Annotated in this window: 51 protein-coding genes, 1 tRNA gene and 1 pseudogene (1 of these 53 only partly in view); 19 read left to right on the top strand and 34 right to left on the bottom strand. The window is 63.9% G+C overall.

Going from position 1 to position 56,258, the window contains the following annotated elements:
- Together CWS72_RS28430 and CWS72_RS16165 are read right to left on the bottom strand one after the other, a co-directional pair.
- Positions 1-187 (bottom strand): annotated as a pseudogene (locus CWS72_RS28430) (ammonia channel protein); the annotation flags it as partial.
- A 332-nt stretch (positions 188-519) separates the two neighbouring features.
- Entirely contained in the window at positions 520-858 is a 339-nt protein-coding gene (locus CWS72_RS16165) for a P-II family nitrogen regulator (RefSeq protein WP_101251658.1), read from the bottom strand.
- Positions 859-1,225: 367 nt separating this feature from the next.
- On the opposite strand from CWS72_RS16165, the gene CWS72_RS16160 reads away from it, so the two are divergent.
- Positions 1,226-2,443, top strand: coding sequence for a UbiH/UbiF/VisC/COQ6 family ubiquinone biosynthesis hydroxylase (locus CWS72_RS16160; protein WP_101251657.1), 1,218 nt, complete (start codon positions 1,226-1,228; stop codon positions 2,441-2,443).
- Between the two features lie 34 nt (positions 2,444-2,477).
- On the opposite strand, the gene CWS72_RS16155 is transcribed toward CWS72_RS16160, so the two are convergent.
- Positions 2,478-2,867 (bottom strand): helix-turn-helix domain-containing protein, encoded by a 390-nt coding sequence (locus CWS72_RS16155; protein ID WP_101251656.1) that lies wholly within the window; start codon positions 2,865-2,867, stop codon positions 2,478-2,480.
- Positions 2,868-3,114: 247 nt separating this feature from the next.
- Here CWS72_RS16155 and CWS72_RS16150 point away from each other — a divergent pair, with 247 nt between their 5' ends.
- Positions 3,115-3,309, top strand: coding sequence for a hypothetical protein (locus tag CWS72_RS16150; RefSeq protein WP_101251655.1), 195 nt, complete (start codon positions 3,115-3,117; stop codon positions 3,307-3,309).
- Positions 3,310-3,318: 9 nt separating this feature from the next.
- Here the strand turns inward: CWS72_RS16150 and CWS72_RS16145 are convergent, their stop codons facing one another.
- The 8 genes from CWS72_RS16145 to CWS72_RS16110 form a co-directional block, all read right to left on the bottom strand.
- The gene (locus tag CWS72_RS16145; RefSeq protein ID WP_101251654.1) at positions 3,319-4,266 is read right to left on the bottom strand and encodes a hypothetical protein; all 948 of its coding nucleotides are present in this window, start codon (positions 4,264-4,266) and stop codon (positions 3,319-3,321) included.
- Positions 4,267-4,270: 4 nt separating this feature from the next.
- Positions 4,271-5,059, bottom strand: coding sequence for a putative hydro-lyase (locus CWS72_RS16140; RefSeq protein WP_101251653.1), 789 nt, complete (start codon positions 5,057-5,059; stop codon positions 4,271-4,273).
- Between the two features lie 301 nt (positions 5,060-5,360).
- Positions 5,361-6,065, bottom strand: coding sequence for an ABC transporter ATP-binding protein (locus CWS72_RS16135; protein ID WP_101251652.1), 705 nt, complete (start codon positions 6,063-6,065; stop codon positions 5,361-5,363).
- Positions 6,066-6,067: 2 nt separating this feature from the next.
- A complete protein-coding gene (locus tag CWS72_RS16130) occupies positions 6,068-6,787 on the bottom strand; it encodes an ABC transporter ATP-binding protein (protein WP_101251651.1) in 720 nt (239 codons plus the stop codon).
- The gene (locus tag CWS72_RS16125) at positions 6,784-7,794 is read right to left on the bottom strand and encodes a branched-chain amino acid ABC transporter permease (RefSeq protein WP_101251650.1); all 1,011 of its coding nucleotides are present in this window, start codon (positions 7,792-7,794) and stop codon (positions 6,784-6,786) included. The genes CWS72_RS16130 and CWS72_RS16125 overlap by 4 nt, the downstream gene beginning before the upstream one ends.
- Positions 7,791-8,666, bottom strand: coding sequence for a branched-chain amino acid ABC transporter permease (locus CWS72_RS16120; protein WP_101251649.1), 876 nt, complete (start codon positions 8,664-8,666; stop codon positions 7,791-7,793). Before CWS72_RS16120 ends, CWS72_RS16125 begins: the two co-directional genes overlap by 4 nt.
- A 63-nt stretch (positions 8,667-8,729) precedes the next feature.
- Positions 8,730-10,001 carry an ABC transporter substrate-binding protein gene (locus CWS72_RS16115; RefSeq protein WP_101251648.1) on the bottom strand — a complete coding sequence of 424 codons (1,272 nt, stop codon included), beginning with the start codon at positions 9,999-10,001 and terminating at the stop codon, positions 8,730-8,732.
- Positions 10,002-10,149: 148 nt separating this feature from the next.
- The gene (locus CWS72_RS16110; RefSeq protein WP_101251647.1) at positions 10,150-11,049 is read right to left on the bottom strand and encodes a LysR family transcriptional regulator; all 900 of its coding nucleotides are present in this window, start codon (positions 11,047-11,049) and stop codon (positions 10,150-10,152) included.
- Positions 11,050-11,214: 165 nt separating this feature from the next.
- Here CWS72_RS16110 and CWS72_RS16105 point away from each other — a divergent pair, with 165 nt between their 5' ends.
- A complete protein-coding gene (locus CWS72_RS16105) occupies positions 11,215-14,793 on the top strand; it encodes a hydantoinase B/oxoprolinase family protein (RefSeq protein WP_101251646.1) in 3,579 nt (1,192 codons plus the stop codon).
- 225 nt (positions 14,794-15,018) lie between these two features.
- On the opposite strand, the gene CWS72_RS16100 is transcribed toward CWS72_RS16105, so the two are convergent.
- The 4 genes from CWS72_RS16100 to trxA are packed head-to-tail and all read right to left on the bottom strand — an operon-like array spanning position 15,019 to position 17,243.
- The gene (locus CWS72_RS16100) at positions 15,019-15,384 is read right to left on the bottom strand and encodes a gamma-butyrobetaine hydroxylase family protein (RefSeq protein ID WP_101251645.1); all 366 of its coding nucleotides are present in this window, start codon (positions 15,382-15,384) and stop codon (positions 15,019-15,021) included.
- Positions 15,385-15,388: 4 nt separating this feature from the next.
- On the bottom strand, positions 15,389-15,592 hold the full coding sequence (locus CWS72_RS16095; RefSeq protein ID WP_101251644.1) for a Trm112 family protein: 204 nt from the start codon (positions 15,590-15,592) through the stop codon (positions 15,389-15,391).
- A 32-nt stretch (positions 15,593-15,624) separates the two neighbouring features.
- Positions 15,625-16,287, bottom strand: coding sequence for an LON peptidase substrate-binding domain-containing protein (locus CWS72_RS16090; protein ID WP_101251643.1), 663 nt, complete (start codon positions 16,285-16,287; stop codon positions 15,625-15,627).
- 5 nt (positions 16,288-16,292) lie between these two features.
- Positions 16,293-17,243 carry a thioredoxin gene (trxA, locus tag CWS72_RS16085; protein WP_241911758.1) on the bottom strand — a complete coding sequence of 317 codons (951 nt, stop codon included), beginning with the start codon at positions 17,241-17,243 and terminating at the stop codon, positions 16,293-16,295.
- A gap of 172 nt (positions 17,244-17,415) precedes the next feature.
- Between trxA and CWS72_RS16080 the strand changes: the two genes are divergently transcribed.
- Positions 17,416-17,490, top strand: a tRNA-Gly gene (locus tag CWS72_RS16080).
- Between the two features lie 149 nt (positions 17,491-17,639).
- On the opposite strand, the gene CWS72_RS16075 is transcribed toward CWS72_RS16080, so the two are convergent.
- The 3 genes from CWS72_RS16075 to CWS72_RS16065 all read right to left on the bottom strand — a co-directional run bounded on the left by CWS72_RS16075 (position 17,640) and on the right by CWS72_RS16065 (position 19,918).
- Entirely contained in the window at positions 17,640-17,882 is a 243-nt protein-coding gene (locus CWS72_RS16075) for a GNAT family N-acetyltransferase (RefSeq protein ID WP_241911759.1), read from the bottom strand.
- Between the two features lie 97 nt (positions 17,883-17,979).
- Positions 17,980-18,474, bottom strand: a complete 495-nt coding sequence (locus CWS72_RS16070) for an ester cyclase (protein WP_101251641.1) — start codon at positions 18,472-18,474, stop codon at positions 17,980-17,982.
- A gap of 49 nt (positions 18,475-18,523) precedes the next feature.
- Positions 18,524-19,918, bottom strand: coding sequence for a CoA transferase (locus CWS72_RS16065; protein ID WP_241911757.1), 1,395 nt, complete (start codon positions 19,916-19,918; stop codon positions 18,524-18,526).
- 131 nt (positions 19,919-20,049) lie between these two features.
- Between CWS72_RS16065 and CWS72_RS16060 the strand changes: the two genes are divergently transcribed.
- A complete protein-coding gene (locus CWS72_RS16060; RefSeq protein ID WP_101251639.1) occupies positions 20,050-21,228 on the top strand; it encodes a citrate synthase family protein in 1,179 nt (392 codons plus the stop codon).
- A gap of 98 nt (positions 21,229-21,326) precedes the next feature.
- On the opposite strand, the gene CWS72_RS16055 is transcribed toward CWS72_RS16060, so the two are convergent.
- On the bottom strand, positions 21,327-22,091 hold the full coding sequence (locus CWS72_RS16055; RefSeq protein WP_199175725.1) for a MipA/OmpV family protein: 765 nt from the start codon (positions 22,089-22,091) through the stop codon (positions 21,327-21,329).
- 1,113 nt (positions 22,092-23,204) lie between these two features.
- Here CWS72_RS16055 and CWS72_RS16050 point away from each other — a divergent pair.
- The gene (locus CWS72_RS16050) at positions 23,205-24,449 is read left to right on the top strand and encodes a PrpF domain-containing protein (protein ID WP_101251637.1); all 1,245 of its coding nucleotides are present in this window, start codon (positions 23,205-23,207) and stop codon (positions 24,447-24,449) included.
- Positions 24,450-24,645: 196 nt separating this feature from the next.
- Entirely contained in the window at positions 24,646-28,176 is a 3,531-nt protein-coding gene (locus tag CWS72_RS16045; RefSeq protein WP_101251636.1) for an FIST N-terminal domain-containing protein, read from the top strand.
- Here CWS72_RS16045 and CWS72_RS16040 read toward each other — a convergent pair.
- A complete protein-coding gene (locus tag CWS72_RS16040; RefSeq protein WP_101251635.1) occupies positions 28,150-28,551 on the bottom strand; it encodes a winged helix-turn-helix transcriptional regulator in 402 nt (133 codons plus the stop codon). The genes CWS72_RS16045 and CWS72_RS16040 overlap by 27 nt on opposite strands.
- Before the next feature lie 100 nt (positions 28,552-28,651).
- Between CWS72_RS16040 and CWS72_RS16035 the strand changes: the two genes are divergently transcribed.
- Entirely contained in the window at positions 28,652-29,773 is a 1,122-nt protein-coding gene (locus CWS72_RS16035) for an NADH:flavin oxidoreductase (protein WP_101251634.1), read from the top strand.
- A gap of 33 nt (positions 29,774-29,806) precedes the next feature.
- Here the strand turns inward: CWS72_RS16035 and CWS72_RS16030 are convergent, their stop codons facing one another.
- The 8 genes from CWS72_RS16030 to CWS72_RS15995 form a co-directional block, all read right to left on the bottom strand.
- Positions 29,807-30,574 (bottom strand): sulfite exporter TauE/SafE family protein, encoded by a 768-nt coding sequence (locus CWS72_RS16030; RefSeq protein ID WP_101251633.1) that lies wholly within the window; start codon positions 30,572-30,574, stop codon positions 29,807-29,809.
- 437 nt (positions 30,575-31,011) lie between these two features.
- Complete coding sequence (locus tag CWS72_RS16025; RefSeq protein ID WP_158240684.1) at positions 31,012-31,758, bottom strand: helix-turn-helix domain-containing protein; 747 nt, start codon at positions 31,756-31,758, stop codon at positions 31,012-31,014.
- Positions 31,759-31,863: 105 nt separating this feature from the next.
- On the bottom strand, positions 31,864-33,615 hold the full coding sequence (gene nikE / locus CWS72_RS16020) for a nickel ABC transporter ATP-binding protein NikE (protein ID WP_101251631.1): 1,752 nt from the start codon (positions 33,613-33,615) through the stop codon (positions 31,864-31,866).
- On the bottom strand, positions 33,615-34,523 hold the full coding sequence (locus CWS72_RS16015; protein WP_101251630.1) for an ABC transporter permease: 909 nt from the start codon (positions 34,521-34,523) through the stop codon (positions 33,615-33,617). Before CWS72_RS16015 ends, nikE begins: the two co-directional genes overlap by 1 nt.
- Complete coding sequence (locus CWS72_RS16010) at positions 34,520-35,437, bottom strand: ABC transporter permease (RefSeq protein WP_101251629.1); 918 nt, start codon at positions 35,435-35,437, stop codon at positions 34,520-34,522. Before CWS72_RS16010 ends, CWS72_RS16015 begins: the two co-directional genes overlap by 4 nt.
- Before the next feature lie 13 nt (positions 35,438-35,450).
- On the bottom strand, positions 35,451-37,100 hold the full coding sequence (locus tag CWS72_RS16005; RefSeq protein WP_158240683.1) for an ABC transporter substrate-binding protein: 1,650 nt from the start codon (positions 37,098-37,100) through the stop codon (positions 35,451-35,453).
- Positions 37,101-37,308: 208 nt separating this feature from the next.
- Positions 37,309-38,526 (bottom strand): HD-GYP domain-containing protein, encoded by a 1,218-nt coding sequence (locus CWS72_RS16000; protein ID WP_158240682.1) that lies wholly within the window; start codon positions 38,524-38,526, stop codon positions 37,309-37,311.
- Between the two features lie 103 nt (positions 38,527-38,629).
- Positions 38,630-38,977 (bottom strand): ArsR/SmtB family transcription factor, encoded by a 348-nt coding sequence (locus tag CWS72_RS15995; protein ID WP_420824071.1) that lies wholly within the window; start codon positions 38,975-38,977, stop codon positions 38,630-38,632.
- 93 nt (positions 38,978-39,070) lie between these two features.
- On the opposite strand from CWS72_RS15995, the gene CWS72_RS15990 reads away from it, so the two are divergent.
- On the top strand, positions 39,071-40,168 hold the full coding sequence (locus CWS72_RS15990) for an NADH:flavin oxidoreductase/NADH oxidase (protein ID WP_101251626.1): 1,098 nt from the start codon (positions 39,071-39,073) through the stop codon (positions 40,166-40,168).
- An 18-nt stretch (positions 40,169-40,186) separates the two neighbouring features.
- Here CWS72_RS15990 and CWS72_RS15985 read toward each other — a convergent pair whose 3' ends face one another.
- Complete coding sequence (locus CWS72_RS15985; protein ID WP_101251625.1) at positions 40,187-40,600, bottom strand: winged helix-turn-helix transcriptional regulator; 414 nt, start codon at positions 40,598-40,600, stop codon at positions 40,187-40,189.
- A 112-nt stretch (positions 40,601-40,712) separates the two neighbouring features.
- On the opposite strand from CWS72_RS15985, the gene CWS72_RS15980 reads away from it, so the two are divergent.
- The 5 genes from CWS72_RS15980 to CWS72_RS15960 all read left to right on the top strand — a co-directional run bounded on the left by CWS72_RS15980 (position 40,713) and on the right by CWS72_RS15960 (position 46,631).
- Positions 40,713-41,588 carry an SDR family oxidoreductase gene (locus tag CWS72_RS15980; protein WP_199175723.1) on the top strand — a complete coding sequence of 292 codons (876 nt, stop codon included), beginning with the start codon at positions 40,713-40,715 and terminating at the stop codon, positions 41,586-41,588.
- Between the two features lie 139 nt (positions 41,589-41,727).
- Positions 41,728-42,174, top strand: coding sequence for a peptide-methionine (R)-S-oxide reductase MsrB (msrB, locus tag CWS72_RS15975; protein ID WP_101251624.1), 447 nt, complete (start codon positions 41,728-41,730; stop codon positions 42,172-42,174).
- A 1-nt stretch (position 42,175) separates the two neighbouring features.
- Complete coding sequence (gene msrA, locus CWS72_RS15970) at positions 42,176-42,685, top strand: peptide-methionine (S)-S-oxide reductase MsrA (protein WP_101251623.1); 510 nt, start codon at positions 42,176-42,178, stop codon at positions 42,683-42,685.
- A gap of 223 nt (positions 42,686-42,908) precedes the next feature.
- Positions 42,909-44,402: an MmgE/PrpD family protein gene (locus tag CWS72_RS15965; protein WP_199175721.1), complete on the top strand. Its 1,494-nt coding sequence runs from the start codon at positions 42,909-42,911 to the stop codon at positions 44,400-44,402.
- Positions 44,403-44,549: 147 nt separating this feature from the next.
- Positions 44,550-46,631 (top strand): methyl-accepting chemotaxis protein, encoded by a 2,082-nt coding sequence (locus CWS72_RS15960; RefSeq protein ID WP_101251622.1) that lies wholly within the window; start codon positions 44,550-44,552, stop codon positions 46,629-46,631.
- An 88-nt stretch (positions 46,632-46,719) separates the two neighbouring features.
- Here the strand turns inward: CWS72_RS15960 and CWS72_RS15955 are convergent, their stop codons facing one another.
- Positions 46,720-47,508, bottom strand: a complete 789-nt coding sequence (locus CWS72_RS15955; RefSeq protein WP_101251665.1) for an acid phosphatase — start codon at positions 47,506-47,508, stop codon at positions 46,720-46,722.
- 159 nt (positions 47,509-47,667) lie between these two features.
- On the opposite strand from CWS72_RS15955, the gene CWS72_RS15950 reads away from it, so the two are divergent.
- From CWS72_RS15950 to CWS72_RS15940, 3 genes are all read left to right on the top strand, one after another.
- Positions 47,668-48,264 (top strand): DUF1007 family protein, encoded by a 597-nt coding sequence (locus tag CWS72_RS15950; protein WP_101251621.1) that lies wholly within the window; start codon positions 47,668-47,670, stop codon positions 48,262-48,264.
- A 10-nt stretch (positions 48,265-48,274) separates the two neighbouring features.
- On the top strand, positions 48,275-49,324 hold the full coding sequence (locus CWS72_RS15945; protein ID WP_158240681.1) for a nickel/cobalt transporter: 1,050 nt from the start codon (positions 48,275-48,277) through the stop codon (positions 49,322-49,324).
- A gap of 88 nt (positions 49,325-49,412) precedes the next feature.
- Positions 49,413-49,886: a YbaK/EbsC family protein gene (locus tag CWS72_RS15940; RefSeq protein WP_101251619.1), complete on the top strand. Its 474-nt coding sequence runs from the start codon at positions 49,413-49,415 to the stop codon at positions 49,884-49,886.
- An 8-nt stretch (positions 49,887-49,894) separates the two neighbouring features.
- On the opposite strand, the gene CWS72_RS15935 is transcribed toward CWS72_RS15940, so the two are convergent.
- The gene (locus CWS72_RS15935; RefSeq protein WP_101251618.1) at positions 49,895-50,758 is read right to left on the bottom strand and encodes a transglutaminase family protein; all 864 of its coding nucleotides are present in this window, start codon (positions 50,756-50,758) and stop codon (positions 49,895-49,897) included.
- A gap of 284 nt (positions 50,759-51,042) precedes the next feature.
- On the opposite strand from CWS72_RS15935, the gene CWS72_RS15930 reads away from it, so the two are divergent.
- Both CWS72_RS15930 and CWS72_RS28630 read left to right on the top strand, forming a co-directional pair.
- Entirely contained in the window at positions 51,043-51,255 is a 213-nt protein-coding gene (locus tag CWS72_RS15930) for a cold-shock protein (protein WP_101251617.1), read from the top strand.
- 135 nt (positions 51,256-51,390) lie between these two features.
- Positions 51,391-51,519 carry a hypothetical protein gene (locus CWS72_RS28630; RefSeq protein WP_274540606.1) on the top strand — a complete coding sequence of 43 codons (129 nt, stop codon included), beginning with the start codon at positions 51,391-51,393 and terminating at the stop codon, positions 51,517-51,519.
- 51 nt (positions 51,520-51,570) lie between these two features.
- Here CWS72_RS28630 and CWS72_RS15925 read toward each other — a convergent pair whose 3' ends face one another.
- The 3 genes in view from CWS72_RS15925 to CWS72_RS15915 are tightly spaced (at most 27 nt apart) and all read right to left on the bottom strand, a layout consistent with a single transcriptional unit that may run on beyond the window.
- A complete protein-coding gene (locus tag CWS72_RS15925; RefSeq protein WP_101251664.1) occupies positions 51,571-52,950 on the bottom strand; it encodes an efflux transporter outer membrane subunit in 1,380 nt (459 codons plus the stop codon).
- Between the two features lie 8 nt (positions 52,951-52,958).
- The gene (locus CWS72_RS15920) at positions 52,959-56,114 is read right to left on the bottom strand and encodes an efflux RND transporter permease subunit (RefSeq protein WP_101251616.1); all 3,156 of its coding nucleotides are present in this window, start codon (positions 56,112-56,114) and stop codon (positions 52,959-52,961) included.
- Positions 56,115-56,141: 27 nt separating this feature from the next.
- Positions 56,142-56,258, bottom strand: the 3' portion of a protein-coding gene (locus tag CWS72_RS15915; RefSeq protein ID WP_101251615.1) for an efflux RND transporter periplasmic adaptor subunit. The gene runs 1,071 nt beyond the window's last position; only the last 117 of its 1,188 coding nucleotides appear in the window; its start codon lies beyond the right edge, outside the window — the gene reads right to left on this strand; its stop codon occupies positions 56,142-56,144.

Here is a 56,258-nt window from a genome sequence, read left to right as displayed (position 1 = left end):
TCGTCATCAGAAGGACCAAGGCCGTCGACGTCAGCATCCACGCCGTGTCCGCCTTGTCCAAAACAGGCGCCGCAGCCGCCGCGTCCGCAGCAGGAGCAGCCTCCTGCGCAACGCCAACTCCCGCCAGCGCCGTCAGCCCTAACGCAAGGCTCCCGCCAAATACCAAACTCCTCGTAATACTCTTCATGGTCACCCCCGAAGGTCCCAAAAAACGTTCATTCGAGCCATCTGCGGTGCCCAACGGCGTAAGCTTTTTCCGACGCATTCGGCGCAGCGACTTGCCCGCTCAGTAACAAGAACCATGCCAAGCCGCGAAAGTCAGCCATTTCTCTGAAAAAAAAGGGAAATTTGACCGCGACGACCGCTTTTCATGATGCGGCATTAGGCATGACCGTCATGCCGCTGCCGCATTTTTAAGCAAGGGTGTGGGTGGACGGATCCCAAAAAAACGCCCGGAAGGCAGTACCTTCCGGGCCGAGTTTGGGAGGAGACAGGAAGTAACCGAGTAAAGAGGTCGTGCTAGAGAGCATCCGCGTTGGTTTCGCCGGTACGGATGCGAATGGCCTGAACCAGTTCGAAGACGAAGATCTTGCCGTCACCGATCTTGCCGGTATGGGCCGCCGTTTGAATGGTCTCGACGACTCGCGGCGCGATGTCGTCGTTGACCGCCACTTCGATTTTCACCTTGGGCAGGAAATTCACCATATATTCCGCGCCCCGATAGATTTCGGTCTGGCCTTTCTGGCGCCCGAATCCCTTGACCTCGCTTACGGTCACGCCCTGGATGCCAAGGGGGGTCAAGGCCTCGCGGACCTCGTCCAGTTTGAATGGTTTTATGATCGCGACGACTAGTTTCATCGTTTGGTCCTCGTCCTATCCGGCCTTCCGACATCGCGCGGTATCCCGTCCTGCGTCGCCGGGTCCGGGGAAAGCCAGCAGTTGATCCATCCGCAATGCTTTTGCCATCGATCCGCGCGGAGTAGTCCTTTTCAAGGATCGTGCCGGTTTTTGAAAAGTGGCGGATCGTGAGGACTTTTTATCTTTTCATAGCTGGGAAGCGGCGGTCCGTTCGTCCAGTGGAAAGAATTCATGCCTTTTTTTTAGGCTTTCTAAGGGGCGGCTGCCGCCCGAAAAAGCAGCAATTCCGGCGCTACCCGGTGAATGCGCGGGGATATCCGCTCGCGAAGGCTTGAGAGGTGGAAAAAAAGCGGCCATTCTCTCGCCCATGAAAGAAGATATCCGTATAGATGTTCTCATCGTCGGCGGCGGCCTGATCGGCGGACCCCTGGCGGTCGCGCTGGCATCGGCCGGAATTTCCGTCGCCGTCGTTGACTCCGAGAATCCGAACCTTGCCGTCGATCAGGCTTTCGACGGCCGCGCCTCGGCCATCGCGCTGGCTCCCCAACGGGCACTGGCCGCCATCGGATTATGGCCGGCCATCGCGCCGTCCGCCGCGGCGATCGAGCAGATCAGGGTTTCCGACGGTCATTCGCCGTTGTTCCTGCATTATGACCATCAGGCGATCGGCGACGAGCCTTTCGGCTGGATCGTCGAAAACCGGGCCATCCGCAAGGCCATCCGCGATCGGCTCGCCGAACTGCCGCGGGTCCGGATCTTCGCTCCGGCCCGGTTGACCTCGCTGGAACGGCAAGCCGGCGGCGTGGTCGCCCATCTTGCCGACGGCACCCGGTTCTCCGCCGCTCTCGTCGTCGCCGCCGACGGACGTGCCTCGCCGACCAGGGAAGGGGCGGGAATCGGCGTCACCAAATGGGCCTACGACCAGACGGCCATCGTCTGCACGGTGGCGCACTCCAGAAGCCATCGCAACACCGCCCATGAACATTTCCTGCCCGCCGGACCGTTCGCCATCCTGCCGCTGCCGGGTAACCGGTCCTCGGTCGTCTGGACGGAAAAGTCCCATCTGGCCCCAGCCATCCTGAAACAGGACGACGACGCCTTCCTGGCCGAACTGTCCAGCCGCTTCGGTGATTTCCTGGGCGATATCGCGATCGAAGGCCCCAGGTTCTCCTATCCTCTATCGCTGCAATTCGCCAACGCCTACAGCGCGCATCGCCTGGTCCTGGTAGGCGACGCGGCGCATGGCATGCATCCCGTCGCCGGGCAGGGCATGAACATGGGTTTGCGCGACGTCGCCGCTCTCGCCGAAGTGCTGGTCGACGCCAAACGGTTGGGCCTCGATCTCGGCCATGGTTCGGTTCTGGCCCGCTATGCCCGTTGGCGGCGTTTCGACAATCTATTGATGCTGGGGCTGACCGACGCCCTGGTCAGGCTGTTCTCCAACGAACGGCCGGCTCTCCGGGTGGCCCGCGATTTCGGTCTCGCCGCCGTCAATCGCGCCGGCCCGCTGAAGCGCTTCTTCATGCGACACGCCATGGGTCTGGTGGGCGAGTTGCCCCGGCTGTTGAAAGGTCAGGCGCTTTAGACTTTTTTCCCGGCCGATGGCGAAGAAATCCGGGCTATTTCTCGGATTGGACGCGGACCAGCGCATCCATGACGGTGGCGGCCGTGCGTAATGTCGGCACCGTCATGGCTTCCGCGGCGGCCTTGATGCGGTCGCGCAGATTGGCGGCTTCCTGTTCGGGAGTGCCCCACCCGCCCAGTTCGGACGGGGCGGGTGGCTCATCGAGGCCCGGCGGATGGGGGGATTCGGCGAACCCGAACAACCGGTCGGGCGAGATGGACAGAATGCGGCAGATGCCGATGAACGTCCGGAAATCGGGCTCGCGCTTGTCGTTCACATAGTGGGCATAGCGGGCTTGGCTGAGGCCAAGCCGCCGCGCCACTTCGGTATCCGTGAGACCCAGTTCGCGCGCCCGTTGACGTAATTTTTCGCCGAGACCTTCCATATGAACTTTTTCGCCCGGCTGACCATGTTAGCGCCAACAACTATTCGTATTTTTCATTAACAACAAAACGTGATATAGGTGTAAGCCGTAACGTGGGGTTTCAAAGAAGCGGATCAGTTGACTATCTCCGCCCATGTCTGAACGAATTCGGCTGTGCTCTATAGAATAGGTGGGCGGCCGGCAATGTCTAAGATCCCCTCCGCCCTTGGTTTTCCACGCGCGGATGGGAAGTACGAGGGTCAAACGCATGTTTGATATTCTGGCCACCATCGTGGGTACCTTCGAAGGCGAGGCGGATGTTTTGGCCTTCGCCCAGGACATCGAAGCCTGCGTCGTCCGTGCCCGCCGCCGGGGTATCGTCGTCGAGGTACGAGACAACCGTCTGGCGGAAATTATCCGCAAACGGACGCTGTTGCCCCAGATTCTCGACGATCGGGAATGAGGGCGTCCCTCAGATCCGCGATCCCCAATCCGGAAAATAGTGCCGCAACAGGAATTTGCTGACGGCCGGCAGCGTGTAGATGGGAATCTGGGCAAAGGCGACGTAAGCGGCGAAATCCGGGCCGGCCAGACCGGTCAGGATACCCAGCATCAATCCCATGTTGCGGTTGCCCCCCATCAAACCCATGGTCAGCGCCCGCCGGCTGTCCCAGCGCAGCCGGAAGGCCAGGGTGGTGGCGATTTGTCCCAGCAGATTGAAGAGAAAGGCGGCGGCCAGCAGCCCCATGGCCCGTCCCGTTCCGGCGCGGAATACTCCGTTGGCTCCATCCATCAGGGCCACGGCGAGAAACAGCAGCAGGGCCACCTGGGCCGCATCGATGGCCTGGCGGTGACGGACCAGTCCCCCGGTGCCCAGCAGAGTCCTGCCGACGACGGCGAGGGCGAGGGGAAGGCCGACCATCAGCAGCACGCGGGGCAGGATGGCCAGCACGCCGCCCGGAATCGCCGCCATGCCGCCCAATCCCAATCCGACGGTGACCGCCAGCCCGATGGGAAACAGCAGCGAGGAGACGACGGTGACCACCACCGCCAGGGTGAAGTCCAGGCCCAGGATCAGGGCAAGGGCCGGTGCCGCCATCAATGGGGGCGCCAGCGCGTTCAAGAGGACGCCTTCGCCCACGCCTCCGTTCAGCCATCCGGCCGCCGCCGCCAGCGCCGCCAGCGCCGGGCCGGCGACCAGGACCCAGAACAGCCCGGCGAGGGCCGCCGCCGGATGGCGCAACGCTTGCCTCAGCGCCTCCAGGTCAATGCGCATCAGCGAGCCGGTCAGCAGCAGCAGCACGGCCGGCTGGATCAGCGGCTGAAACGTCCGGGCGGCCGCCGGCCAGACCACGCCGATGGTCACCGCCGCCGCCATGGCGCCGGTCGAATGCCGGGTGAGGCGGGCGAGCAGGGACACGCGCTTAAAGCATCGCCAGGCGTGAATTGACCAGATCGGTGATCAGCATATGGCCGCCGAGATGGGTGATGGCCAGGGGCGGCTTGGCATTGGCGATGGCGACCTGGGGAGTGACGCCGCAGGCCCAGAACACCGGTAGCTCACCGGCTTCGATCGGCACCGCCTCGCCGAATTCCGGCTGTGAAATGTCGCGGATACCGATCAGTCCCGGATCGCCCAGATGCACGGGCGCCCCATGAACATTGGGAAAGCGCGAGGTGATCTGCACGGCGCGGATGGCGTCGGCGGCCTTCAGGGGCCGCATGGAGACCACCATGGTGCCGTGGAAGCGCCCTGCCGACCGGCAGGGAATGGAGGTCTTGTACATGGCGACGTTGCGGTTCATCCGCACATGGCGCAGGACGATGCCGTCGGCGATCAGCGCCTCCTCGAAGGAGAAGGAGCAGCCGATGAGGAAGGTGACCAGATCGTCGCGCCATAGCGAGCGGATGTCGGCGGGTTCGTCGTCCAGTTGCCCGTCGCGGAAGACGCGGTAGCGCGGCACGTCGGTGCGGATATCGATGTCCTCGCCCAGGCTGGGCAGCATCGGATCGCCCGGCTCGGAAACGGCGAGCAGGGGGCAGGGCTTGGGGTTCGCCTGGCAGAACCGCAGGAATTCATTGGCGTAGTCGGCCGGCAGGATGGCCAGGTTGCCCTGAACATAGCCGGGCGCCAGCCCGGCGGTCTGGCCGGCGAACTCGCCCGTACGGATACGCCGGCGTTCGGCCAAGGGGGTGAGCGAGGATTGGGTCATGGTGATCGTCCTTCGTTCAACGTGATAAAAGGCGGGTGCCCGAGTGTTGCGAGGCGTCCCTGCCGATGGGCGCTAATTAACCCTCGCCCGCTTTGCGGGAGAGGGTGGCCGCTTTAGCGGCCGGGTGAGGGGGCTTGGCGTCGGCGCGGCATAAGACAACTGTCTGTTCCAACATATTTTTCTGCACATGCATCCCCCTCACCCTTCCGCTTCGCGGGCCCCGCCCTCTCCCACAAGGGGAGAGGGAATACTTCAGGGGGCAGGGACGCCGGTGCCACTCGATCTCTCGTCGTCCGCTGCTTCAAATACCCAGATAGGCCTGACGAATCTGATCGTTGGCGAGCAGTTCCTTGCCGCTGCCCTCCATGACGATGCGCCCCGTCTGGATGACATAGGCGCGGTCGGCGATCTCCAGCGCGCGGTGGACGTTCTGTTCGACCAGCAAGATGGTGATGCCGCGCTTGGCGATGTCGCGGATGGTTTCCAGGATGCGGGTCACCAGCTTCGGCGCCACGCCCCAGGATGGTTCGTCCAGCATCAGAAGCTCTGGCTTCGACATCAGGCCTCGGCAGATGGCCAGCATCTGCTGTTCGCCGCCGCTCAAGGTTCCCGCCTGCTGGCGGCGCCGTTCGGAGAGTACCGGAAAGGTCTGATAGGCGAAGTCGAGGCCGTCGCGGATATCGGCCTGCTTGTCGCGGGTGAAGGCGCCGAGCCGCAGGTTCTGTTCGACCGACAGGCGGGGGAACAGCCGCCGGCCTTCGGGGACCAGCACCAGACCCTGGCGGACCCGTTCATGCGCAGGCATTCCGGCCAGATCCCGGCCCTTGAAGGTGATGGTGCCCTCGTCCAGCGGATTGAGGCCGGCGATGGCGCGCAGTGTCGTCGATTTGCCGTTGCCGTTGCCGCCGACGATGGACACCACCTCGCCTTCCTTCAGCGAGAAGCTGACGCCCTGGAGCGCCGGAACGCGGCGGTAGCTGACACGGATATTGCTGACCTCCAGCACCGCTACTCTCCTAAATAGGCGGCGATCACCGCCGGGTTCCGGGCTATGGCGGCGGGCGCGTCCTCGGCGATCTTGACGCCGGCGTCAAGCACGATGATGCGGTTCGAGATCGGCATGATGCCTTCCATCACATGTTCGACGATGATGCTGGAAATGCCGCGGTCGCGGATGCGCACGACCATCTGCGAGGCTTCCCGCACCTCCGTCGGCGTCAGGCCGGCCATGACCTCGTCCAGAAGAATCAGGCGGGGATGGGTGGCCAGGGCGCGCGCCACCTCGAGCCGCTTCTGTTCGGAGACGGTGAGCTGCGCCGCCTTGACGTCGCTCCGGTGATCGAGGCCGATGAAAACCAGCTCGTTCTCGGCCGCCGCGCGGGCCGCCGCGACCTTCTTGGTGCGCAGCATGGCGCCGACCATGACATTTTCCAGAACGGTCATTTCGGGAAAGATCCGCACGATCTGGAAGGTCCGCGCGATGCCGCGCCGCGCCGCCTCTTCCGGGGTCTGCCCGCCGACCGCGACGCCGTTGAAGCGGATGGTCCCGGCGCTGGGCCGGTAATAGCCGGCCAGACAGTTGAACAAGGTGGTCTTGCCGGCGCCGTTCGGTCCGATCAGGCCGATGATCTGGCCTTCCCCGACGGAAAAGGAGATGTCGCGGTTGGCCACCAGGCCGCCGAACATCATGTGCAGTCCTTCGACCGCCAGCAGGGGGGCGTGCGTCATATTCCGTCTCCCGGCGGGGTGTAGACGAGCTTTCGCCTGGCCCGCCACGCCCGTTCCCATTCGCCCAGCAGGCCGGCGATGCCGCCCGGGCTGAACATGGCGATGATCACGATGATGCCGCCATAGATGATCATGTCGGTGCCCATTCCCGTGCTGCCGAAGATCTGCCGGGTGAATTCCTCGATGGCGATCAGCACCAGGGCGCCCACCACCGGTCCGAACAAGGTGCCGACCCCGCCCAGAATGGCGATCAGGGCGATCTTGATGGAGAGCGAGCCGGCCAGCACCGAGCCCGGATCGATGAACAGTTCCTTCTGGGCGTAGAGCGTGCCGCCCATGGCGGTGAGAAAGGCCGAAGCGGCGATGGCCACCAGCTTGTAGCGGGCGAGATTGATGCCCAGCGAGCGTGCCGCGTCGGGGTCTTCCTTGATGGCGCGAAAGTAATAGCCGATATAGCTTTTCTGCAGGATCCGGCTGACCAGCAGCGAGAGCAGCAACAGGCCGAGCGCGATGTAGAAATAGGGCGTCTTGCTGCGGGTGAAGACCATGCCGGCCCATCCGGAGTTGGTCATCGGCAGATAGATGCCGATGGCGCCCTCGACATAATCCCAGTTGGTTACCAGAACCTCGACGATGGCCGCGATGGCCAGGGTGGCCATGGCGAAATAGTGGCCCTTCAGGCGGAAGCAGGGCCAGCCGATCAACAGGGCGAAGCCGCTGGCGATGGCGCCTCCGGCCAGCATGCCGAGCCAGGGCGAGAGACCGAATTTGGCCGCCAATACCGACGAGGTATAGGCGCCGATGCCGTAGAACACCGCATGGCCCAGGGAGACCTGGCCGGCATAGCCGCCGAGGATGTTCCAGGCCACGCCCAACTGCGCCGCCATCAGAATCAGAATGGCGAAGTTGACCATGGTCGGTTGGGTGACGATCAGCGGAAAGCCAAGCGCGACGATCAGGACCGCCAGGCCCAGGATCCGTTTGACGAGGGTGAGGCGGTCCATCATGCCTTCCCCATCAGGCCGCGCGGCCGGAACAGCAGGACCAGCAGGAACAGGGACAGCACCAGGGCGTTCTTATAGGCCGGGCCGACGAAGAAGCCGCCGAGGACCTCGACCTCGCCGACGATGATGCCGGCCCAGAAGGCGCCGGCCACGCTGCCGAAGCCGCCGAGGACCACGACGACGAAGGCGACCAGGATGAAATCCGCGCCCACTTCGGGAAAGATCGGGAAATAGGTCGAGAGCAACGCCCCGGCGATGCCGGCGCAGGCGGCGCCGATGCCCCAGGCCAGGGCGAACATGCGCTCGGAGTTGATGCCCATCAGGGTGGCGGCCTCGCGGTCGATGCTGGTGGCCTCCAGCGCGGTGCCGAGGCGGGTGCGGTTCAGGAACCACCACAAGCCGCCGGTGACCAGCACGGCGCCCAGACTGGCGGTGAGCTGCGGCGTGCCCAACTGCAGTCCGAAAAGGGTGATCTTGCCCTCGACCAGGGCGTGGGGAACGGTGCGATGATCGGGTTTCCACAGGAACTGGGCGAGCCCGCGCAACAGGATCATCATGCCGAAGGTGGCGAAGATCTGCGACAGCATGGGCGCCGCCAGGATACGGCGGATGACCAGGCGATAGACCAGCACGCCGACGGCGAACAGCATCAAGGCGGTCAGCGGCAGCGTGAACAGCGGGTCGAGGAAGAACAGCGAGGCGCCCCAGAAGCTGGCGTACATGCCCAGCATGAGGAATTCGCCATGGGCGAAATTGACGATGTCCATCACGCCGAAGATCAGCGTCAGGCCGACGGCGATCAGGGCATAGATCAGTCCGATCATCAGACCGGAGACGATCGTTTGCGCCAGCATGGTCATGGTGAGATGGGTCATGGGGCTTCACCCGAATCGATCAGGAACAAGGGGCCGGCGGGATGCCGGCCCCTCGGGTTGGCTTCAGCGGCCTTCCCATTTGGGGAAGGGATAGACGATGTCGGCGGTGGCGATGTCGAACGGCCAGACCGTGCGATACTGTTCGTTCTGCACCTGGACGATGATGCCGGTGCCGAGGCTGTTCTGGCCCTTCTCGTCGAACTTGATGCCCTTCCACGGCATGATGATCTGATCGGCCGGAATATTGGTTTCCTGCAAGGCCTTGCGAATCGCCTCCGGCTGGGTCGAGCCGGCGCGGTTGATGGCGTCGGCCAGCACCGCGACGCCGGTGAAGACGCGGGCCGAATTGCCGTTCAGATTGACCCCGTTGCGGCCCTTCATCAGGTCGTTGACCTGCTTGATCAGCGGATTGCGGTCGGCGAGGTCGAGCGCCCAGACTTCGCGGCTCAAGACGAAGTTGCCGTCCTTGCCCAGGGTCTTCAGATATTCGCTGTCGGAGAAGCCGGCGTCGTTGGCCAGCACCATCGGCGGGGCGAAGCCCAGTTCCTTGTAGGTCTTCATCGACAAGATGGCGTCGCCCAGATAGGAGGACTGCATCAGGACCTGCGGATCGGCGGCCTTCAGGCGCTGCACCTCGGACGTCATCTGGGTCGATTTGGCCGGATAGAGGATCTTCTCGGCGACGGTGAAGCCCTGCTCCTCGGCCAGCTTGACTTCGATCTTGGTGGTCTCGCCGCCCCACAGCGTGTTCTCGTTGAACAGCGCCAGCTTGCGCAACTGAACGCCCTTCTTCTGCTCCACCGCCTTCAGGAAGTCGTAGAAATTGGCGACGAACAGATCGTCATGCGGGCTGGTGCGGAAAAACCACTTGAAGCCGCGCTCGGTGAGCGGGGTCGAGGAGGAGGAGGCGTTGAGGAAGGGAACGCCGTAGCGTTCGGCCACCTGGCTGGCGGTGGCGGTGACGTTGCTGAAGTAGCAGCCGATCAGCGCGACCACATGTTCCTGGGTGATCAGCCGCTCGGCCTCGGTGGCGCCGACCTGGGGATTGCCCTGATGGTCGCCGAAAATGAGCTTGATCTTGGCGCCCTTGAGATTGGGCATGCCGGCGCCGGCGGCCAGATTGCCGGGCAGGGGGATTTCCTTGTTGACGATGGCGGCGGCCAATTCGGCGGCGGCCTTCAGTTCGACGCCGGTCCCGGCGGCCGCGCCGGTCAGCGGATAAATGGCGCCGATGCGGATCTCGTCCTCCGCCCGCGCCGCGCCCATCAAGCCAGCGGAGGCCAGCAGAAGACAGCCAAGCGCACCCAGGCCCAAACCACGGAACAATCGCTTCATATGCTTAACTCCCCACGCTCGTTCGACGCGGCCTCTGGTGCGCGCCTCACCAAAAATGCCTCATTTTTCATCACTGATTAATATCTCAGCATGTACCCACCCCCCTGTCCAATCTGGAATTTCTATGGGCATACATAACGAAAATTTATCAGAGAGAAATGCCCGCTGTCGGCGTCGCCGCCACCTCGGCGGCCAGGCTGACGATGGTGGCCGCCATCAGGCTATCAGGCTTCTTGGCATAGGCCGCGACGAAATCCAATCGGGGCAGGGGCTCTTCGGCCTGGAAGACCTTCAGGCGCCCGTCGGTCAGTTCGCGGCTGATGATGACCGGCGGGATGGCGCTGACTCCGATGCCGTCCAGGGTCATGCGCACCACCGTGGCCAGCGAGCTGTTGCCGAACAGCCTGACCGCCGGCATGTCGCCGCCGCTGAACATTTCCTGGATGGCGCCGTAGGGCCGGGTATTGCGCGAGAAGGTGATGATCGGCCAGCGGGCCAGGTCCTTCAGCGGCACCGGTTCGGGCGGCAGCGGCAGGCTGGGGCTGGCCACCCAGGCCAGCTCGTAAGAGCACAAGGGCACGCTTTTCAACTGCGGTTCGGTGATCGGACCGACCAGGAAGGCCAGATCCAACTGATGGGCCAGCAATTCCTCGCGCATCACGAAGGAGGTATCCACCTCGATCTCCAGGCTGACCGCCGGATAGAGGTAATGCAGCCGTTCCACCAGGCGCGACAGCCAGGTGTGGACGATGGATTCGGCCACGCCCAGCCGGATGATGCCGCGCATCGAGCCTTTTTCCGCCACCGCCTGGACCATTTCCGAGCGGAGCGCCAGCATGCGTTCGGCATAGCCCAGCAGGTTCAAGCCTTTTTCGGTCAGGGTGGCCCGGCGGGATTCGCGATCGAAGAGACGAACGCCCAACTCCTCCTCCAGCTGGGCGATACGGGCGGAAATGGCCGGCTGCGTGGCGTTAAGCCGATCCGCGGCGGTGCGGAATCCGCCCAGATGGGCCACCCAGACAAAGGTTTCCAGAGCTTTCAGATCCATCCTCTTAAAACCTTTCGTCCGCTTGACGGCTTTCCAACTTTGATGCAATTTTATTTTATGGATGACATAGCAAGTCAATAAAAAATTTTTATCAGTTGTGATCATTGTTCCGCCAGGGGCAAGGCACAATCTGCTGTTTCTCCCGCTTCTTGGAAGGACTCCGGCATGAGCGGATGGCAATTTTGGATCGATCGCGGCGGCACATTCACCGATATCGTGGGACGCGGGCCCGACGGCGTCCTGCTGACGCATAAGGTGCTTTCCAATAATCCCGAGCGGTATCGGGATGCGGCGATCCAGGGCATCCACGATCTTTTGGGACTGCCTTCCGGCGCGCCGGTTCCGCCCGGCCTCATCGACGTGGTCAAGATGGGAACCACGGTGGCGACCAACGCGCTTCTGGAACGCAAGGGGGAGCGCACCGTTCTCGCCATCACCAAGGGCTTCCGCGACGCGCTTCGCATCGGCTACCAGAATCGGCCGGACATCTTCGCCCGGCATATCCTGCTGCCCGAACAGCTTTACGAACGGGTGGTCGAGGTTCCCGAACGCCTGGCCGCCGACGGCACGCTGTTGCAGCCGCTGGATCTGGGTGCCGCCCGCGCCGGTCTTGAGGAGGCTTTCGCCGCCGGAATCCGCTCGGTTGCCGTCGTTTTCATGCATGGCTATCGCTTTCCCGATCACGAGAAGCGCATCGCCGGGTTGGCCCGGGAAATCGGTTTCACCCAGGTATCCACCGGCCATGAGACCAGTCCCCTGATGAAGCTGGTGGCGCGTGGCGATACCACGGTGGTCGATTCCTATGTCTCGCCCATCCTGCGCCGTTATGTCGAGCAGGTGTCGGGCGAGCTGCCCGGCGTCAAGATCATGTTCATGCAGTCGAACGGCGGGCTGGTCTCCTCGGAACGCTTCTACGGCCGCGACGCCATCCTGTCGGGACCGGCCGGCGGCGTGGTCGGCTGCGTGCGGACCGCCGAGATGGGCGGCTTTCCGCGCATCATCGGTTTCGACATGGGCGGCACCTCCACCGACGTCTGCCATTACGACGGCACCTTCGAGCGGGCTTTCGAAACGGTGGTGGCCGGCGTGCGCATGCGCGCCCCGATGATGCAGGTTCATACGGTGGCGGCCGGCGGCGGCTCCATCCTGCATTTCGACGGCGGCCGCTTCCGCGTCGGTCCCGATTCCGCGGGCGCCGTGCCCGGTCCGGCCTGTTATCGCCGGGGCGGACCGCTCACCGTCACCGATTGCAACGTCATGCTGGGCAAGCTGCAGGCCCGTCACTTTCCGGCGGTGTTCGGCCCGGACGGCAGGCAGCCGCTGGACGAGCGGGCGGTGCGGGACGGCTTCAAGGCGCTGGCCGCCCGGGTCGGCGACGGACGCGGCCCCGAGGAGGTGGCGGAAGGATACTTACGCATCGCCGTCGAGAATATGGCCAACGCCATCAAGACCATTTCGGTGCAGCGCGGCCGCGATATCGCCGGCTACGCGCTTTGCAGCTTCGGCGGCGCCGGCGGCCAGCATGCCTGTCTGGTGGCCGACCGCTTAGGGATAAACACCGTCTTCCTGCATCCCTTCGCCGGCGTGCTGTCGGCCTACGGCATCGGTCTGGCCGATCTCCGCGTCATGCGGGAAAAGGCCCTGGAACTGCCGCTGTCACCCGATCTCGAGGCGACGCTGGAGCGGGAATTCGCCGCCCTCGAGGCCACGGCCCGCGAAGGTCTGGCCGGCGAGGCGTCGCTGATCCGCGCCGTCTCCGTGCTGCGCCGCGTCCATCTGCGCTACCAGGGGTCCGACACCGCCCTGGCGATAGCGGCCGGGCCGTTCTCCGAGATGGTGGCGGCCTTCGAGGCGGCGCATCGCCAGCGCTTCGGGTTCGTCTCGCCGGGCCGCACCCTGATTGCCGAACTGGTCGAGGTCGAGGCGGTGGGTGTCGGCGAGACGGCCGACGATCCGCAGCTTCCCCTTTCCGATGCGGTGCCCGAGCCGCTGTCCTCGCTTTCCATGTGGTCGGGCGGGCGCTTCCACGATACCCGCGTCTATGACCGGGCCGGGCTGCTGCCCGGCGCCAGCCTCGCCGGACCCGCCATTCTGATCGAGGAGACCGGCACCACGGTGGTCGAGCCCGATTGGCAGGTGGCGGTGACGGCGAAGAACCATCTGGTGCTGACCCGCCGGATTGCCCGTCCGCAAAGCGTCGACGTCGGAATCAAGGCCGATCCCATGCTGCTGGAGATCTTCAACAGCCTGTTCATGTCCATCGCCGACCAGATGGGGGCCGTGCTGCAAAACACCGCCCATTCGGTCAATATCAAGGAACGGCTGGATTTCTCCTGCGCCGTGTTCGACGGTGACGGCGAACTGGTGGCCAACGCGCCGCATGTGCCGGTGCATCTGGGCTCCATGGGTGAAAGCGTCAAGGCCATCCTGCGGGCGCGCACCGGCGGCATGCGGCCGGGCGACGTCTATATGATGAACGCGCCCTACAACGGCGGCACCCATCTGCCCGACATCACGGTGGTGACGCCGGTCTTCGACGAGGCCGGATCGTCGATCCTGTTCTTCGTCGCCAGCCGCGGCCATCACGCCGACATCGGCGGCGTGACGCCGGGATCGATGCCGCCCCATAGCCGCGACGCCTCGGAGGAGGGGATCGTCATCGACGACTTCCTGCTGGTCAAGGACGACGCCTTCCGCGAAGAGGAGGTGCGCTCGCTGCTGGCAAGCGGCCCCCATCCGGCCCGTCTGCCCGATCAGAACGTCGCTGATCTCAAGGCCCAGGTGGCGGCCAACGAGAAAGGCATGCAGGAATTGCGGCGGATGGTCGGCCATTTCGGTCTCGACGTGGTGCACGCCTACATGCGCCATGTGCAAGACAATGCCGCCGAGGCGGTGCGCAACGTCCTGGCGGTGATGGAGGGCGGCTCTTTCACCACCGAAATGGACGACGGAAGCAGGATCAGCGTTTCCGTGCGGGTCGATCGGGCGGCCCGCCGGGCGGTGGTCGACTTCACCGGAACCTCCGGACAGCGGCCCAACAACTTCAACGCCCCCTCGGCCATCTGCAAGGCTTGCGTGCTCTATGTCTTCCGCACGCTGGTCGATCAGCCGATTCCCTTGAACGCCGGTTGCCTGCGGCCACTGGAGATCATCATCCCGCCGGCCTCCATGCTCGATCCCCGACCGCCGGCGGCGGTGGTGGCCGGCAATGTGGAGACCTCGCAGGCCATCGTCGACGCGCTTTACGGGGCGCTCGGCGTCATGGCGGCAGGCCAGGGCACCATGAACAACTTCACCTTCGGCGACGACCGCTATCAATATTACGAAACCATCGCCGGGGGCTCTGGCGCCGGCGACGGCTTCCCCGGCACGGCGGCGGTGCAGGTCAACATGACCAATTCCCGCCTGACCGATCCTGAAGTCCTGGAATGGCGCTTCCCGGTGCGGGTGGACAGCTTCGAGATCCGCCACGGTTCCGGCGGGGCCGGCAAATATGCCGGCGGCGACGGGGTGATCCGCCGCATCCGCTTCAACCAGCCGATGACCGCCGCCATCCTGTCCAACCGGCGGCGCACGGCGCCCTTCGGTCTGGCCGGCGGCGAGGACGGCAAGCCGGGCAGCAACCGCGTCGAGCGGGCCGACGGAACGGTCGAGGATCTGGGCTACACCGGGGGAACCGAGATGGCCGAAGGCGACGTCTTCGTCATCGAAACCCCCGGCGGCGGCGGTTACGGGAAGGCGTGAAGAGGAAGAGTGGAATCGAACCACCAAGGCACCAAGACACCAAGGTGACGGAGTGCTCCGCAGGCATTCACCCGCTCATCCGATCGATATCCGTGGGATGAAAGGGCGATGCCTGCGGCGCGCATTCTTCCTGGATCCGCCACGCGGCCGGATATATCGGGAAACGCCTTGGTGCCTTGGTGTCTTGGTGGTTCAAAATTTCCAACGAAGCCCGGAGGCCGGTGATTACGCCCGGCCCGGCGGGTCGCGGGTCAGGCCGGCTGCGGCCAGTTCGTCGAGATAGGCCTGCCAGATCTCGGCCTGGTTCTCGCCCAGGTGATGGAGATAGCTCCAACTGAAAAGCCCGGAATCGTGCAGGTCGTCGAAGATCAGGCGGACGGCGTAATTGCCCACCGGTTCGATGCCGGTGATGCCGACATGGCGGCGTCCCGAGATCAGCTTGCGTTCGGACGGCGCATGGCCCTGCACCTCGGCCGAGGGGCTCTGGGTGCGCAGCAGTTCGGCCGGCAGGGCAAAATTGCATCCGTCGTCGAAGGCGACGAAAAGGGTATGGCTGGCCTTTTCGTAGCGGATTTCCGTGGGATCGGCCATGGCGTCAGGACACCGTCGCCGCATCGCCCAGCGGACGGGCCTCGCCGGGCAGCATGATCGGAATGCCGTCGCGGATCGGATAGGCGAGCTGCGCCTTCTCGCTGATCAGCTCCTGGTGCTCGGCGTCGTAGCTGAGCGGTCCCTTGGTCAGCGGGCAGACGAGGATTTCCAGAAGTTTTGGGTCGATTCCCGGCGTACGGTCGGTCATGGGTCTTCCTTAAAGTCGATTGACGGATCCGGTCATTGGCGAAGGGTTCCCTTGCCGGTATTGGCCTCGGCCACCGCCATTTCCATCAGGGCGGTCAGGGTTTCGGCGCGGTGGCTGGGGTCGGCCGATTCCAGAAGGGCCTGTTTCTCGCGGGGTTCGAACGGACAGGCCATGGCCAATGATACGGTCAGCGCCAGATCGCTGGCGGTTTCGATGGCCTTCCAGTTCAAATCCATACTGTGCAGCTTGAGGAACGGCTTCAGCACCGAGAAGAGACGGGGTCGATCCACGGTGATCTGCGGCTCCTCCGCCAGATCCTCGGCGTAGGGCGCCCAATCGGCCGCGACGCGCCGATAGCCCCGCGTCGCCTCGACCTCTTCGGCAACGCGGAAGCGGCAGACCCCGGTCAGGGTGACCAGCAGGCGCCCGTCGTCGGTTTCATCGAAACTGCTGATCCGGCCGGCGCATCCGATTTCGAAAATCGGCGGTTCCGCCGGGCCCGAGGGGGGGGCGCTGGGCTGGATCATGCCAAAAATCCGGCCCCAGGCCAGCGCGTCCTGAACCAGCGCCAGATAGCGCGGTTCGAAGATATTGAGCGGCAGCTTGCCTTGCGGCAGCAGCAGGACGCCGCTCAGCGGGAAGACGGGAAGGATCCGGGGCAGATCCTCCAGGCGCGGGTGAAATGCTCGCGCCATCGGGGTCACGAAAACATCAGGCTGGACAGGCGGCGTTGCGCCGACTGGGTCAGCGGATCGGACCGGCCGAAGGCCTCGAACAGCTTGACCAGCTGTTTGCGGGCGGCTTCCTCGTTCCAGGCGCGGTTGCGGCGGAACAGCTCAAGCAGCTCGTCCACCGCGGCCTCCCGTTCACCGGCGGCGTAATGGGCCATGGCGAGATCGAAGCGGGCCTGATGATTGTCGGCATCGCTTGCCAGCGTCCGGCGAAGATCGGCGGCGGGTCCTGCCTGGGTCGCCTGCTCGGCCAGTTCGATGGCGGTTCTGACGGCGGCGATCTCGGCATGCCCGGCCAGCGCCTCGGGCAACTTCTCCAGCCGGCGCTTGGCCTCCTCTATCTGGCCGGCCTGGATCAGACAGCGCAGGCAGCCGGCGTAAGCCGGGGCATTGGTCGGATCCTGGGCCAGGACTTCCTGGAACACGGCCATGGCACCGGCCGGGTCGCCCTCGGCCAGAATGGCCTTGGCTTCGGCCAGGATCTCCTCGGTGGTCGGCCCGGCGCCGGCGGTGCTGCCGGCGGCCATCCGCTCGATCAGCGCCTTGACCTGGCTTTCCGGCACGGCTCCGACGAAACCGTCGACGGGTTGGCCGTCCTTGAAGGCGTAGACGGCGGGAATGGACTGGATGCGCATCTGCGCCGCCAGTTCCTGATTCTTGTCCACGTTGATCTTGACCAGACGCACCGCGCCGCCGGCCGCGTTGACCAGTTTTTCCAGAAGCGGACCCAGGGTCTTGCAGGGGCCGCACCAGGGCGCCCAGAAATCGACGATGACCGGCGTCTTCATCGAAGGTTCGATGACGTCCTGAACGAAGGTTGCCGTATCGCCATCCTTGACGAAATTGCCGCCCGCCGCCTGTCCGGCCTTGGCGCTGCCGTTGAACAGAATCTCCATCCCCGCGTCCTTGCCTTTCGTCATCGATAATCGATCAAGCCAATAGATGGACCGGGCCGCCGCCTCTGGCAAGTCCAAAGGCGGCTTCCTCGACGACCGTCATTATGCAAAACGAAATTCGTGCTTGCAAACAAGACGACTTTGCGTATTATCCGGGCTCCCAACGCCGCCCGACAGGGTGGCGACGCCAATTTGAGCGGGCGTAGCTCAGGGGTAGAGCACAACCTTGCCAAGGTTGGGGTCGAGGGTTCGAATCCCTTCGCCCGCTCCAAATTTCCTAATGTCAGATGCTTAAAAAACGGCCTTCGGGCTGTTTTTTGCTTCTATGGCCTGCCGCTATTTTGGCGGAAGCAGTTGGTGGGAAACCGGGGTAAGCTCGGTCAACCTCGGCACGCCCTGGAAATACAAGGCTCCCCGCCCCTATGACGTACCAGTAGTTTCCGGAGTGAGCGACAGGATGAGCGTCATGGGGCTTCCGACGCCTGCGACAAAGCCGTGGCGGGAATAGAACGCTTTTGCCTCCTCGGAGATCGCGTGGACGAGAATGCCGCGTATCCCAAGAATTGTCGCCGCTTGGCGGATCCGAAGCACCGCATCCTGTAGCAAGGCAACCCCGAGTCCCTGCCGCTGTCGGTCCCGGTGTACCGCGAGGCGTCCCAGCATCGCCATCGGTATCGGGTCCGGCATGTTTCGCCGGGTGCCGCCGGGTGCCTCGGCCAGGGCAAGTCCGCTGAGGGCCCGTTAGACGATCACTTATCGTTTAACGGGCCCTCAGTTGAGCAAGGATGCCAGCAATGTCGCCCATGCCCCAGTGCTCGGCGAGCAGGTTATTTCGTACCAGGAAAATGTCGCAGGAAGTAAAGCGAAGCGCCCGGCCCGTTGGGGCAATTCCGAAGTAAGATCCCCCATGCGTGCCGGTATAGACGAAGCTCGCCGCCACCTTGTCGTCAGCCGTCACGGCGGATTCTATCGCGACCTGGAGGTCCGGCATGCCCGCCAGTCTTGCCGCGAAATAGCCAACCGTGGCCTGCTTCGGCGTTAAACCGGTCGGGGGCGCCGGAGCGGCGGCGCTTATCTGATGGTTCACGTAATCATCCGCGAAAAGCGCGCCAAAGGCTGAAAGGTCATGCGCACTCAATGTCGCGGCGAACCGCTCAACGAGCGTGCGCCTCCCCAATGACTCCCGTGCCGGACTGGGAATAGCGGGAGCCATCACGGCAAGCGCCGCACCGGCGAGAAATATTCTGCGTTCCATTGAAATCTCAGCCTCACGGCTCGTTATCGCGGGAGGTCTGATAGTATGATCAGAGGTTATCCGTCGTCCAGGCGGGAGGAAACGATCCCAATCCGGACGCCGGCAGGTCCCATGACATCGGAATGCCGCTAATCAAGGCCGGCGGACGGACACGACGCGCCGGCCCCCATCCGGTTTGCTCGATCGTTTCGGATAGATCGTCGGGCCGCTCCGGCGCCAGAGGCGCCGAGTCCATCGGCTGGCCGCCGCCCGAAATCAGCAGCCGCGCCGTCCGCGCCAGGGACGCCCGCGCCTTGCAACCGCGTCCGGTCTGGATCCGCTCGATCAGGCCACGGACGGCCGCGGCGGCCATCAGGTAGCCGGTCGCGTGATCGATCGCTTGCCCGGGCAGCGGCGTCGGACGGTCTTGCCCCATCGCCCGCATGCCGGCATCGGCGATGCCGGTGCTCATCTGTATCAGGCTATCGAAACCACGCCGCCCGCTCCATGGGCCGGTCCAGCCATAGGCGTCCAGGCAGACGTCGATCAGTCCGGGATTGAGCGCGCGGCGTCGCGCGGGATCGAGGCCCAGACCGGCGAGAGCATCCGGGCGGTAGCCATGAACGAACACATCGGCCTCAGTGAGCAATTTTTCCAGCGCCAGCTTGTCGTCCGGCTTCTTCAGGTCGAGGCGCGCGCAACGCTTGCCCAATGCCACCTCGGGCACGGTTACGGGCTCTTCCCAGCCATGGGGGTCGATGCGAAGCACTTCGGCGCCGAAGGCCGCGAGGAAGCGCGTCGCGACCGGGCCTGCGAGAATGCGGGTCAGGTCCAGCACCCGAATCCCGCGCAGCGGGCGATTTGCCGACATGGGCCATGGAGGCTGTCCGCGGCCGCTAAAGCTCGTACGGTCCAGGAGCGGTTCGGCATGAACGGCGCGCCCCTGCGGATGATCGGCCCACTCCGCCACCCCGCGCATGGCGGCGGCGCAGCCGTTGTTCCTGACGATCGCGGTTTCCAGAGCCGTTGCATCCCACGCCGCCACGGCTTGGCGCACCGCCTTGCGATCGATCGGCGTCTTCAGCACCGCCATGGCGGCATCACGGTGATGCGGGGCATTGGTGTGCAGCCGGATCCAGCCGTCGGCGGTCTGATAATCGCCGGCGACCGCATCCCATTGCGGGGGCATCGACCATCCCTGCGGCCGCAGCGACGTGAGGAACCAGAAGGAGGCGAGCCGTCGATCGATCTGCACGGCGGGAAACACGTTCGTCCGCAATGACGCCAGCTCCGCGATGGCGAGACATGCGGCACCGATCGTTGCCGTGGCCAGATCGGTGACGTGGAATACGGATGGCAGCGCCCCCGTTCCCGTTGCCGCGAGATGGCGCAGATGGACGGGATCGCCGCCCACCGTTTCCCAAATTTCGCGCAGATATCTGTCAACTGGGGTGTTCCCGGACATGTCTCCGCTTTCAACTGAAACGGTGCCGATCATCGCCGCCTCACATTCATAAAAGTCATTGAAAAGTTGGCGACACCATAATAATTGTCAACGTTGATTATAATAATCAACCAGTTCGGTGGGGCCGTGCGATGCCGACTTATCTGTCTTCAAGCGAAGCCGCCGCCCGTCTCGGCGTTACCCGGCAGACCCTCTATGCCTATGTGAGCCGCGGCCTGCTGCACGCCGAAGCCGGGCCGAGCCATCGCGAGAGCCGATATCTTGCGACCGAGGTGGACAGGCTCGCGCGGCAACGAGCAAAAGGCCGCAAGCCGAAGGAGGTTGCGAAAGCCGCGCTGAGCTGGGGTTTGCCGGTGCTCGAATCCGCTATCACGCTGATCGAGGATGGTCGGATATTCTATCGCGGGTTCGACGCGCTTAGGCTTGCGGAGACGCACAGCATTGAACAGGTCGCCGCGCACCTATGGCAATGCGATGGGGAAATCGCTTTTGGCGCGCCCGCGCCCGTGCTTTCCAAGGCAATGCCGGCCCTGATGAAGATTTACCGGGGACGACGCGCCGAAGAGGCATTGCTGCCGTTGTTCACCGTGGCGAGCGACGATGCCGACACGGCGCTTTGGCAGCAATCGCGTCAGCGCCTGGCGGAAGGTTGCGGTTCTCTTGTCCGGACGCTGGCCGCGTGTCTGCTGGGCTCGACGCCCGATGCCGCGCCAATCCACGAGCAATGCGCCCGCGCATGGAATGTCGACCGAAGCGGCGCGGAATTGATCAGAATGGCGCTCGTGCTGTGCGCGGATCATGAATTGAATGCATCGAGTTTCACCGCCCGCTGCATCACATCGACCGGAGCCAGTCTGCGGGCGGCGATCATCGGTGGTCTGGCGGCGCTTACAGGGGGCCGCCACGGCGCAGCCACGGCAAGAGGCGAAGTTCTTTGGGACGAACTCGGCTCTCGTAACGTTGGCGGGAAAATGCGCGAGCGCCTTGCGCGCGGCGAAGATCTTCCCGGCTTCGGTCATCCGCTCTATCCGGGCGGTGATATACGCGCCGGCGCACTTCTTGCCCGGATTATTCCCCAACATCCGGAATGGGAGCAATTCGTCGACCAGGCGTTCTCATTGATTGGACAGCGCCCATCCGTCGACTTTGCGCTCGTAGCCCTTCGGCGCCATCTGAAATTGCCGATTGGCGCCGCCTTTGGCATTTTCGCGCTGGGCCGCTCCATCGGTTGGATCGCTCATGGTCTGGAGCAGCGCGCCAGCCCCGGCATCATCAGGCCGCGTGCCGCCTACACGGGCGAGCGTCCTTAGGCTCTGGGACGAAACAATCGCTCCAGAGCCTGAGGGTTTATATGATGCCTGCGTCTCCGGCTCCCCCCTCCTCGGCACCCGGTTCACCGATCGCCGGGTTAAAACTGGTAGCCGATACTCCCGCTTAACCCGAGCTGGACTTTGCTGGCGGTCAGCGGGCTGCTTTCGGCATCGCCGACAAGTCTCTGGACCGCGCCCTCGGCGGTGCAGAACCAATGGTCGTTCCAATACCAAACCAGGTTGGTGCCAAAGCCGGCTCTTTCAAACCCGCTGCCCGGCGTGAAAATGCGATATCCACTTCGCCTGGATTGCAAAGGGGTCACGCCATAATATGCGCGCTGATAAGTCGAGTCCGTGTAGGTCGTGGTCAGGCCGGCGAAGATGAAGAATTTCTCCGAGCCGTAGACCGGCATGTAAGCGCTGAGATCGCCGATCCAACCATCATTGCCGCCGATTCCCCGCCGGATATTGCCGCGCAGGACAACCGGAAAAAGGACATATTCAGCAAACAATTTGGGCTCGGCCGCCGGTGAAATATCGCCCATCCCGTGCAGATGCCGGCCGCTATCCTGGTCGCGCCCGACATCGTAACCCAGCGCTATTCCAACCCGATAAGCCTTGTCGTGCAGGATGTTGACCCCCAAACCCTCACCGGCCGACAGAAAGGCGATATCCTTGTAGCGAAGATCGAAGGTCGGGCCGGGTTCGATGTGATATTGGCTGGAACCCGGATAGCGCGGCTGGCCCGACACTGCGATGCCGACGTTGCCATCCCAGGTTGGCAGGGGATCTTGAAACATCGAACGCAGAGCGATTCCCGCAGAATATTGCCATTCGCCAAGCGGCGCCGGGGTCTGAGCCATGGCAGCACCAGAACCGATCAGACAAAGCCCGGCAACGAGCGACGCCCATAGCAGCCGCAAGTTCCGGGGGGACCAAAGATGAATTCTCCGGCCAATGCTGAAATCGAGTGATGGCATGAAACGGTTACTCCACAAAAAAGCGAGGCGAGAGACCGGGCGGAGCGCCGAGTCGAGCCGACGACGCGCGCGTCTTAGCCGATATGCGCTTTTTTCCAGAGTGCCCGGCCGCCGCTGTCAGAGCGACCGCCTTGAGATGGCCGGCGGGCATCGCGCACGAAATCGATCGCCGCGGTTGGGGAGACCGGTAATCCGACGGCCATCGGAATCGTCCGGACGTGACAACAAGCAGGTCCAACATAGGCGGCGGCAAAGTCTCAGCGGTAGCCCCGGAAACTACTCAGATTTGCCAAAAAGGGACCGCTCCGATCCAGCATAGGCGGCGGAAAAGCCTCAGCGGTAGCTTCGGAAGCTACTCAGATCCGCCGAAAAGTGATCACTCCCGCCAAAGCCGTGGCCCCACTGAAGGAAACCCTCAGGAGCTGCAAAGTGGTAAATGGTGGTCCATTATCTTGACGTTATCTTCGTGATGGGTCTTGTTTGGCCGATATGAAAAAAGAACGTAGTATTCATATAGGAATACACCAAGAGATGCATAGAATATAAGAAGTAAAAAAGAGGTCATCGGAACCTCCTCTATCAGCATTTTGTTTCATCCGCGGGTCGGCCATTGCGTTCTGGTTCCCGCCTCTCGCGGATCATCTGCCTGAATCCGTATCTTTTGATTGCTTTATCGCGTCATGACATCGCGATAACGGATACGGACTTTGCGGGCCAGTTTCGAATCGGTCGCCATCGTTCCCGGCCTCCCGGCCTCCCAGTCAACCGCGAGGTCAGCTCTAATAAAACCGATGCGAGAGACGTATATTTAAGCACTTAAACCATAAATTATCCATCGCTCCCCAGTTATATATAAAGTCAAGGGGTGGAGAATAGCGCCCCTTGTCAGAAATGATGAAAGCCGCCGAACCGGTGAAACTCTGGAAATTCAAGCCGGCGGCGGCTAGGGTCCAAGAGCATGACGTCGACGGCGTTCCATCCTCAAGGAGACGGCTTATGGTCCTTCCCACTCTTCCCGGGCTTCCCGGCTTTCAGATCCGGACAGACTCGGGCGTGGTCGAATTCCCGGTGCATCACATGCGCGGCGGCACCTCGACCGGTCTGGCCATCTGGGAGCGCCTCGCCCCGTCCGATCCCGCCTTGCGGGAAGAACTGCTGCGCCATCTCATGGGGGTGCCGCTGGAAGGCGATCGCCGTGGCAACCGGCAGATCACCGGCCTGGGCCGGGGGACGGCGACCAGCAACAAGGTCTTCTTCGTCGATACCGAGACGGCGGATGGCCGGACCCGCCTGGTCAGCACGCTGGCGCAACTGGCCGCCGATCATGCGGCGATCGACTGGAGCGTGAATTGCGGGAACATGTCCGCCGCCCTGCCGCTCTGGGCGCTCGACTGCGGTCTGGCCGGGTGGACGGAAGGATCGTTGGAAATCGACATCCGCAACACCAATACGGGCGTGGTGACCACCGGCCGCATGGCGCGGGACGCCCGGGGCCTGTTCGTGGCGGCCGAAATTCCCGGCGTCGATGGGGCTTTTCCGAGCGTGGACCTGTTTCTCCATGATCCGGTCGGGTCGAAAACGGGGCGACTGTTGCCGACCGGACAGATTTGCGACCGCGTGGCCGGCCATACGGTGTCATGCGTGGACGTGGCCGTGCCCATGGTGATCGCCGACGCCGCCGAGTTCGGCAAGACCGCGCTGGAGCCGATCGCCGAGCTTGAGGGCGATAAGGTCTTCATGGAGGCGCTGCGCGCCGTCTGGGTCGAGGCCGGTCTTCTCATGGGTCTGAAGCGGCGCGACGGCCAGCCGATGACGACGGATGATCTGGCGCGCAGCGAGACCATCCCGAAGGTCTGTATCGTCGCGCCGGCGGCGGCGGGCGGGTCGATCGCGGTGCGCTATTTCACCCCGCAGACCGCCCATGCCTCGATGGCGGTGTCGGGTGGATGCTGCCTTGCCGCCGCCGCGCTGATCCAGGGCAGCGTCGCTTCCCGCATGGTGCGGGGATTGCCGGCCATCGGCCCCGACTTCACCGAGACCGTCGTCGGCATCGAGAATCCGGCGGGCGTGCTGGAGGCCACGGTCGTCGCGCGTGCCGCAAAGGACGGCCTGGAGGTCCGGAGCGCGGCCTATCGGCGCAGCGCCCAGGTTCTGCTGCGCGGGCAGGTCCCCCTCTATCGGGCGTCCGAGGCGCTGAAGAAGGCGCTGCTGGCGAATGCCTCCAACGACGGGACCGCTTGAAAGGGGGCGGTCTTCGCGCATTGTCTCTTCTCGGAAGTGGTATCTCTGGATATTCTATTTTAAGGCGAAATCGAACGCGCCATCCAACCAAGAGGAGCCGATCGGCACGCGCTTGGGGATAGGAACAAGCCGTCATGAACGGAGGCCGGGACGATACCGATCCTGGCGGCCAAGGTTCATCGGATGGGAGAGGCGTATGACGATCGATCCGCAGGCGGGCCCGGGTTTCCCTCTTCCGGTCCGAATCCTTGAAACCGATGATGGTCTGGCCGGAATAGGCGCGGATGATTTCCTCTTCGCCGGTCGTCCATCGCCGCTGGCCGTCGCGTTCATTTCGCCCTATCTGGATTTTCCCGCCGTCACGGCGCGTCTGCGGCACCTCGGGGGCGCCACGCCCGTTCTGGCGATGTCGACGGCCGGCGAACTCTGCTCCAGCGGTTTGCCCGGCCCGCTCTATAAGCCGGCCGGCACCGACTGGACCTCGGTCGTCATTCAGATCTTTTCCCCCGATCTGCTGGCCTCGGCGAGCATTCACACGGTTTGCCTGCATAACGACGATATCCGGCAAGGCTCGCCCACCCTGTCCCGCGACGACCGGGTCAAGCGCATCGTCCGATCCCTGGCTTCGGTGAGCCCCTCATTTCGTCTGGATGCCCGGGACAGCCTGGCGCTGACCTTCGTCGACGGCCTGTCGGCTTGCGAGAATTACCTGATGGAGGCGATCTACCGGTCGGCCAGGTTTCCCTGCCTGTTCGTCGGCGGGTCGGCCGGAGGAAAGCTCGATTTCAAGCACACCTATCTTTTCGATGGCCGGCAGGTGCTGGAAAACCATGCCGTCCTCGCCTTCGTCAAGCTGGCCCCCGGCAAGCGATATGGTGTTCTGAAAAGCCAGAACTTCCGCAAGACGGGAACGTCCTTCGTCGTCGTCGACGCGGATCCGGATCGCCGCACGGTGGCGACGGTTTTGAATCCGATCAGCGGCGAGGTGATTCCCTTCATCGATGCCCTGGCCGTGGTCTTGGCCGTCCCCCCCGCCTCGATCATGGAAAATTTGAAAGGTCATACCTTCGGTATCGATCTCGATGGCGAGCTGTTTGTCCGATCGGTCGCCAGGATGGATCTGGAAACGGGTTTCACCACCTTCTTTTGCGATGTCAATCCGGGCGACGAACTGCATCTTTTGCAGGCCACCGACTTCGCCGAGCAAACACGTCTCGATATCGAAACTTTTCTGCGGGGCAAGCCGCCGCCGCTGGCGGCGTTGCTCAACGACTGCATCCTGCGCCGGCTCAACAACGAGAGCGCCCTGGCGGATCTTTCCGGCTTGTGGAAAATTCCGGTTGCCGGATTTTCAACATTTGGAGAACTATTCGGCATAAATATCAATCAAACATTGACGGCCGTTGTTTTCTTTGAGGATGGGGATGAAATATTCAAGAATGATTTCGTTGATTCATTCCCCACGCATTACGCGTCCTTCAGTAACTATTTCATCAGATGCCATCTGAACCGGATCGAGATCCTCAATCGTCTTCGCTCGGAGATGACGCGGCGATTGGCGGTGCATTTCGGGGCCAGCGCCATTCTCGCGCGCGGCATCGAGGGCATGATGACCGAGAGCACGAATGTCCGCAGGACGCTGGATAGCATCCGCACCACCATCGCCAGCGAATTGGCGACGGAAGAACGGGCTCGACAGGCCGAACGCCAACTGGCCGACGCCATCGAAACCATCAACGAGCGGTTCGCCCTTTATGACAAGGATGACCGGCTGGTCATCTGTAACAGTCAATACCGGGACATCTTCGAGGGAAGCGGCGAGATCATCAAACCGGGCCGGACGTTCGCCGAGATCGCGCGGGCAGTGGGAGAGCACGGACTTTACGGCTATGAGGGAGAGGCCTTGGAGACCTTCCTGGCCGAGCGCATCGCCCATCATCACCGCGCCGACGGCGCGGGGCATCTCCATCAGATAGCCGCCGGCCAATGGACCGTCAGCCGGGAATACCGGATGCGGGATGGCGGCATTGTCGCCACCCATACGGATGTCACCGAACTGAAGCGCAGGGAACAGGAAATCGAAGCCCTGAAGCAGCGTTACAAGCTGATCCTCGACTCGGCGGGAGACGGAATCATCGGCATCGACACCGCTGAGGCGGTCACCTTCGCCAATTCCGCCGCCTGCCGGATGCTGGGGGTCACCCCCCAACTCCTCGACGGACTCAACTATCGCCGCGTCCTGGGCGGCATGAGCGCCGCCGAGGATCCGTCGCATGAGCCGCTGGACGGCGAAGCGGGGGAAACCCGGGAGGCGACCTTCACCCGCGCCGACGGATCGGCATTCGTCGCCGAATATGTGCTCGCCCCGATTCACGAGGAGGACAGCGCCGCGGGCGCGGTGCTGGTATTTCGCGATATTTCGTTGCGAAAGTATTACGAAAACAGCCTCGTCGACTATCAGAAGGAGTTGGAGAGCCAAGTGGTGGAGCGTACCCGCAAGCTGTCCGCGGAAATCGATAAGCGTGCGCGGATCGAGCGCGCCTTGCGTGACAGCCAGGGGCGGTTGCTGGCGATCACCGGCAGCCTGTTCGAAGGCGTCCTGCTGGTCGACGATAACGGCGTTATCGTTTTCGCCAACAGCTCGGCTCATCGCTGGCTGGGGATCCGGCACCTGGCCGAACGGGAACTGGACGAGGTCCTCCGTCTCCAGATAGCCGGCGCGGAAATCAATTTCATCGACAGTCCCTTCCGTCAGGTCATCGAGAACGGAAAGACGGTGATCGACGACGATGCTGTTTTCGTAACCGAATCGGGCGGGCGGTTGACCGTGGCCTATGCCACCTCGCCCCTCAACGAGGGTGATCGCCGACGCATGGCCATCGTTTCGTTCCGCAGCATCGACGCGCTGAAAGAGGCCCAACGGGAGGCCTTCCAGGCGTCTCGCCTGGCCAGCGTGGGGCAATTGGCGGCCGGCATCGCCCACGAAATCAATACGCCGATCCAATATGTCGGCGACAACCTGCAGTTCGTGCGCAAAAGCCTGGGCGGTCTCGCCGAGGTCATCACCAAACTGAAGACCCTGCTTGACGAGACGCATCACGCCGACGAGGCGACCCGGTTTTTCGGCGACAAGGATATCGATTACCTGCTGACGGAATTGCCGCAGTCCATCACCGAGTCATTGGACGGCATCGATCATGTCGCCCATATCGTGCGTTCGATGAGGGAATTCGCGCATCCCGGGACGGCCACGAAGGTGGCGGCGAATATCAACCGTGCCATCAGCAGTACGATCACCGTGTCGCGCAACGAATGGAAACAGGTGGCGACGATGGAAACCGACCTCGATCCCGACCTGCCGGCGGTTGCCTGTTTCCCCTCCGACATCAATCAGGTTCTCTTGAACCTTATCGTCAATGCCGCCCATGCCATCGGCTCGATCACGCCGGCCAGGCTGGGGGTCATTCGTATCTCCACCCGGCTGGACGGCGATTTTATCGAGATCCGCGTCGCGGATAGCGGACCGGGAGTGCCGGCGGCGCTTCGCCATAAGATTTTCGATCCCTTTTTCACCACCAAGGCCGTTGGAAAAGGCACCGGTCAGGGATTGGCAATCTGCCGGAATATGGTGGTCAACAAGCACGGAGGAGAAATTTACGTCGAGGAAACCGATGCCGCCGGCGCCACTTTCGTCGTGCGTCTACCGGTCGAGCCGGATGTCGACTGAGGAGGGTGCGGCCAATCGCCGATCGAAGGCTTGACGCGCCGCCTCGACCTCGGGGAGATGGGCCATCATCCAGGCATAGAGGGCTTTGAAGGGTGGCTGGAGCGTGCGTCCGAGCGGGGTGATCTCATATTCGACGGCGACGGGCGATATTGGAATGACGCGCCGCGACACCAATCCGTTCCGTTCCAGGCGTCGCAGGCATTGGGTCAGTGCCTTTTGGGTGACCCCTTCCAGGCGACGCTTGACCGCGTTGAAGCGGAGCGGTCCGGCATCCAGAACGACCAGGATCATCATCGACCATTTGTCGGCGATCTGGTCGAAGAGAAGGCGGCTCGGACAATCCGAGGAGAAGCTTTCGGGACGGCAGTCGGACATGGGCGGTTTCCTTGAGTATACCTGATAGACTTGAGGTGCCTGATTGACGCTAGGTATCTAGAATATATCTTATACTTTCCAATCGCAACGGAGCGTCCCGATGTCATCGCTGTCTGCCGACATTCTCTTCCGCCCTTTTCGCGTCAAATCGCTGGATCTGAAAAACCGCATCGTCATGGCTCCCATGACCCGCTCGTTCGCGCCGAATGGCGTCCCGGGCGAGGCGAACGCCGCCTATTACAAACGCCGCGCCGAAGGGGAGGTGGGGCTGATCCTGTCGGAGGGCACGGTGATCGACAGGCCCGCCTCGCGCAATGATCCCGGCATCCCGTTCTTCCATGGAGAAGCGGCGCTGGCCGGCTGGAAGCGGGTGATCGACGCCGTTCACGGCGCCGGTGGCCGGATGGGGCCCCAGATCTGGCATGTCGGGTCGGTGGCCAGCTTCATGACCGAATGGGTGCCCGACGCTCCCGTGGAGAGTCCCTCGGGCCTTGCCGCGCCGGACAAGCCGCGCGGCGAGACGATGACCGAGGAGGCGATCGCCGACACCGTCGCCGCTTTCGCCAGCGCCGCCGCGAATGCAAAGCGCCTGGGTTTCGATACCGTCGAGATTCACGGCGCCCATGGTTATCTGATCGATCAGTTCTTCTGGAGCGGCACCAACAAGCGCACCGATCGCTACGGTGGCGCGACGATCAAGGAGCGGTCGCGTCTTGCCGCGGAGGTGATCGCCGCGATCCGCTCCGCCGTCGGGCCGGACTTTCCGGTCATTCTCCGCGTCAGTCAGTGGAAGCAGCAGGACTACAAGGCGCGTCTCGCCGAAACGCCCGCCCAGATGACGGACTGGCTGCAGCCGCTGGTCGATGCCGGCGTGGACGTCCTTCACTGCTCGCAGCGCCGTTTCTGGGAACCGGAATTTCCCGAGCTGGACGGCGAGCACGGTCTGAATTTCGCGGGCTGGGCGAAGAAGCTGACCGGCGCCGCGACGATCAGCGTCGGTTCCGTTGGTCTGTCGGGAGACGTCATGGCCGCCTTCAGCGGCGAAGGATCGACCCCCACCGGGCTGGAGCGCCTGATCGAGCGCATGGAGCGTGACGAATTCGACCTGATCGCCGTCGGCCGCGCGCTGATCAGCGATCCGCAATGGGCGATGAAGATTCGCGCCAATGATCGCCGGAACCTGAAGGACTTCAATGTCTCGGCCCTGGCCGAACTGGTCTGAGGGCTTGCATCCCGGTCGGGTCCGCTCGGTCGGTCATGACAGCCAGTAGCGCCAGGCATAGAGGATCGTCATCGCCGTTCCGGCGCCGATGACGATCCGCCGCACATGGATCGCCGGCAGAACGCGGATCAAGAGGCCGCCGCCATATCCGCCGGCGGTCGCTCCGGCCAGCATCATCCCCGTTTCCGGCCAGCGCACCGCGTCCTGGACGATGAAGATGACGGTCGCGGCCAGGGCGACGCAGCTCGCCAGCAGATTTTTCAGCGCTTTTATCGCGCGGATGTCGTTCGGTTCGGTGATCGACAGGCCGGCCGTCAGGATGACGCCGAGACCGGCGCCGAAAAAGCCGCCATAGAGACAAGCCGCGGCCAGGCAGGCGGTGTGAAACCCGCGCGGCTCCGCCTCGCCGGGGCTTCGGCGGCCTTCGCTCCGGGCCTGGAGGCGCGGAGCGAAGGCGAACAGCAGCGTGGCGAACGCGATGAGCGCGGGAACCGGCAAGGTGAACAGGCGTTCGGGAAGCAGCAGCAGAAGGCCGGCGCCGATGGCTCCGCCCGTCAGGGCGATGGCGACGAAGGTCATCGTGCGGCCCGTCGGAGGCGGCAGTTTGCCGCGATCGGCGAAAGCGGCGATCAGGTGCCCCGGCGAAATCGCCACCGCGTTGGAGGCGTTGGCCGCGATGGCCGGCAGCCCCACCGCCAGCATGGCCGGAAAGGTGATGAGCGTGGCGCCCCCCGCCACCGCGTTGACGAGCCCGCCCAACACGCCGGCCGCCAGCAGGACGCCGGCCGTATCGACCTGCATATGTCATTCCTCCCTTTGTCCCGCCTTGGATAAAAGAACGGTGGCACCGGCGTCCCTGCCCATAAGCGCTAGCTTAAGGCCTCTCTCCCGCGGACAAGCGGGAGAGCGGGGGTGGCCGCATCCCGCATCTTGCCGGATCCGTGGCGCCATTATCGGGAACACAGATGAACGGGATGAACACAGATAAGCACAGATGAGCTTTTTCTTTATCTGCGCCCATCCGTGTTCATCTTGTTCATCTGTGTTTCTCTGGAAAGGCGTTGGGAGACAGTGTTCTCCCTCTGGTTTTCGCTTCGGATCTTGCCCGATTCCCCCCCTCCCGCTGACGCGGGAGAGGGCTTATTTGGGGCTTATGCTAGCGCATATGGGCGTCCCTGCCGGTGTTGCGCCGAGAATAGGCGTCCGTACAGGGGGTGTCTGGAACGTTTGTGATTGATTCAGCCGTGCCGGTAGCGACCCGGCGTGGTGCCGAACGTCGCGCGGAACAGCCGGCCGAGGTGGCTCTGGTCGGCGAAATCCGTCTCGGCCGCGACGGCGGCGATCGGCTCGTCGGCGCGCAACAGGCGCCGGGCCAGGTTCAACCGGGCGAGCAGGCGGAACCTGTGCGGGGCGACGCCGACGGCATGGCTTACCCGCCGGCTGAAATCCTCACGGCTTCGCCCCAGGCTCGCCGCCAGATCGCCGATCCGGCCCCGGCTGGTCGTCAAGGCGAGGCGGAGGCTGTCATCTTCGCGCTTCGGCCTTTCGGGGTTCCCGATGGTCGGGGAAAGCGCATCGAAGTCCCTTAAAACGGCGGCCGGACGGATGCCGGTGCCCTCGGTGATGCGCCAATGCTCCCGGATATCGACGACCCGCAGGGAATCCGTCGCGCCGGTGGCCGGCAGATAGAGATTGAGGCAGCGGGTTTCCGCCGTTCCGTTCGCCAGGGGGGCGTGCAGGACATGGGCCGGAATGCAGGCGGCTTTGCCGGCACTCACCGTTATCGCCCGATTTCCGATCAGAAAGGAGCGGGCGCCGGCCAGAACGAAAACCAGCTGGGCTTCGTCATGAAAGTGGGGCCTGAGACCGAGTGAACCGCCGCCATGCCACGAAGCAAGCTCGACGATGCCGGCGGTGTCCGTCCGCCAATAATGCCAATGCGACGCACGGGACGGCTGTGCCGTCGCGACGGGAAAGGACGGCAACGGTGGCCTCGTCGTTTTCAAAAGGTGGACCCGGCCCCGACGGTACCATCGGAGGGGCTCCGCCGGGAAGAGGCGCGCGAGCGGAAGCGTCCCGCAATCGGCGGATTATTCGCGCCGTGCCGGCGAAGGGGGGCCGAGCCGATCGGTCAGCGGCCCGGGCCGGGCGGCCAGAAGAGTGCGGGTATAGTCCTGAGTCGGGGTGAGAAAGACCTTTTCCACCGGACCCTGCTCGACGACCCGTCCGCCATTCAGCACCAGGACGCGGTCGGCGAGGTGGTGGACCAGCCCGATGTCGTGGGAAATGAACAGAAGGGCGGTTTCCAGTTCCGACTGCAGTTCGGCGATCAGGTCGATGACCTGGGCCTGGATGCTGATGTCGAGGGCCGAGACCGGTTCGTCACAGACGATCAGTGCCGGTCTGGCGGCCAGGGCGCGGGCGACCGCGACCCGCTGGCGCTGACCGCCCGACAGGGAAAGCGGCGGGCGTTTCAGATAACCGGCGTCAAGGCCGACCCGGTCGAGCAAGGCGACGATACGATCCTGCCGCCGGGAACGGGGAAGGGACAGCAGATTTTCGCCAATGATGTCGGCGACCCGGTAGCGGGGGTCGAAACTGCTGAGCGGATCCTGGGGAATATATTGCAACGATCGGCGCAACGGGCGCCGGGTCTTCTCCGATATTCCGGACCAGGGCTGGCCCAGAAGGGTCACCCAGCCGGCGTCGGGTTCGACGAGGCCCAGCAGGATCTTGGCGCAGGTGGATTTTCCCGAACCCGACTCCCCGACCAGTCCCAGCACCTCGCCCGAGCGGATGGAAAAAGAGACGTCCGCCAGCGCGGCGAGGCGACCGGCATCGCCGGCGCGTCCCGGATAACGGTAGACTTTGGTAAGCCCGCGTGCCTCCAGGACCGTATCGATTCCGATTGGGGGACGGGGCGGCAGGGGATCGCGCACAATCACGGAGTTCCCCGTGGGGCCGCCGGCCGTTTCCAGGCGGGAGGAGGAAAGGCGGCTTCCGCGCGAGTCCGCCGACGGCACCGCGGCGATCAGTTGGCGGGTATAGGCATGACGCGGTCGTGCCAGCACGCCGCCGGTCGGGCCGGCATCCAGCACCCGGCCGTCCCGCATCACCAGCACCCGGTCGGCCAGATCGGCGACCACCGCCAGATCGTGGCTGATCAGCAGTAGTCCCGCCCCTTCGCCCACCCGCTGGCGCAGGACCTCCAGCACCTGCTTCTGCACGCTGGCGTCGAGCGCGGTGGTGGGTTCGTCGGCGATGATCAGCCGGGGACCGCCGGCGATTGCGGCGGCGATCAGGGCCCGTTGGCGCAGGCCGCCGGACAACTGATGGGCATATTGGCTCGCCCGGACATCGGGATCCGGCATTCCCACCCGGTCCAGCGTGCGGATCACCCGGTCCCGGATCTCGGCGGGGGTGCGCAGCAGACGGTGATGGCGGACCACCTCGCCCACCTCCCGGCCGATGGTGCGCAAGGGATCGAGCGAGACCAGGGCATCTTGCATGACCAGACCGGCGAAGGTACCGCGTAGCCGCTGCCAGTCCGCCGGGCCGAAGTTCCGGGCATCGGCTCCGTCGATCTCGAAACGCCGGGCCGTGACGGCGGCGCCCGGTCCGACCAGGTTCAGCAGGCTCCGGGCGGTGACGCTTTTGCCGGAGCCGGATTCGCCGACCAGGGCCACGCATTCGCCGGGATGGATGACGAGGTCCATATCCTGGACGGCGGGCCGGTGCGGCCCATCGGCGCGGAAACGAATGGTCAATCCCTCGATTGCGACCAGGGGGGCTGTCGCGGGGGTGGAGCGGGAGCTTGATCGGATGGGTATCGGACAGCTCATCAACCGCGCCTTTCGAAGCGCCGTTGCAGGGCGTTGCCGATGACGGTAAAGGCGATCACCGTCAGGGTCAGCGCCGCTCCCGGAAAGACGCCGGGCCACCAGGCGATTCTCAGGACATCCCGGCTTTCCGCCAGCATCACGCCCCATTCCGGGGTCGGCGGCTGTGGGCCGAGGCCGAGGAAGCTCAGGCTTGAAACGGCGAGAATGGTGGTGCCGACATAGACCGTGGCGATCACCGGGATCGCCAGCAGCACATTGGGCAGCAGATGATGAAAAAATACGGCTGCGCGGCTACGACCGTAAATATAGGCCTGGGTGACATAGTCGGCATTCCGCGCCAGTTGGGTTTGGGCCCGCACCACCCGGCCGAACTTGGGGATTCCGGCGACCCCGACCGCGATGGCGACGTTCAGCATGCCCTGGCCGAGGAAGGTGACCACAAGCAGGGCCATCAGGACGCCGGGGAAGGATGAGATGACGTCGAAGAGACGGCAGATCGTTTCGTCCAGCAGGCGGCTCTTCTGACCGCCGGCGATTCCAAGCAATACTCCGAATCCGACGCTGATGGCGGTGGCGCCGAAGCCGATGGACAGGGAATAGCGGGCGCCATAGAGCGTTCGCGCCAGAACATCGCGTCCCAGTCGGTCGGTGCCGAAGGGATGGGTGGCGTTGGGCGCCCGCAACCCGGCCAAGGCATCGCCCTCCAGCGGATCATAGGCGGTCAGCAGATGGGGCGTCGCCAGGACCATGGCCAGCAAGAGCAAGAAAGCCCCGGCCGCGAGGAAGCCTTTCCATTGCCAGAGGACCGCGATGACGCGCCGAATCGCCGCGCCTGGCGCAGCCGGACCCGTTCGGCCCGACGGATCGGACAGGAGGGTCGCCGCTTCGGAGGGAGTTGCTTCGCTCATTGCGCTTTCAGCCTCGGGTCGACGAGGACATAGAGAATGTCGAGCAGGGTCGAGGCCGCCACATGGATGAAGGCGGCCATCAGCACCACGGCCAGCACTACCGGAACATCGTGGGAGAGGACGGCGTTCAGCGTGACGGTTCCCAGTCCCGGCCGGCCGAACACCTTCTCGGTGATGACGGCTCCACCCAAAAGGCCGCCGATCAGCCAGCCGCCGAGGGTCACCGCCGGCAGGGCGGCATGGCGCAGCACATGGCGCAGGCGGAGCGGCCATTCGCCCAGGCCCCGAGAGCGGATGGTGACGACAAAGGGCTGCTCCAGCGTCTTTTCCATGGAGTCGCGCAGAACCTGGGCCAGAAGGCCGGCCGTCGGCAGGGCCAGGGCGACGCTGGGCAGGACCAGGGCCTGCCATCCTTGCGCCCCGGAAACGGGAAACCAGCGCAAAGAGAAGGAAAAGGCCATCAACAGCAGGATGCCGAGCCAGAACACCGGGGTGGAGGCGAACAGCAGTTCGAGAAGGGCGGCGAGGGCGCGGGCCGAGCGGCTCCGCCCAGCCGTCGCCGAGGCGGCCAGCACGGCCAGCACCAGGGCCAGCAGCCCGGCCGCCAGGGCCAGTTGGACGGTGGGCATGACCTGAGATCCGAGCACGCCGCCGACCGGCTGACGAAGGACGTAGGAGGTACCGAAATCGCCGGAAGCGATGCGCAGTAAGAAGTCCAGATACTGTTCCGCCGGGCTCCGGTTCAGGCCCCATTCGGTGGCGATCGCCTCGCGCAGGCCCGGATAATCGAGGTCGCCGGCCAGGATGTCCTCGATTCGGCCGGGTAAGGTATGCAGGGCCAGGAAGGCGAAGGTAACGCTGCCCCAGGCTACCATCAGGCTGGTCGACAACCGCGATAGGATTCGCCGCCACATGCCGCCCGCCCCCTTACTTCGCCGTCAGCCAGACATCATGGAAATTGGACGGCGAATCGAGCTGAGTCTCGAAGGACAGGCCATGCACCGTATCCCTGGCGGCGAGCTGATAGTTCGCCGAGAACAGGGGTACGATGAAGGCCTGGTCCACCGCACGCCGCTGGGCGGCCCGCACCAGCCGCGTTTTTTCATCCTGGCTGGTGGCCTGCAAGGCGTCGTTAATCAAGCGGAACAACTCCTTGTCGCCCTTGTCGGCCACGCCGCGGATGAATCCCTGCTCGCCGATGTTGGCGGACAATTCCTGGGCGGCGTCGGCCGGGAGATAGGTATTGGGATAGATCGTCCAATTGCCCTTCTCCTTTTGCTGGGCCCATTCGCCTCCTGTGATGAAGCGCAGCCGGAGATCGAAACCCAGGTTCTTGCGCAATTGCGCCTGCAGCCCCTGGATCAGGATATCCCGGTTGTCGCGGACAAAGGGCTGCGGATAGCCCACCTCGATGGCGAGGCGTTGGCCGTCCCTGGTCCGGAAGCCTTCGCTGTCGCGCCCGGTCCAGCCGGCCTCGTCCAACAGCCGGTTGGCCTGTTCCACGTTCTTGCCCCAACTGCCGTCCAGGCTCTTGTCGTAGAAGGGGTTGTCGGGGGCGATGTTGGACCAGGCGCGCCGTACCGTGCCCAGATAGACGCTGTCGACCAGGGCGGCGATGTCGGCGCCGTCCCGCAAGGCTCGTCTCACGCGGATATCGGTGGCCGGCGGAATGGTGTAGTTGACGTTCAGGGTGAATGAGGTCTGGGCGCCGGAAGGTCCGATGATGAACTGGAAGCCCGGCTGGTCCTTGAACAAACCGATGTCGGTGGGTTGTATCCCCTCGATGACGTCGACCTGGCCGGAGGACAGAGCACCGGCACGCACCGAATATTCCGGGAGGAACCGGACGATCAGCCTGTCCAGATAGGCTGGACCCTGATGGGCCGCGTAGCCGGGCGCCCAGTTGTAGGCGTCGTTCCTGACGAAGCTCGCCGACTGGCCGCGGACATAGCTTTCGAACTTGAAAGGTCCGCTGCCGGCCAGGGCGGGGCCACCCGAGCAGAGGCGATCGCCTGACTGCAGGGATTTGGGCGACAGGATGCCGAGCCTGATGCTGGCCAGGGATTCCAGCAGGGCCGAATCGGGTTTCGCGAGATGGAGGGTCACCTCGTGGGATGCCGTCGCCTCGACATGCTCCACCGCTTGCAACAGCTGACCGGCGGCATTGGTGTTGGCCTTGTCCCTGACGAAATCCAGGTTGAATTTGACCGCCTCGGCGTCGAGGGGCGTCCCATCATGGAATGTGACGCCTTCGCGCAGCTTGAAGACATAGATCCTGCCATCGGCGGACACCGTCCATTCGCGGGCAAGCCAGGGCAGAAACCGTCCCGAGACGTCCTTGGCCAGAAGGGAATCGACCAGGTTGCGGCTGAGGATGAAGGAGTTCTGCTGCTCCGAGCGTTGCGGATTGAAGCAGACCGGCTCGGTGGTGACGCCGAACGTCACCTGGCCGCCGCTTTTCGGTGTCGTCGTCTGTGTTGCGGACATGGCGGAGACGGACCAGAACCCGGCCACCAGGAAAAGCAGGGTGATTGAAATACCGCGGGAGGAGGAAACCGAACCTATAGGACTGGCCATGTGACGCCGGGCTCCGGAGATGGTGGCGAAGGGAGGCAAACTCCGGCGCATTAGTATATTATTTCGATCTACTAAAACATACAAAAGTGTATAACATATGTTATTAGCATAACTAATTTGTTATTTCCCCCCGGGGAGCCGAAGTGGGCGGGACCTTCCGATGCCGCGAATGGAACGTGAACCCACGGGTCCGCTCGCCGACCGGTGATCAGGCTGGGGGCGCGAAGACCTGGTCCAGATCGGCGACGATTCCCTTTTCCAGCAGGCCGTCTTCCGCCTGTGGACGCAGGATCGCCATGGCCTCCCGGTGGGGCAGGGAACGCCGATAGGGGCGTTCCTCGGTCAGGGCCTGGTAGATGTCCAGGCAGGCCATCAGCCGCGAGTTGAAGTCCAGCCGCCCGGCCGTCAGGCCCAGCGGGTAGCCCGAGCCGTCCAGGCGTTCGTGATGGTTGGCCGCCCACTCGGTGATATCGGCAAAACCCTCTATGCGCTCGAGACACCGCCGCGTGTAGTAGGTGTGTTCCTGCATCTTGCGGAACTCAAAGGGAGTCAGGCGGTCGGGTTTGTCGAGGATGGAATTGGGAATGGCCAGCTTGCCGATGTCGTGGAGGCTGGCGGCGATTCGCACCTTGATATTTGTTTCGTGATCGAATTGATAAAATTCGGCCATCCGCGCGGCCTTCTCCTCCAGACCGCTCGAATGGCGCTGGGTGAACTGCGACTTGCAGTCGACGATGCGGCTGAACACGCGGCTGATTTCCAGGATCCTGTCCCATGACAGCTCCTGCCAGATGTCGGGGACGCGTTCCTTCAGGGCCTGATCGATGAAATCGTCCTGGAGATCCAGCCAAAAGGCTGGCTTCGCGGCGATTTCATCGAATAGATCGCAATTTCGGGGAGAAAACGCCTGGCTCCGCATCCCGGCGACGGCGTCCGCGATTTTTTCCCGGTTTGCCTGGTCGGGCGTGCTGAAATCGAACAGGAGATCCACGTAATCGGCAAAGCCGATGATCCGCGCCGCCAGGGGAATGTCCTCGCCCGCCAGCCCGAAGAAGCCCTGTCCGTCATATTGCTCGTGGTGATGCTTGATGGCCCCCCTCACTTCGGTCAGGAAGGGAAAGGCGGCCAGATTATGTTCTCCGATCTCGCAATGCGCCGTCAGATTTTCGGCGTGACGCATTCTTTCGACGTTCACCGGCAGGGCCGACGAGGTCAACAGAGCCTCGGTCAGTCCGTTGTCGTGAAGCAGCGCCAGCGCGACGGCGTCGAAGATTTCCGCGTCCGACAGGCCTGCCCGCTCGATGAGCCGGGCGGTGATGTAGGCAACCCGCCGTCCATGGTTGGAGGCCACGCCGAGCAGGTCAGACTCAACGAAGTCGAGCATCGTCGAGAGGGCGAGAAGAAACGAATTGAGATTGAAACGCAACGGGGCAGTCCTTGAAGCCGAAAGGGCAGGATCGCCTACCATGATATGTATGTGGTTTGACTTTTGCGACTTTTCCGGCAAGCAACTCAGCCATGCGCCGCCTTCAGCGGTTTACCGCCGCCAGGACGGCGTTCAACAGGCCGGGAAAGCGACGATCGAACTCCTCGCGGCGAAGGGCGTTCATATGGACGACGCCTTCATTGCGGGTGCGCACGAGTCCGGCTTCGCGCAGAACGCGGAAATGATGCGAGACGCTCGATTTCGGACGCCCGCCGTCCAATGCCGCGCAACTTGCTTCGCCGTCCATCGCCAGTTTCGAAACGATATCGAGGCGGACGGGATCGCTGAGGGCATGCAACGCGTCCGCCAGCGCGACCTCCTCGATCGGTGGGTGCTTGAAGGCTCTCAAGGAATCCTCGCTATCCGGGTCATGGTGGAATTTTCCTATCACGACCGGTTCCATTTTGCCATAGTTCGTATATATTCGAAATATAGAATGATGCGGCGCCCTCAAACGCGCCCCCTTTCATGGAGTTTTCCCCTCATGCCCACCTTGTTCGAACCCTTTTCCCTCAAGGGCGTTACCTTGCGGAACCGGATCGCGGTTTCGCCCATGTGCCAGTACATGGCCACGGACGGACTGGCCAACGATTGGCACCAGGCCCATTACACCAGCCTGGCGCGCGGTGGCGCCGGTCTGGTCATCGTCGAGGCGACGGCGGTCTCGCCGGAAGGGCGGATCACTCCCGGTTGCCTGGGCCTGTGGAGCGACGCCCATGCCGAGGCCCTGCGTCCGATCGCGGCCGCGATCGAGGCGGCCGGCGCCGTTCCCGGCATCCAGATCGGTCATGCCGGCCGCAAGGCCAGCGCCAACCGCCCGTGGGAGGGCGACGATCACATGGCCGAGAGCGACCCGCGCGGCTGGCCGACCATCGCGCCCTCGGCGGTGGCTTACGGGGATGGGCTGCCGAAGGTTCCGCGCGCCATGACGCAAGACGACATCGAGCGGGTGAGGCGCGATTTCGTCGCCGCCGCCAAGCGGGCGCGCGACGCCGGCTTCCGCTGGCTGACCCTGCATTTCGCCCATGGCTACCTGGCCCAGAGCTTTTTCTCGCCCCATTCGAACCATCGCCAGGACGCTTATGGCGGAAGTGCCGCCAACCGTGGTCGTTTCCTGATCGAAACGTTGGCCGCCATTCGCCAGGTGTGGCCGGAAGACCGCGCCTTGACCGCGCGTTTCGGCGTGATCGAATTCGACGGCCGGGATGAGGAGACATTGGTCGAATCCATCGAACTGGTTCAGCAGTTCAAGGCCCAGGGGCTCGACTTCATCGATGTCAGCATGGGCTTTTCGACGCCCGAGGCGAAGATCCCCTGGGGCCCGGCGTTCATCGCTCCGATCGCCGAGAGGGTTCGCCGGGAAACCGGCCTGCCGGGATCGACCACCTGGAACCTCGGCGGTCCCGAACGGGCCGACGGTCTGATCCGCGACGGCAAGATCGACGTCGCCATGATCGGCCGGCCGCTTCTGGCCAATCCCCATTGGCCTTACGCCGCCGCCCTGGCGCTGGGGCTCGACCGCCCGTCCTGGGTATTGCCGGCTCCCTACGCCCATTGGCTGGAACGTTACCGTTCGGAATAATCGGGCGGGTTCCGCCGTTCATTCACCGCCGGTTTCGGGCATCGCGTCGAAGCGCGCCCGGGCCCGGCGGATTTCCGGGAAATTTTCAGCCGCCCAGGCCACCAGTCCGCCGAGGGGCGGCAAAACCGTCCGGCCCAGCGGCGACAGGCGGTATTCGACGCTGGGCGGCTTGGTCGGAAAGACATGGCGGGTGGCCAAGCCGTCCCGTTCCAGTCCGCGCAGGGTCTGCGTCAGCATGCGCTTCGAAATGTCGGGAATGATCCGGTGCAACTCGCTGAAGCGCCGCGGCCGTTCGGCCAGGGCGCTGAGCGTGAGCGCCGTCCATTTGTCGCCGATGCGGTCGAGGACGTTGCGCACCGGACAGGCGGTGGCGTCGAATCCGGCGGCCTGCCATTCGCTGAAGCTGAGGCCGGGAGGAACGCCGCCGCTCATCGGTGGTTCCTGAAAAGTAACCTGGGCATGATAATCTGCCTCCTTCCTTAGGTCGATATCAGTCTCTAAATAAGACCTGGTCTCAAAATTAGACAATAAGGATTATTATTTCATGCCCATCTCCTCCACCCGCTTGCTCGTCACCGGCGCCGGCGGCCAACTCGGTCATCTGGTGGTGTCCCGCCTGCTCGAACTGGTGCCGCCGTCGCAGATCGTCGCCACCGTGCGCAATGTCGAAGCCGGTCGTTCCCTGGCTGCCCGGGGCGTCGAGATCCGCATCGCCGATTACACCCGGTCCGAGACGCTGGACGCCGCATTCGCCGGCATTGGCCGTCTGCTGCTGATCTCCTCCAACGCCCTCGGCCAGCGCGTCGCCCAGCACAAAAACGTCATCGAAGCGGCCAAGCGCGCCGGTGTCGGTCTGCTCGCCTATACCAGTCTCCTGCGCGCCGACGGCAGTCCCCTCGGTCTCGCCGGGGAACATCGCGAGACGGAAGCCCTGCTGCGGAACTCGGGCCTGCCATTCGTTCTCCTGCGCAACGGCTGGTACACCGAAAATTACACGGCGGCCGTTCCCACCGCTCTCGCCCATGGCGTTCTCATCGGCGGGGCCGGGGCCGGCCGCATCGCCTCGGCGGCGCGTGCCGACTATGCCGCGGCGGCGGCGGCGGTTCTGACGGCGACGGAAAATTTGGGCGGCCGCACGTTCGAACTGGCCGGCGACCAGTCCTACACGCTGACCGAGCTGGCCGCCGAGATCACCCGGCAATCCGGCCGTCAAGTCGTCTACAAGAACCTGTCCCGGGCCGACCATAAGGCGGCCTTGCTGGGGGCGGGCCTGCCGGAGCCGGTGGCCGATCTTCTGTCCGATAGCGATGCCGGCGCCGCCAAGGGCGCCCTGTTCGACGACGGCCGGCAGTTGAGCACACTGATCGGCCGGCCGACCACGCCGCTGGCGGCCAGTATCACCGCGGCCCTCAAGCAATAGAGCGGGAGCTATTGGAAAGAGCGGCATCGAAGACCCATGTCTTGCGGTGAACACCGGCGGAAGGGCGGCTCGCCCCTCCGCCGGTGTTCAAGGGTTTCACATCCCCCCGGGGGGATCCAGCGGGACGGAGGATCTTTAAGTGGCCGAATATCGCAAGACGACGGAAGCCCTTTCGCGGCTGTCGCCGGAGCAATATCGCGTGACCCAGCAAAGCGGCACCGAACGTCCGGGAACGGGGGAATATCTGCACAACCACCAGCCGGGCATCTATGTCGACGTCGTCTCCGGCGAGCCCCTGTTCGTCTCGTCGGACAAGTTCGAGTCGGGATGCGGCTGGCCCAGCTTCACCAGGCCGGTCGATCCCGTCCGCGTCAAGGAACTGCGGGACACCACGCATGGCATGATGCGCACCGAGGTGCGCTCCGCCGCCGGCGACAGCCATCTCGGGCATGTGTTTCCCGACGGGCCGGCGGATCGCGGCGGCCTGCGCTATTGCATCAATTCCGCCTCGCTGCGTTTCGTCCATCGGGACGACATGGAGGCGGAAGGCTATGGCGCCTATCTTGCTCAACTGGAGGATCGTTGACATGGCGGAGGAACGCGCCGTTTTCGCCGGGGGTTGCTTCTGGGGCATGCAGGATCTGCTGCGCCGCCTTCCCGGCGTCCTGTCGACCCGCGTCGGCTACACCGGCGGCGAGGTTCCGAACGCCACCTACCGCAACCACGGCAATCATGCCGAGGCGGTGGAAATCATTTTCGATCCGGAGAAAACCACCTATCGGCATCTGCTGGAATTCTTCTTCCAGATCCATGATCCGACCACGCCCGATCGGCAGGGCAACGATCGCGGACCCAGCTATCGCTCGGCCATCTTCACCACCAGCGAGGAACAGTGGAAGGAAGCCCTGACCACCATCGCCGACGTCGAAGCCTCGGGACTGTGGCCGGGAAGGGTGGTCACGGAGGTGGTTCCGGCCGGAGATTTCTGGGAGGCCGAGCCCGAGCATCAGGACTATCTGCTGAATTATCCCAACGGCTACACCTGCCATTTCGTCCGGCCGAACTGGACGTTGCCGCGCCGATCACCAGTACAGTAGGTTCCAGAATAATCAATAGTTGTTAAACTATAAGTACAAATATCGCTTTTGTATTAAAGACGGCAAAACTCGTTTATTTTTGTCATAAAGGCGGGGATTGACGAACAGGAGAAAGTGGTGCCAGCTATGCTGGGAACTTTCCTTGCTGGCCGGGCTGTCCCTCGGAGTCGTGCGTCCGGCGCGGCGAGAGGGCTCTTTTATTCGTCTTTGGGAAGGATGTTCGATGTCCCACGCCATTTCCCGTCGACAAGCCATCGTCGGCATGGCCGCGGCCAGTCTTTACGGGTATGTCCGGCCGTCTCATGCGGCCGCGGACAATGCCGTGCCGTCGTCTTCCCCCGATCTTCAGGGTCCGGTTCTCGCCGAACGACTGGCTTTCTATGCCGACACCCTCGATTATGCCGATCTCGGTGCGGAGACGGTCGAGATCGTCAAAAGCCATCTCATTGATTCGCTCGGATGCGCCATCGCGGCCTTCGATGAGCCGCCTGTGCGCATTTGTCGGGATGTCGTCGGCAATGGCACGGCGGGTGCCGCGACGATCATCGGCACGCCCTATCGCACGACGCCGGATCTGGCGACTTTCGTCAATGGAGCCGCGTTGCGCTACCTGGATCTGAACGACGTCTATGTGGGACGCCAGGCAGGCGAGGCGGGGCATCCCAGCGACAACATCACCGCCTGCCTGGCGGTGGCCGAGGCCGAAAAGGCCAATGGTCGGGAACTGATCACCGCCATCGTTCTCTCTTATGAAATCGTCTGCCGCCTGCTTGATGCCGTCGACCTGATCGGTCGCGGCTGGGATCATCCTCTTTGCAGCCTGCCGGCCACGGCGTTGGCGGCAGGCAAACTGATGCGGATCGGTCCGGACAAACTGGCTCAGGCGGTGAACATATCGCTCAACGGCCATGTCCCCCTGCTGCAGACGCGGATGCAGATCCTGTCGGACTGGAAGGGGCTGGCCGACGCGGAAGCCGCTCGCTGCGGGGTCTTCGCCGCGCAATTGGCGCGGGGCGGCCTGACCGGCCCGGCACCCATTTTCGAAGGCAAGGCGGGGATCTTCAAGCAGGTCACCGGGCCGCTGGACATCGAGGTCGAGGCGTTCGGCCGGCCGTTCCGTATCGCCGATTGCGGCATGAAGGTCTATCCGGCGCAGATCTATTCGGCGACGGTCATCCCGGCCGCCATCGCGGTGGCGAAAGAGGCCGGAAATCTGGAGCGCATCAAGAGCATCGAGATCGCAACCACTTTGAACGGCTATCGGAATGCCGGTCGCGACCCCGAAAAATGGGCGCCCGAGACCAAGGCGACGGCGGACCACAGTCTGCCTTACATCGCCGCGCGCGCCATGTTTGACGGCGATTTGACCAATGACAGCTATGCTTCGGAAAAACTGCGTGACCCGCGGTTGCGCGTCTTCATGCAGAAGATCACCGTCAAGGAGGATCCGGCCCTGACGGCCTTGATGCCGAAGGCGGTTCCCAATCGCGTTACGGCCGTTCTCGATGACGGCCAGACGATAATCCATCAGGTCGACGATTTGCCGGGTTTCGTCGGTCGGCCGATGCAACGGGCCGACGCCGAGCGGAAATTTCGCGGCAACGTCGGGCATTATTGGCCGGAGCGGCAGACGCGGGCGGTGTTGGATGCCCTATGGGATCTGGAACGCCAGGATGATCTGGGGCGTCTTTTGAAGAAATTCGTTATAAAACGATAGAAGGCTCGGCGGAACGGGGCCGGGAATAACGAGACTATTCGGGTCATTGGAATTTTGTTCAGTGGATGCGGGGAGTGAACGATCTTCTTTCCGGCCGCATTGTCGTGACGGCAGAATGGGCCGCCAACCAACCTGTCGAGGTCCCCGATGCGCATCAGATCCTTTTTCATCGCCGGCATGTCCGTTGCGGCCGTCATCGCCTTGCTGGTTGCCGGCAAGCTGGTTTTCGACGGCTGGTACGCCTACAGGGCGCAGAGCGCTGCCGGTGTCGTCCTCGACGTGGCGGCGAGGCTGCTGCGGATTCCCCAATGTTTTGCCGATGAGAGGGGGCCTTACAACACGGCGCTTTCCACGGCGACCGCGGTTAACGACGGCGACCGGGAACAGTTCCGCAAGGGCCGCGCCCAGACCGATACCGCGTTGGCCGAGGCGATTCAGAGCGGCCGGACAGGAGGATATCTTGCCGCGGAGGAGAACGCTGCCGCCCTGGAGAAGATGGCGAGCAATCTGAAGACCATCCGCAGCGAGCTTGACGGTGCCCTCGCCAGGCCGAAGAGCGAACGGGATTCGGGCATGATCCTGCGCCTGGCCAAGGCGTTCGAGGACGAGGCGGGCAAAATCAACGTCATGATCGACGTGGCCGACCGCGTCGCGGCGGAGGCCAACGGCTCCGTGGCCTCCTATATCGGCATTGCCCGTCTTAGCTGGAGCATGCGCGAGCAGGCCGGCAGCAGGGGAACCTATTACATCAGTTCGGTGGCCTCCGAAGCTCCGATACCCCAGGCCGTCCTCGACAAGGTGGCCGAGAGCACCGGCCGCATCAAGGAGGACTGGGCGACGATGCAGAGCATGATCCAGCGGTTCTCGTCGCCGCCGGCCCTGGTCGAGGCATCCGCCATCGTTCAGGCGAAATTCTTCGGCGAGTCCGAGGCCGTCTACCAGCAGGTGCTGACCGCCGGGCGAGGCGACGGCAAATATCCCTTCGATGTCGGCGAATACCGACGTCGTTCCGTTCCGGGAATGAATAGTATTTTCCTGCTGCGCGACGCCGCCTTCAAGACGGCCGGCAGTCTGGTCGAGAAGGAGCGAAGTGCTGCCTTCGCCCAGTTGATGACGGCCCTTTGCGCCGTTCTGTTGGTGGTCGTCGCCATGGCCGGGCTGGTGGTCATTTTCGGTCGCCGCATCGTCTCGCCGCTGATCGAGATGACCGGCGTGGTTTCCCGCCTCGCCGATCACGATCTCGAGGTCGGGGTTCCCGCCAGGGATCGCACCGACGAGATCGGCGAGATGGCGAAAGCGATCGAGACGCTTCGCCGGAAGGCCATTGACGCCGACCGGATGGCGGCCGAGAACGCCAGTCAGCAGGCGGCGCGCCAGGCGCGGGCGGAACGGATCGAAAGGCTGGCCAACGCCTTCGACCAGGCCTCGGCGGCGGTGATCGAGGAGGTGCAGCGCGCCGCCGAAAGCATGATGACGACGGCGGGAAGCTCGGCAGACATCGCCCGTTCGGTGGAAAGCCGGACGGTGGGTGTGGCCGCCGCCGCCGAGCAGGCCTCGGCCAATGTCGAAACGGTGGCCGCGGCCACCGAAGAACTGTCGGCGTCGATCGCCGAGATCGGCAAACGGGTGGGCCAGTCGAGTTCGATCGCCACCCGGGCCGAACAGGTCGCCGCCGAGGCGTCGCAGGAAATCGGCAATCTCGCCGTCGCTTCGGAAAAGATCGGCGAGGTGGTCGGCCTGATCCAGAACATCGCCGGGCAAACCAATCTTCTGGCGCTCAACGCCACCATCGAGGCGGCGCGGGCCGGCGACGCCGGCAAGGGCTTCACCGTGGTGGCGAGCGAAGTCAAGGCCCTGGCCGGACAGACCGCGAAAGCGACAGAGGAGATCGCCGGGCAGATCGGCAAGATTCAGGCCGAGACCGGCGCTGCGGTCGATCGCATCAAGGGGATCGCCCAGACCATCTCGGATATCAATCAACTGACCGGCCAGGTTGCCGCAGCGGTCGAACAGCAAAACGCGGCCACCGCCGAAATCTCGCGCAATGTCCAGCAGGCGGCGAGCGGAACCCGCCAGGTCACCACCCAGATCGCCGATGTCAGCAAGGAAATGAGCCAATCGGGCGCTGCGGCCAAATCCATGGCGGAGACGGTGGGATCGCTCTCCGCCAAGGCCGACGCCCTGACCGGGGAAATCGCCCGTTTCCTGGAGGAAGTGCGGCAGGCCTGAGAGAGCCGGGGGCGAAAGACCGGTGGGGCGAGATGGGCGCCCCGCCCTCAATGACAAGGACTCGACCGAGGCGGCTGTTTCCGGACGATCAGAAGACCGGTTCGGCGACCAGGCGGGCTTCCTCGGCGCAGCCCTGCGGCTGTGGTGTTTGGGCGTTGGCGCGCAGGGCGTCGAGTTCCTCCTTCGCGGCCTTGAGATCGGCCTGGAAGGCAGGCGAGCCGTGAACGGCGGCAAGGACCGAGGCGGCGGTCAGGCGGCCGGCTTCGACGGCGCTGGTATTGTGGGCGCCGCAAATGATGCGGCTTTCTCCGAAGGCCCGCCCGCGGGCGAGAATGGCGCCTGCCCGGTCGGGAGCCAGTTCCGCCAGCAATTCCGCCCAGGTCCAGCCGCGCGTCGTGTGGCCGGACGGATAATCGTAGCTGTGGGACAGGTCCGCCGCCGACTGGCAGACCTGTCCCTCATCGATCAGGAAGGGGCGCAGCCGCTTGAAATGGTCCTTGGCGACCCCGGCGGCACCCGAGGTATCGGCCCCGGCCGTCTCTATCACATGGACCAGATGCGGAGCGGTTTCCGGCGTGAGCGTCACGCCGACGGCGCAGCTATACGCCCCCAGCATGTCGGCGGTGGAGAGTTTTACGTCGCTGGTGGCGAGCGTCCAGCGGGCCGTCCCGGCGAAGCGCCGGGTCGCCTTGAAGATCTCCCGGTCCGCCTGATAGCGGGCTTCCCCTTCGCGCGGGGCGGGCGGCAGGATCTTGAAGATCTCCACTGCGTCGGGGGCCAGGTAACCTTGTTTTCCCTCCTTGGCGCCGGCACCGGCCGGAAGCAGGACGGTCAGCGCGACCAACGCTGGCCAGACAAGGGATTGCAGACGTTTCATCGTGACCTCGTTCCAGAACGGATTGATCCCGCCGCCGCCCGGAAAACCGGGCCGCGGGGATCGTCGGTCCGAATGGTTGTTGAAAATTGATCGAAGCTCCAGGATTTTTCCTGGCAAGGTCTGATTTCGTTGCCATCGCCGCTTGCGGAAAGGGTATTGATGTTTCTTCCTCGGGCTTCGGCCATGCTGGCTTTGCCGCTGTGTCTGTTCGCCGGTTCCGCCTGGAGCCATCCCCATGTCTGGGTCGACTATGGTCTGACCGCCCTTTTCGAGCGCGGCCGCGTCGTCGCGCTGCGCCAGGAATGGAGTTTCGACGAGGATTTCAGCGCCTCGGTTCTGTCCGACGTGGCCAAGCATCATGGCAAGGGGGCTTTTTCTCCGGCGGAGATCGCCGCCTTGAAAAAGTCGGCCTTCTCCAATCTCAGGAATTACGACTATTTCAATCATGTCTGGCTGGGCGACAAACCGCTCTCCGTGGACAAGGAGGTTCGGGATTTCGACGCCGGGCTGGAGGGCGACCGGCTGATCTACCGCTTCACCGTCGTGCTGTCCCAGCCGGCCGATCCCAGGGCCGCGCCGATCCACATCGGTATCTGGGACGACAGCTATTACGTGGATGTCGGTCCGGCCAAGGGACATCCGCCCCGGCTGGAAGGCGCCGGCTCCGAGGGGTGCAGGGCCCGCGTCGGCGAGGACAAGGCGCATCCGATCTATTTCGGCTCGGTCTTTCCGCCATCCGTGCAAATTTCCTGCTGAAGGCTTTCCCATGGTCCGCCGTCTACCGGTTCTGATCCTCCTGGCGCTGCTGCTGCCCGTCGTGCCGTCCGTCGCCGCCGATTATTTCGGACGTCCCGAGGAGGCGCCGGGACCCGCGTCCTCCTCGCGGCCCGGCCCCGAAACCCTTCCGGTCCCGCCCGCGCCGGTGGCCGCGTTGCCGGAACCGCTGCGGGCCGTCCTCGGCGGACTGGCCGCCATGCAGTCCAGCCTGAACGCCGAACTGCGCACCCATCTTCGCGCGGCCCGTGACGGCCGGTCGATCCGTCCGGCCGCCGCCATCGTGCTCTTTTCCTTCCTTTACGGGGTTTTCCACGCCATCGGGCCAGGACATGGCAAGCTGGTGATCGGCGGCTATTTCCTGAGCCGCCGCGCCCGTTTGCTGCAAGGTTTGTCGATGAGCCTGTCGGCCGCGCTGGTCCAGGCCCTTTCGGCGATCCTGCTGGTGGGGGCGATGGATGCGCTGTTCGATTTGGGAACCCGCGCCATCCTCGACCGCGCCGCCCTGCTGGAAGGCGTCAGTTACGCCGGGATCACGGCTCTCGGCCTGTGGATGGGTTTCGGGGTGATCAGCGGGCGGGTCTGTTGCGATCATGATCATACCTCCGGGCACGACCATCCCCATCATCACGACCACGACGATGGCGGGGACTGCGGTCATCACGCTTGCGCTCACCAGGCGGACCGGCGCTCCCGGCGGACGGAATGGCGGCATGTCCTGCTGACTGGCGCGACGGTGGGCTTGAGGCCCTGTTCGGGAGCCATTCTGGTGCTGCTGTTCACCCTGGCCAACGGCATCTTTTCCGTTGGCGTCGTGGCCACGCTCGCCATGGCCCTGGGCGTCGCCATCACCGTCGCGGCGGTCAGCCTGGGCGCTCTCGGCCTCAATCGCTGGCTGGCGCGGCTGGGTCCGGCCGACCATGCCGCCGCCGGACGGATCCGCAAGATCGCGGCCCTGACCGGCGCCTTTCTGATCGCCACTTTCGGCCTGTTGCAGCTTCTCGGTATCTGGCTGGGCCTTATCGTTCCGATGGCCGGATAAGGGAGCGGGGCCTTGACGAACATGGCTGTTGGGATTTGCAATAGGAAGACCATCTCTTCCACCCAGCCCGCCGGAGGTCTTCGCAAGGATGAGTCTCGAGTCGGTCCGCGCTTTTCTCGCCGAGAAAGCCCCGGATGTCCGCATCATTGAACTGGAAAGCAGCACGGCGACCGTCGCTCTGGCGGCGGCCGGCCACGGGGTGGAGCCGGGGCAGATCGCCAAGACCCTGTCCTTGCGGGTGGGGGAACGCGATCTGCTCGTCGTCACCCGGGGAGACGCCCGCCTGGACAACAGGAAAGCCAAGGCGGCCTTCGGCGGCAAGGCGAAGATGCTCGGCACGGACGAGGTCGTGGCCATCACCGGCCATCCCGTCGGTGGCGTTTGCCCCTTTGGCCTGGCCAACCCTCTCCCCGTCTATTGCGACGTCTCCCTGAAGGATTTCGAGGAGGTCGTGCCGGCGGCCGGGTCGACCCACAGCGCCGTGCGGATCAGTCCGTTACGCATGGCCGATCTGGTCGGCGCGCAATGGGTGGATGTCTGCCAGGACCAATCCGGAGGGTGAAGGGGGGCTCAGGCGGTGACCGTGACCGCCACCGACAATCCCTGAAAGGCGTTGGTCATGCCGATGAAACTGCCGGATACCGGCATGACCTGCCGGATGTCGCGCCCGACGGCGACGGGGATCAGGTTGTAGCCGCCGACGCTGCGGTTGGTGGGGTCGAAGGTGATCCAGCCGGCCCCCGGAACGTAAATTTCGGCCCAGGCGTGCGTCGATCCGGCGTCAAAACTGCCCAAAGCGGTGCGGTCCGGATTATAGAGATAGCCGGAGACGATCCTGGCGCCGAAGCCCAGGGTACGCGCCGCCTCGATGAACAGTACGGCGAAATCGCGGCACGATCCCCAGCCGCGATCCAGGGTTTCGATCGGCGACTGGGTTCCCTCGTCGTCGCGGCTCTGATAGGAGATCCATCCCGAAACCCCGGCGCACAGGTCCTTCAGGAGCGACAGCGTATCGGTGGGGTTGCCGCCGATGAAGGCCCGCGACCAGTCCCGCAGGCGTCCCGAATAATCGGGGTATTGCGGCGTCGTCAAGGCGCCCAGATCGATCCAGTCGTCGTTGGAATAGCGAAAGGGATAAGAAATCGCCGATGCCGCCACGTCGAAAACCGGCCAGGCGGGAGTATGCAATTCCAGTGTGGTGAGACTGTCGATGAGCAGATTGTCCGTCTGGAATGGGAAACTGGCGGTCGCCACGGCATTGCCGAAGACGTCGTTGGCCCAGGTCACGGTGGCGTCCGGCGTGATCTGCACCTGGCAGGAGATCAGGCGCAGATCCCGGCTTTCCCGTGGGCGAAGCATCAGGCGATGCGGTCCCAGATCGACCGGCTGATGATAGCGATAGACCGTCTTATGGGTGATCCGGAGGGTGACCATGGAGATTTTTCCTCTGTCGGCCGACCATTAAAATGGGTTGTGAAAACAGCATCTTCCAGAAAATTCAGAATTATTTTTGGATCGCGTTTCAAGAAAAATAAAAGTCAGCCTTGTATTTTCGTGACGGTCCATTCATATTACGGCAGTCGATGGATGGTCAGAAGACTTGGTCGCGCGCAGACGTCAGTTGCGCAGTACTAACAACCCTCTTCCCTGAAAATTCGATTTCGAGGTCCCGCAAATGCGCGGGGCTGCAACAATTACTATAAGTGAAAGGGTTTCCTATGGCTACGGGGACCGTAAAGTGGTTTAACGCCCAGAAGGGTTTTGGTTTCATTGCGCCGGATGACGGCGGCAACGACGCCTTCGTTCATATCAGCGCTGTCGAGCGTTCCGGCCTCAGCGACCTGCGCGAGGGCCAGAAGGTGGGCTTCGAGCTCGTCTCTGACCGCAAGAGCGGAAAGATGTCGGCTGACAATCTCAAGGTTCTGGATTGACGCCAACGCCGGTGACCGTGGATTTCCACGGGTTCGTCGCCTCATGCGGCGTTCATAAACCGACGGGCGTCTGACGTCCCGCTAGGCCCCGCACCCGTTTGGTTGCGGGGCCTTTCGTTTTTTAGGAGTTCCGTCATGGCCAAAGGTCAAAAGCGCAGCAATCGCGAACTCAAGAAGCCGAAGGCGAGCAAGCCGGCGGTGGTGGCCGCCCCGGTGATCATGAAGGGGTCCGCGACCCCCATCGTCGCCAAGAAGAAGGGCTGACCCTTCTTCCCTTCGCCCGCGAACGGGCGAAGGGATTTGGTTATATAGCCGTTAAAGCGACCAGCCGCCTCCCGCCGCGGCGTAAATGGCCACCAGACTCTTGCGCATCTGGGCGTCCGAGGCGGCCAGGGCCGATTCGGCCGCCAACGCGTCATGCTGGGCGACCAGCAGGTCCAGCAGTCCGCTGTACCCGGCCTTGTACTGCTGGTTGGCCAGGGTCACCGCCCGCCGGTTCTCCTGGGCGGCGAGATCCAGGTCATGCTGGCGGCGCGTCTCATGGACATAAGCCGACAGCGCGTTTTCCATATCCTCCAAGGCTTCCAGAACCGTCTGCTGATAGGTGAGCAGGGATTGCGTCTGCCGGGCGTCGGCGGCATCGATCTGCGAGCGGATTCGCCCGAAATTGAGAATGGGTTGGACCAGTCCCGCGCCAAGGCTCCAGGGCGCGGTGGAAAAAGCGCTGGAATCCTGAACGCCGAACAGGGCGGTCAGGGAAATGGTGGGGTAGAATTCGCGGGTCGCGGCGTCGCTGGCCGACAGGCTGGCGGCAAAGCGCCGCTCGGCCGCGCGGACATCGGGCCGGTTGGCCAGCACGTGGGCCGGTGCCGCCACCAGAATCGCCGAGGTCAGGGGGTTCAAGGGTTGCGGCCGGGCGAGCGCGGCATCGGGCGTCTGGCCGGGTGGGGCGCCTAAAAGGACGTTCAGCCGATGCAGGGTCACCTCAAAGGCCGATTCAAGGGCGGGAAGCTGCGCCGAGGTGGTGGAAACCTGGGCGGCCGTCCGTTCGACGTCGAGGTCGCTGGAAAGGGCGCCGACCTGCTGCGCCCGGATCAGCTCCAAAGTCCTTTGCTGGGTTCCCAGGTTTTCCCGGGTGATGCGGATCTGTTCCTGCTCGTTGCGCAGTTCGAAATAATTGCGCGCCACCTCGGCCAGCAGCGTGACGGTCAGCGCCTGGGCGTCGGCTTCCACCGATTGGGCGATGGCCGCCGCTTCGCCGACGCGCGCCTGGTTTTTGCCGAAGATGTCGGCTTCCCACGACGCTTGCAGATTGGCCTCGCGGATGTTGATCACCTTGTTCGAGGTGGCATAGCCCTGATTGCCCCGGCTGACCGAGGCGGTGCCGTTCAGCACCGGCAGCAGGGCGGCCTGGGCCCCGCTTTGCCCGGCCCGGGCCTCCAGAACCCGGGCCTTGGCCACCTGCAGGCTCTTGTTGCCGCTCAAGGCCTGGTCGATCAGGCGGTCGAGGACCGGATCGCCGAAGCTTTTCCACCATGCCTGTTCGACGCCGGCCGCGTCCTCGGCGATCAGACCGCCGCCCGTCGCCGCGCCGCTCCAGGCGATGGGCGGGGTAATGCCGGAATCCTGTGCTCCCGGCGGTGTGGCGCAAGCGGCCAGCGAGGTCAGGCCCAGCCATAGGAGTGATCGTTTCATTTTCGTAATCATGCCTGCGATACCTTGGTTCCGACGATGCGTTTCTCGATGCCGCGCAACAGCACATAGAAGACGGGGGTGAGGAAAAGGCCGAAGAAGGTGACGCCCAGCATGCCGAAGAACACGGCGATGCCCATGGCGTGGCGCATTTCGGCACCGGCGCCGGAGGACAGCACCAGCGGCACCACCCCCATGATGAAGGCGAAGGAGGTCATCAGGATCGGCCGCAGGCGGAGCTTGGCCGCCTCGACGGCGGATTCGACGGTGCCGCGCCCCAGCGCTTCCATTTCGCGGGCGAACTCGACGATCAGGATGGCGTTCTTGCAGGCCAGCCCGGCCAGGACGAACAGCCCGATCTGGGTGAAGATGTTGTTGTCGCCGCCCGTCGCCCAGACGCCGCCGATGGCCGAGAGCAGGCACATGGGCACGATCAGGATGATGGCCAGCGGCAGGAACAGGCTTTCGTATTTGGCGGCCAGCACCAGGAAGACCAGCAGCACGCAGATGGGAAAGACGATGATCGCCGTGTTGCCCGCCAGGATCTGCTGGTAGGTCAGCTCGGTCCATTCGAATTCCATGCCCTTGGGCAGGGTTTCCGACAGGATGCGCACCATGGCCGCCTGCGCCTGACCGGAGGAGACGCCGGGCGCCGGGCCGCCGTTCAGATCGGCCGAGCGGAAGCCGTTGTAACGCATGGCGCTTTCCGGTCCGGTGGTGTCGGAGACGCGGATCACCGAGCCCAGGGGAACCATGCGGCCTTCCAGATTGCGGGTCTGCAGCCGCAGGATATCGTCGGGTTGCGAGCGGAATTGCCGGTCGGCCTGCGCGATGACCTGGTAGGTACGCCCGAATTTATTGAAATCGTTTATATAAAGGGATCCGAGATAGATCTGCATGGTGTCGAAGACATCCTGCACATCGACGCCCAGTTGCATGGCCTTGGTTCGGTCCAGATCGGCATAGAGCTGGGGCACGTTGATCTTGTAGCTGGAGAAAACCCCGGTCAGTTCCGGCGTCTGCCGGGCCTTGGCGATCACCGAGCGAATCGCGGCGTCGAGGGCCTCGTAGCCCTGGTCGGTGCGATCCTCGACCTGCAGCTTGAAGCCGCCGATGGTGCCCAGGCCCTGAACCGGGGGCGGCGGAAAGACGGCGATGAAGGCGTCCTTCACCCCGGCGAATTTCCGCTGCAGGCTTTGCGAGATGGCGAAGCCTGACAAATCCTTGGATTTCCGTTCCTCGAAGGGTTTCAGGGATACGAAGACGATGCCGGCGCTCGAGCTGTTGATGAAGCCGTTGATGGACAGGCCCGGGAAGGCTATGGCGCTTTCGACGCCCGGCTCCTTGAGCATGATGTCGGACATCTCGCGGATGACTTTTTCCGTTCGATCCAGTGTGGCGCCTTCGGGCAGTTGGGCGAAGCTCACCAGATACTGCTTGTCCTGGATCGGAACGAAGCCGGGGGGAACCTGCTGGAAGCCGAGATAGGTCGCGCCCAGCAACAGCAGATAGATCCCCATGGATGCCGATTTATGGCCGAGCGTCGCGGTGACGCCGCGGCTGTAGCGGCGCGAGCTCCGCTGGAAGAAGCGGTTGAAGGCGTTGAAGAAGCGACCGAACAGCCGATCGACCGCGCGGGTCAGCCGGTCCTTGGGCGCGTCGTGCGACTTCAGCAGGATGGCCGCCAGGGCCGGGCTCAGGGTCAGCGAATTGAAGGCCGAGACGATGGTCGAGAAGGCGATGGTCAGGGCGAACTGACGGTAGAACTGTCCGGTCAGTCCGCTGATGAAGGCGATGGGCACGAAGACGGCGCAGAGCACCAGGGTGATGGCGATGATCGGGCTGGTAACCTCGCGCATCGCGGTGATGGTCGCCTCGCGCGGGGCCAGGCCTTCCTCGATGTTGCGCTCGACGTTCTCCACCACGACGATGGCGTCGTCGACCACGATGCCAATGGCCAGCACCAGCCCGAACAGCGAAAGCGCGTTAATGGAAAAGCCGAACAGATGCATGATGGCGAAGGTGCCGACGATGGACACCGGCACGGCCAGCAACGGAATGATCGACGCCCGCCAGGTCTGCAGGAAGACGATGACCACCAGGACGACGAGGACCAGCGCTTCTAATAGGGTATGGACCACCGCCTCGATGGAGCCGCGCACGAAGACGGTCGGATCGTAGACGATGGAATAGTCCACGCCTTCCGGGAAATGCTGCTTCAGGTCGGCCATGGTCTTGCGGACCTGGTTGGAAATTTCGATGGCGTTCGAACCGGGCGCCTGGAAGACGGGGATGGCCACCGCGGACTTGTTGTCGAGCAGCGAGCGCAGGCCGAATTCGGCGGCGTCGATCTCGACGCGGGCGATATCCTTGAGGCGGGTGATGGCGCCTTGCTCGTTGCGCTTGACGATCATTTCGCCGAACTGCTCGGCATCCTGTAAGCGGCCTTGCGCATTGATCGGCAATTGCAGCTCGACGCCCTTGTCATAGGGCGGGCCGCCGATCATGCCGGCCGACACCTGGACATTCTGGCGTCTGATCGCGCCGACCACTTCCTGCGGGGTCAGCCCGCGCTCGGCGACCTTTTGGGGATTGAGCCAGATGCGCATGGCGTAATCGCCCGAACCGAACAGTTGGACGCTGCCGACGCCCTGGATCTTGGCCAGTTGATCCTTGACGTTCAGCACCGCGTAGTTGCGCAGGTAAAGCATGTCGTAGCGCCCGTTGGGCGAGGTCAGATGCACCACCATGGTAAGGTCGGGCGAGCTTTTGGTGGTGGTGACGCCCAGTTGCCGGGTGACGTCGGGCAGGCGCGGCAGTGCCTGGTTGACCCGGTTCTGCACCAATTCCTGGGCGAGATTGGGATCGGTGCCCAGCTTGAAGGTGACCGTCAAGGTCAGGAAACCATCGGAGGAAGCCTGGGAAGACATGTAGAGCATGTTTTCCGTGCCGTTGATCTGCTCCTCAAGCGGCGTCGCCACCGTTTCGGCGATCACCTTCGGATTGGCTCCGGGAAACTGCGCCTTGACCACCACGGTGGGCGGCACGACCTCCGGATATTCCGAGATCGGCAGTTGAAAGATCGAGGCGAGGCCCGCCAAGAAAATGACGAACGAGATCACACCGGCGAAGATCGGCCGGTCGATGAAAAATCTGGAAAGAGTCATTGGTCCTACCGTCAGCCTGTCGTTTCGTCAGTTCGTTCCGGCCTGTGCCGAGCCGCTGTCCGGGGCGGCTTCCTTCGGATCGACGAGGGCATTGGGCCTGACATGCTGCACGCCGTCGACGATGACGCGGTCGCCGGCCTGCAC

Source organism: Telmatospirillum siberiense (assembly GCF_002845745.1).
GTDB lineage: Bacteria > Pseudomonadota > Alphaproteobacteria > Rhodospirillales > Magnetospirillaceae > Telmatospirillum > Telmatospirillum siberiense.
This window is presented reverse-complemented; position numbering and strand designations above follow the sequence as displayed.

Excerpts from the sequence above, each read along its gene's own strand:
- CWS72_RS16165 (WP_101251658.1), bottom strand. The coding sequence starts at position 858 with ATGAAACTAGTCGTCGCGATCATAAAACCATTCAAACTGGACGAGGTC.
- CWS72_RS16160 (WP_101251657.1), top strand. The coding sequence starts at position 1,226 with ATGAAAGAAGATATCCGTATAGATGTTCTCATCGTCGGCGGCGGCCTG.
- CWS72_RS16155 (WP_101251656.1), bottom strand. The coding sequence starts at position 2,867 with ATGGAAGGTCTCGGCGAAAAATTACGTCAACGGGCGCGCGAACTGGGT.
- CWS72_RS16150 (WP_101251655.1), top strand. The coding sequence starts at position 3,115 with ATGTTTGATATTCTGGCCACCATCGTGGGTACCTTCGAAGGCGAGGCG.
- CWS72_RS16140 (WP_101251653.1), bottom strand. The coding sequence starts at position 5,059 with ATGACCCAATCCTCGCTCACCCCCTTGGCCGAACGCCGGCGTATCCGT.
- CWS72_RS16130 (WP_101251651.1), bottom strand. The coding sequence starts at position 6,787 with ATGACGCACGCCCCCCTGCTGGCGGTCGAAGGACTGCACATGATGTTC.
- CWS72_RS16125 (WP_101251650.1), bottom strand. The coding sequence starts at position 7,794 with ATGATGGACCGCCTCACCCTCGTCAAACGGATCCTGGGCCTGGCGGTC.
- CWS72_RS16120 (WP_101251649.1), bottom strand. The coding sequence starts at position 8,666 with ATGACCCATCTCACCATGACCATGCTGGCGCAAACGATCGTCTCCGGT.
- CWS72_RS16115 (WP_101251648.1), bottom strand. The coding sequence starts at position 10,001 with ATGAAGCGATTGTTCCGTGGTTTGGGCCTGGGTGCGCTTGGCTGTCTT.
- CWS72_RS16110 (WP_101251647.1), bottom strand. The coding sequence starts at position 11,049 with ATGGATCTGAAAGCTCTGGAAACCTTTGTCTGGGTGGCCCATCTGGGC.
- CWS72_RS16105 (WP_101251646.1), top strand. The coding sequence starts at position 11,215 with ATGAGCGGATGGCAATTTTGGATCGATCGCGGCGGCACATTCACCGAT.
- CWS72_RS16100 (WP_101251645.1), bottom strand. The coding sequence starts at position 15,384 with ATGGCCGATCCCACGGAAATCCGCTACGAAAAGGCCAGCCATACCCTT.
- CWS72_RS16095 (WP_101251644.1), bottom strand. The coding sequence starts at position 15,592 with ATGACCGACCGTACGCCGGGAATCGACCCAAAACTTCTGGAAATCCTC.
- CWS72_RS16090 (WP_101251643.1), bottom strand. The coding sequence starts at position 16,287 with ATGGCGCGAGCATTTCACCCGCGCCTGGAGGATCTGCCCCGGATCCTT.
- trxA (WP_241911758.1), bottom strand. The coding sequence starts at position 17,243 with ATGACGAAAGGCAAGGACGCGGGGATGGAGATTCTGTTCAACGGCAGC.
- CWS72_RS16075 (WP_241911759.1), bottom strand. The coding sequence starts at position 17,882 with ATGCTGGGACGCCTCGCGGTACACCGGGACCGACAGCGGCAGGGACTC.
- CWS72_RS16070 (WP_101251641.1), bottom strand. The coding sequence starts at position 18,474 with ATGGAACGCAGAATATTTCTCGCCGGTGCGGCGCTTGCCGTGATGGCT.
- CWS72_RS16065 (WP_241911757.1), bottom strand. The coding sequence starts at position 19,918 with ATGTCCGGGAACACCCCAGTTGACAGATATCTGCGCGAAATTTGGGAA.
- CWS72_RS16060 (WP_101251639.1), top strand. The coding sequence starts at position 20,050 with ATGCCGACTTATCTGTCTTCAAGCGAAGCCGCCGCCCGTCTCGGCGTT.
- CWS72_RS16055 (WP_199175725.1), bottom strand. The coding sequence starts at position 22,091 with ATGGCTCAGACCCCGGCGCCGCTTGGCGAATGGCAATATTCTGCGGGA.
- CWS72_RS16050 (WP_101251637.1), top strand. The coding sequence starts at position 23,205 with ATGGTCCTTCCCACTCTTCCCGGGCTTCCCGGCTTTCAGATCCGGACA.
- CWS72_RS16045 (WP_101251636.1), top strand. The coding sequence starts at position 24,646 with ATGACGATCGATCCGCAGGCGGGCCCGGGTTTCCCTCTTCCGGTCCGA.
- CWS72_RS16040 (WP_101251635.1), bottom strand. The coding sequence starts at position 28,551 with ATGTCCGACTGCCGTCCCGAAAGCTTCTCCTCGGATTGTCCGAGCCGC.
- CWS72_RS16035 (WP_101251634.1), top strand. The coding sequence starts at position 28,652 with ATGTCATCGCTGTCTGCCGACATTCTCTTCCGCCCTTTTCGCGTCAAA.
- CWS72_RS16030 (WP_101251633.1), bottom strand. The coding sequence starts at position 30,574 with ATGCAGGTCGATACGGCCGGCGTCCTGCTGGCGGCCGGCGTGTTGGGC.
- nikE (WP_101251631.1), bottom strand. The coding sequence starts at position 33,615 with ATGAGCTGTCCGATACCCATCCGATCAAGCTCCCGCTCCACCCCCGCG.
- CWS72_RS16015 (WP_101251630.1), bottom strand. The coding sequence starts at position 34,523 with ATGAGCGAAGCAACTCCCTCCGAAGCGGCGACCCTCCTGTCCGATCCG.
- CWS72_RS16010 (WP_101251629.1), bottom strand. The coding sequence starts at position 35,437 with ATGTGGCGGCGAATCCTATCGCGGTTGTCGACCAGCCTGATGGTAGCC.
- CWS72_RS16005 (WP_158240683.1), bottom strand. The coding sequence starts at position 37,100 with ATGGCCAGTCCTATAGGTTCGGTTTCCTCCTCCCGCGGTATTTCAATC.
- CWS72_RS15990 (WP_101251626.1), top strand. The coding sequence starts at position 39,071 with ATGCCCACCTTGTTCGAACCCTTTTCCCTCAAGGGCGTTACCTTGCGG.
- CWS72_RS15985 (WP_101251625.1), bottom strand. The coding sequence starts at position 40,600 with ATGAGCGGCGGCGTTCCTCCCGGCCTCAGCTTCAGCGAATGGCAGGCC.
- CWS72_RS15980 (WP_199175723.1), top strand. The coding sequence starts at position 40,713 with ATGCCCATCTCCTCCACCCGCTTGCTCGTCACCGGCGCCGGCGGCCAA.
- msrA (WP_101251623.1), top strand. The coding sequence starts at position 42,176 with ATGGCGGAGGAACGCGCCGTTTTCGCCGGGGGTTGCTTCTGGGGCATG.
- CWS72_RS15965 (WP_199175721.1), top strand. The coding sequence starts at position 42,909 with ATGTCCCACGCCATTTCCCGTCGACAAGCCATCGTCGGCATGGCCGCG.
- CWS72_RS15960 (WP_101251622.1), top strand. The coding sequence starts at position 44,550 with ATGCGCATCAGATCCTTTTTCATCGCCGGCATGTCCGTTGCGGCCGTC.
- CWS72_RS15955 (WP_101251665.1), bottom strand. The coding sequence starts at position 47,508 with ATGAAACGTCTGCAATCCCTTGTCTGGCCAGCGTTGGTCGCGCTGACC.
- CWS72_RS15950 (WP_101251621.1), top strand. The coding sequence starts at position 47,668 with ATGTTTCTTCCTCGGGCTTCGGCCATGCTGGCTTTGCCGCTGTGTCTG.
- CWS72_RS15945 (WP_158240681.1), top strand. The coding sequence starts at position 48,275 with ATGGTCCGCCGTCTACCGGTTCTGATCCTCCTGGCGCTGCTGCTGCCC.
- CWS72_RS15940 (WP_101251619.1), top strand. The coding sequence starts at position 49,413 with ATGAGTCTCGAGTCGGTCCGCGCTTTTCTCGCCGAGAAAGCCCCGGAT.
- CWS72_RS15935 (WP_101251618.1), bottom strand. The coding sequence starts at position 50,758 with ATGGTCACCCTCCGGATCACCCATAAGACGGTCTATCGCTATCATCAG.
- CWS72_RS15930 (WP_101251617.1), top strand. The coding sequence starts at position 51,043 with ATGGCTACGGGGACCGTAAAGTGGTTTAACGCCCAGAAGGGTTTTGGT.
- CWS72_RS28630 (WP_274540606.1), top strand. The coding sequence starts at position 51,391 with ATGGCCAAAGGTCAAAAGCGCAGCAATCGCGAACTCAAGAAGCCGAAG.
- CWS72_RS15925 (WP_101251664.1), bottom strand. The coding sequence starts at position 52,950 with ATGAAACGATCACTCCTATGGCTGGGCCTGACCTCGCTGGCCGCTTGC.
- CWS72_RS15920 (WP_101251616.1), bottom strand. The coding sequence starts at position 56,114 with ATGACTCTTTCCAGATTTTTCATCGACCGGCCGATCTTCGCCGGTGTG.